Consider the following 56061-nt stretch of genomic DNA (forward strand, 5'->3'; position numbering starts at 1 on the left):
GTCTCTTAATCGTGTCAGCAGAGACATATTCGCGCAGATCAGACGGCGAATATTCATTGTCGCTGCTTGTAAGAGACATCAGATATGTGGAGTAAAAAGAATGCACTCGCGTCGGCGCGCTCTGATCCGGCTTAACTGAGCAAGCTGAGAGCAAGCATGCGCATAACACTATTGCGGCTCGCATCAATTCATCCTGTATATTTTGAAAATCGGTTGAGCCGCGCGATACCCTGGACCAGGGTACATACTGCGCTGTCTGAAATCGGAGATCCATTGCGTCCCATCATATATTGTCATATGCCCACTGGAGTTTCCTCCCGGATAGGGTTGGATCACTGCGACATCACCGCTCAATAATGTTGAACCCGGCGGGATTTCACGAAATCCCGCACGCAGTAATGCTGGCCCGTAATCTTTTGCGTTTAGCGTTCTCTCCAGCCGAATACCGCCTGCCGCTATAGCCTCTCTGGTAAAAGTCGCACATTCGTTATGCGAGCGACCAAGAGCGTGTGACCGGAGGTGTGAAACGGCAACTTCTTTATTCCAACTCATTCTTAGTTCCCTTAAGTAAGTAAAAACGGAATTATTGTGGCAGTCATTAACCTAATGTTGGCTAAAAAATGCTTAAATTTGTCCGGTCAAAATATTGTTTTCGCGACCAATAAAAAGGCCGGATTCGCTGCGCGGATCCGGCCAGAGTCATCGCCGTTAACAGATTATCCGCGCGGGGCGTCGCCAAAGACCTTGTAATCCGGTAATTGCACCTGCTGATACGGCTCCCAGCCGCCGCCGAGCGCTTTATAGAGCGCCACCAGGTCAAGCGCACTTTGTACCTGCGCCTGCGCACGCTGCTGCTCGGCCTGCGCCAGCTGGCGTTGGGCGTCCAGCACGTCAATAAAGCTGGCGATCCCCTGCCGGTAGCTGTCGCTCGCCAGATCAAACGCGTTTTGCAGCGCATCGATGGTTTTCGCGAGCCCCGCTTCACGCTGCTGATCGGTACGATAGCTGACCAGCGCGTTCTCGACATCTCCGAGCGCGGTGAGCACCGTCTGGCGATAGTCCAGCACCGCCGCTCCCTGCTGGGCACGGGCCACCTTCACGCTGGAGACCAGCCGCCCGCCCTGGAAGATGGGGATGGAGACCTGCGGACCGAAGCTGTAAAAGTGGCTGCTCCAGTCGGTCAGCCAGTTGCTTTCGCTGTTACGCAGACCAAACTGCCCGGAAAGGGTAAAACTCGGGAACAGCTCTGCCACCGAAACGCCGATCTGCGCCGTCGCGGCATGAAGATTCGCCTCCGCTTCGCGCACGTCCGGGCGACGGCGCGCCAGGGTTGACGGAATACCCGTTTGCACGATATCCGGCAGCGCGGGCATCGGCTGCACAGACTGAAGTTCACCATCCAGCGCCCCCGGCGGCTTGCCGAGCAGGATCGCCAGCCCGTTCATCGCCTGCCGCTCCTGTGCCTGATACTGCGGCAGCTGCGCTTCAAGATTCCCCAGTTGCGCCCGCGCATTTTCCACATCCATCTGCGGCGACAGCCCGCCGCGCTGGCGGCTTTCGGTGAGATCCAGCGTCTGCTGCGCGCTTTCAATCTGGGTATTCAGGGTCGCGATAATGCTCTGGGCCCCCCGTAGCTGGAGCCACGCCCGCGCCACTTCGGCTTCCAGCGATACCAGCGCGTCGTTACGCTGCTCTATCGCCGCTTTCTGCTGCGCTTCGGCGGCTTCCACCTGACGGCGCACCTTGCCCCACAGGTCGATTTCCCATTGCGCATCGAAGCTGCCCTGATAAAGGTTAATCGGCTGCGTCAGCGGGCCTAGCGCGCCCCGCAGTTCAGGATCGACATTATCCAGTTGGTCATACACGCCGTGGGATTTCAGCTCCCCTTTCAGCCCAAGCTGCTGGCGCGTTGCCTGCAGATTGCCGTTCACCGACGGGAAAAACGCCCCGCCCGCCTGGTTAATCTGCTCACGCGCGCCGGCAATGCGCAGCACCGTTTGCTGCAGGGATAAATTTCCGGCGATGGCGCGTTCAACCAGGCTGTCGAGCTGCGGAGAGCCGAAGGTTTTCCACCAGCGCGGGTTGGTCGCGGCGGAGGTAGTTTGCGATTTCACCTCGCTGTCGGCCTTGTCGTTCCAGTGCGTGACGGCAGGTGGCGCAGGCTGCTGATAGTCCGGGCCAACGGCGCAGCCCGCCAGCAGCAGCATTATCATCAGAGGGTGTAAACGTCTGTGTATCATCAGTGTGCTCCTGCACTCCCCTCGCTCTTAACCGGCGAGAGCAACAAACAAAACGGAATCAGTAAAAAGGCCACCGCGCTCAGGAGGGTGAAGACGTCGATGTAGGCCAGGAAGCGCGACTGCTCGATCATGGTCTGGTACATGCGCCCGGTGGCGATGCCCGTCGGGTCGCCTACTTGCGTAGTGAAGTTCTGGATTGCCTGGGCGCTTTCGCGTATCGCCTGCTGGAACTGTTCGTTAAACGGCGAAGCGTGATACGCCAGATGCGCGCTGTGCGCCTGAGAGCGCTCGGTGATCGCGGCCGTCGAGAGCGAAATGCCAATCGACCCGGCCACGTTACGGAACATGGTGAACAGCGCCGCCGCATCGGCATTCAGCCGTCTCGGTATCGAGATAAAGGCAATGGTAGTCAACGGCACAAACAGGAACCCCAGTCCAATCGACTGCGCGCTGCGGAACAGCACCAGGGTTTCGAAATCGATATCCGGCGTCAGCGTGCGTGACCAGAAGAACGACACTGCCAGACAGGTAAAGCCAAAGGCAATAATCCAGCGCGTCTGCACCACCGGCATCAGCTTCAGCACCAGCGGGATGGTGAGCACAATCAGCACCGCACCGGGCGACAGCACCAGCCCGGACCAGGTCGCCGTATAACCTAAATCCTGCTGCGCCAGCTGTGGGATGACCACCGAGCTGCCGTAGAGGATCATCGCCATCCCCGCCATCAGCAGGCTGGAGATCGCAAAGTTACGATCCTTCATACAGTGGAGATCAACCACCGGCTTTTTGGCATACATTAGCCAGTAGATCGCGCCGATAATGCCGATAAGCGTCAGCACCGCAAAGGTGCGGATAAAGTTCGAGTAGAACCAGTCGTCATCTTCACCGCGATCGAGCATTACCTGCAGACAGCCAAGACCAAGGGCGATCAGGCCGATCCCCGTCCAGTCGATGGTGAGCTTCTCTTTCGCTTTGCTCTCCCACGGCGGATCTTCCAGCAGTTGATAGATCGCCAGCACCGTCACAATCCCGACGGGAATATTGATGAAGAACACCCAGCGCCAGGAGTAGTTGTCGGTGATCCAGCCGCCCAGCGTCGGGCCCAGCACCGGCGCAACGATAATGGCGATAGACGAAAGACCAAAGGCTTTGCCTCTGTCCTCCGGCTTGAAGTAGTCGAGCAACACCGACTGCTGTGTCGGCTGCAACCCGCCGCCGAAAAAGCCCTGCATCACGCGGAACAGGATGATTTGCCAAAGCTCGGTGGCAATGCCGCACAGGAACGAGCAGACGGTGAACATCACGATGCAGATTAAGAAGAACTGCTTGCGGCCAAACACCCGGCTCAGGAACGCTGAGATAGGCAATACAATGCCGTTCGCCACCAGGTAGCTGGTTAACACCCAGGTGGATTCGTCATAGCTGGAAGAGAGCGACCCCGCCACGTGCGGCAGCGCCACGTTGACGATGGTGGTGTCCAGGATCTCCATAAACACCGCCAGCGTGACCACAATCGCCACCGCCCACGGGTTGCTGGCGGGCTTCCAGTTATCGTGGCTGTGGTCCGTCATTCCACGGTTACCTTCGGTTCAACCGACAGCCCCAGCGGCAGCGGCTTGTTCGGATCGAGCCCCTTATCAATCACGATCTTCACCGGTACGCGCTGGACGATTTTAACAAAGTTACCGGTGGCGTTTTCCGACGGGAAGGCGGAGAAGCGCGAGCCGCTGCCCTGCTGGATGCTATCGACATGCCCTTCAAGTTCCATATCCGGCCAGGCATCCACGGAGACGCTTACCTTATCGCCCGGCTTCATGCGCTCCAGCTGCGACTCTTTAAAGTTCGCGACGACCCACACGTTCGGAGAAACCAGCGAGAACAGCGCCGTGCCCGCCTGTACCAGCGTGCCAGGCTGCACGTTACGTTTGGTGACAAAGCCGTCAAACGGGGCGCGGACTTCGGTGTAAGAAAGGTTCAGGTTCGCCGTTTCCAGCTGCGCTTTGGCCTGATCAACCTGCCGCTGGCGGGCTTCAACGTTGGTCTCCTGCTGGCGGATCTGCAGTTGAACCTGCTCCGCCACTTCCAGTTGCGCCTGCGCACTGGCAAGACCCGCCTGGGCGCTACGCAGTTGAGCGTTAGCCGCATCAATGCTTTGCTGGGTGGTCGCGCGCGGGTCGACGCCGCGCTGACGGCGATACTCCGCCTGCGCGTTCGCCATATCCGCCTGGGCTTTCAGCACCTGCGCTTTGGCCTCGTCACGCTGGGCGGGATATTGCACTTTCGAGAGCGCCAGCTGCGCCTGCGCCTGGTGCAGTTGAGCGATAGCCAGCCCAAGCTGAGCCTGAGCCTGATCGCGCTGCGCTGTGGTATCGCGAGGATCGATAACCACCAGCAGATCGCCTTTTTTTACGCGCTGGTTATCACGCACCCGAAGCTCGGTAACATAGCCCGCGGTTTTAGGGGCAATCGTCACCACATCGCCGTCGGTAAAGGCGTCGTCGGTGGTCTCTTCGTTACGGGTTAAGAACCACCAGACCAGCGCCACAATCACCATCACCACCACGACAATGCCGAGGATGATTAACGGTTTTTTGCCCGGACGCTTACGTTCGTTATTGTTGTTTTCCTGCTCGTCAGCAGGGGAGTTTTGATCTTCTGCCATAGGTCAGCAACGGTCCTGTCAGTGAGCGGCATCACACTATGCCGTTCACTAAAGCTAGGACGTTGCTATACATTTGCCAGGATAAACTGACAAATAGCGCACTATATGAGAAGGAATAGTCCGAAACCGATCGTCACCGTCCAGAGCAACATCGGAATCGACCATAAATGGAAACGCCACCAGATGCGGCGATCGTTAGCCATCCGCAGGGCGATCAGGTTCGCCAGCGAGCCGGGCAGCAGGCCAAATCCGCCGACGTTAACCGCCCAGGCGAGAAGCGTCGTTGGGGGAACATAATTGAGCAACAGAATGGTGGAAGGCACATTGCTGATAAACTGCGACAGGCCAATCGCCGTCAGCCAGAGTCCCGGTTGCGACAGGCCGCTAACGCCGTGCAGAACGTTTTGCAGCGCCGGAAGCTGAATAAGCAAATGCACGTCAATAAACATCGCCATAAACACCAGCAGCAGCGTCCAGTCCACGCTCACCAGCACACGTCTTGCGAGGAATAAAAAGCCGCAGGCAACCAGCACCACGCCCACCAGCGCCTGTTTCATCTCCAGCGCCGTGAGGAAAACGATATACAGACCCAGGCAGCTCCAGACCAGACGCGGCTGCCACTGCGGGCTGGTTGTCCCGCTATGGTACTGCAGTTTTTTATCGGGAAAGGCAAACCAGCAGACCGTCATCAACGAGATCATCACCACCAGCGCCAGCGGGGCCATCTGCCAGGTATAGGCCACAAACGACAGCCCGGAACGCCCCCAGAGCAGGATATTTTGCGGGTTACCGATGGGCGTGAGCAGCGAACCGCCGTTAACGGCCAGCGCTTCAAAAATGATAAGACGGGTGACGGGGATTTCGCAGAGCTTACGCAGCGTGAGCGTCAGCGGCACCACGATGAACAGCGCCACATCGTTGGTGAGAAACGTTGACAGCACCGCCGCAGAAAAGACCATAAACAGCGCCAGCTTGCGCTCTGTGGCAAAGCGGCGCACCATTTTGCGCCCCAGCACATCAAAATAACCGCTAAGCTCGACACCTTTGGTGAGCATCATTAAGCCGCTCAGGGTAACGATCGTGCGCCAGTCAATCGCCGCGGGCCAGGTGTGAGGCGCAAACGGCACAAAGAGGCTGAGTCCTGCACCGGTGATGAGTAAAAGATGAAAAAAACGATCGCGAGCCAGAGCCCGCAGTCCAGGGATTGTCATTCAGCAGAGGGACCGTATTTGCGGGTAAATTCGCGGAACTTCGCCAGCGTCTCTTCGCTGACGTGATGTTCCATCCCTTCCGCATCCCGACGGGCAATCTCCGGGCTTACGCCCAGCACCAGTAAAAAGTTTTCGACGATCTGATGACGCTCACGGCTCTCCTGCGCCAGTTTTTCACCTTCCGCCGTCAGAAATACGCCGCGCCATGGGATCATTTCGATCAGCCCCACTGACGCCAGCCGCTTTAGCATTTTGGCAACAGTCGGCTGCGAAACGCCCAGACGCGCCGCCATATCCACCTGACGCGCTTCGCCAACCTCGCGAATCAAATCGGAGATCAACTCAACATAGTCATCAATCAGCTCCCGGCGATGCGCTTCACGTACCTGGCGGAACCCTTCGACATGTTCTTCAACATTCACCAGTTGCGTCGTTTTTTTTGTTGTTGGCTTACCTGCGCGACGGTTCATTGTGCTTCCTCAGTGGGGTGACGCTTCCCAGCGCCCTGTAACAGAGCGCACATTGTAAACCATAGCTCTACAAGCACAAAAAATTAACGAATTAGCCATAGCTATACAATATAGCCTGTGCTATATCTGTATGTAATGCAGTCACCCTTCACGGATCGAAGGGATCTCAAACCAGGAGGCAATATGAACGAATTCAAGAGGTGTATGAACGTGTTTACCCACTCTCCATTCAAGGTACGCTTAATGCTGCTGAACATGCTGTGCGATATGTTCAACACCAAACCCGATCAGGACGACAAATCCTCGCACTAAGCGGCGTCGCGGTACGCCGCTTCATTTTTCCGTCACACTCCCCCTGTAAACTGGCTTCTGGCCGCCCAATTCCCGATCTTTTTCACGGATTTGCAGCCCCCTTCGCAAAACATCTGTTTAGCAACTGTTGACCTTATTTCGCGCTCGCACTATCTTCTTGCAGCCCTGCACTATTTGCGGCTCGCTGAAGCGGACCCTTCATTCCCTCTCCACGCACTGTCAGGCAGGATTTGACCCTCGACGCCAGGGTGAGCACATGGCGTTTTCATGATAGTGATCTATGAACGTAACCCTGAAAGAAACACTTGTTACCCGCAGCCGGGCCTTAAGCCCGTGGACGGGATTTTACTTTCTGCAATCGCTGCTGATTAACTTTGCGCTTGGCTATCCCTTTAGCCTGCTTTATGCCGTTGCCTTCACCTGCGTACTTCATCTGCTGTGGCGCAGTACGCCGCGTGTACAGCAAGCATTCGTCGGGATCTGTTCGCTGGTCGCTGCCTTCTATTTCCCGTTTGGTCAGGCCTATGGCTCGCCAAACTTTAATACCCTGCTGGCGCTGCACTCCACCAACATGGAAGAGTCGACAGAGATCCTGACCATCTTCCCGTGGTACAGCTATGTGGTTGGTCTTTTCATCTTTGCGCTTGGCGTCATCGCCGTTCGCCGTAAACCGGAAGAGAAAAAAGCCTGGGGCAAAATCGAATACCTGTGCCTGGTATTTAGCGTGGCAACATTTTTTGTTACGCCGGTACAAAACCTGGCCTGGGGCGGCGTGTTTAAGCTGAAAGATACGGGCTACCCGGTGTTCCGCTTTGTGAAGGACGTCGTGGTCAATAATGAGGAAGTGCTCGACGAACAGGCGCGCATGGCGGAGCTTTCAAATATGAAAGACACCTGGAGTGTGCTGGCAGTGAAGCCTAAATATCATCTCTATGTGGTGGTGATCGGCGAAAGCGCGCGTCGTGATGCACTGGGTGCTTTTGGCGGCCACTGGGATAACACGCCGTTTGCCAGTTCCGTGAACGGTACGCTGTTTACCGACTACATCGCCGCCAGCGGCTCAACGCAGAAATCCCTCGGCCTGACGCTAAACCGCGTGGTAGACGGCAAACCCCAGTTTCAGGATAACGTAGTCACCCTGGCTAACCGCGCGGGCTTCCAGACATGGTGGTTCTCCAACCAGGGACAAATTGGCGAATACGATACGGCCATCGCCAGTATCGCGAAACGTGCTGACGAAGTGCAGTTCCTGAAAAGCGGTGATTTTGAAGCCGATAAAAATACCAAAGATGAAGCCCTGCTGAAGATGACGGCGCAGGTCTTTGCGACCCAACGCACCCAGCCGCAGCTGATTGTCCTGCATTTGATGGGGTCACACCCGCAGGCGTGCGATCGTACCGGGGGAAAATACGCGGAGTTTGTGCAGTCGAAAGAGACCTCATGCTATCTCTACACCATGACGCAAACCGATGACCTGCTCAGCAAGCTGTATGCGCAACTGCGCAACACCGGCGACACGTTCTCGATGGTCTATTTCTCGGATCACGGTCTGGCCTTTAAAGAGCGTGGCAAAGAGGTGCAGTACCTGGCGCATGATGACAAGTTCCAGCAGAACTTCCAGGTGCCGTTTATGGTGCTCTCCAGCGACGACAAAGCCCATCGCATCATCAAAGCGCGACGCTCAGCGAATGATTTCCTGAAATTCTTCTCGCAGTGGACGGGGATTACTGCGCAGCAGATAAAAAATGATTATCCGTTTATCTCAAACAAAAAAGCGCCGCCGGTTTACATTACCAACTTCAAGTTACAGAAAGTGGACTATAACCATTTGGGTACGGATATTTTTGATATTAAGAGTAAGTAAACTCTGCCGACTCGTGCGGCCTGATGCCCTCACCCTGGCCCTCTCCCACGGGAAGAGGGAACAAACACTAAAAACGGCAACCTGGGGTTGCCGTTTTGCTTTTATCTTCCACAAAAAAAATCCGCCACATTGGGCGGATTTTTTATTAACTCACCGAAGTGATTAGAAGCGGTAACCTACGCCCGCGATCCAGGTGCCAACGTCAACGTTGCGGATGCGGCTCTGCTCATAGGAGAAGTCCAGAGCAACGTTTTCGATTGGGTTGAACTGCATGCCCGCGCCATAGGAGAAACCGTAGTCGCTGTTGCTTGCAGTGCGGTTAGCACCTTCGTTTTCAGTCTGCTGGAATTTACCGTAGCCAACACCTACAACACCGTAGATGCTTGCCCAGTCGTTCAGGCGGTAAGCAGGACCCGCGGTGATACCGTAGTACTGACCTTTGTTATATGCGCCGTCTTCAAAACGATCTTTCTCGGTGTAGGTGAAAGAACCGATTACGCCCAGCGGGTTGTTATCCTGCTCGTAACGATACTTCAGGTTGAAACCGTTGGTTTTGTTCATCACGCCCTGCATATCGCTCTGAGCGTAACCACCCGTTACGGTAGAAGTAGCAGCTACAGCAGTACCTGCGGAAACGGCCAGAACAGCAGCCAGTGCTGAAAGACATGCAATTTTTTTCATAACCACCTCAAATGTGCTTCAAGTAAATCCGTAAGTTTTAAATATATCAAAAATTCTTGTGAAACTCTTTGTCATTCGTGATGTCTAACGGGACCTTTCCTGTAACAGAACATTTCCACTGTCAGCTATCTCGTTCAAATATCGCAGAATTTCCGCTTTAAAACGCTAATAGTGCGCGTCATTACCGTTACATTCATCCAGATTATTCCTAATCTGACAGGCGATAAAACCAGCAACGCTTAACTATTTTACGGATTTTGCCTGGTTTTTTTTCAACAGTAGCTCAACCGTTGCCGCATATTTCTATTACACTGCGGCTTTTACCTTATCTGACATAAATTGACAGGAGAAAGGATGCCAGGGATATCCCGCAAAACGTCGGTATGGTTGCCGGTGGCTGTAATATTGATCGCGATGCTCTCTATTCAGAGTGGCGCGTCACTGGCGAAATCGCTCTTCCCGATCGTCGGAGCGCCTGGCGTCACGGCACTGCGTATCGCATTAGGGACACTCATCCTCGTGGTGATCTTCAAACCCTGGCGGTTGCGCGTCAAAAAAGAGCAACGTTTACCCCTGCTTTTTTACGGGCTGTCTCTGGGAGCGATGAACTATATGTTCTATCTCTCTATTCAGACCATCCCGCTTGGGATTGCCGTTGCGCTTGAATTTACAGGCCCGCTGGCGGTTGCCCTTTTCTCCTCCCGCCGCCCGGTCGATTTTATCTGGGTGGTGTTAGCCGTTCTGGGGCTCTGGTTCCTGCTGCCGCTGGGCCAACATGTTTCGCATATTGACCTGACAGGCGCAGCGCTGGCACTGGGGGCGGGCGCGTGCTGGGCCGTCTATATTCTTTCTGGCCAGCGCGCAGGGGAAGAACACGGGCCCGCAACGGTTGCGCTGGGTTCACTCATCGCGGCGGTTATCTTCGTCCCGCTCGGCATGGCTCAGGCAACGGAATCGCTGTGGCAGTGGTCCATCTTACCGGTGGGGCTGGCCGTAGCCGTGCTCTCAACGGCACTTCCCTACTCGCTGGAGATGATAGCCCTGACGCGGCTGCCTACGCGTATATTTGGTACGCTGATGAGCATGGAACCTGCCCTGGCCGCTATTTCCGGTATGGTTTTCCTCGGCGAAACCCTGACATTCACACAGACGCTGGCGCTCTGCTCAATTATTGCAGCCTCAATGGGGTCTACCTTGACCATGCGCCCTGAACCTAAAGTGAATAAAGTAGATATCAATTAATGGTGTATATTCTGCATGGCTTCAGCGCCATGCAGAATAATGCTCCACCCCGGCTATTCTTTAATTCCTTACACTCTTTGTCATAAAGACGAAATATGTTCCCCGCTGCTTTGCAGAAGGATGAATTAAGATTGATCTGCATCAATTTTTAATAACTCTATATTTTTCATGGCGTTAGTAATTCAAGCCCCTTCTCGCTATTAAACCGATAGGCAGAGCCAAGCCGCAGACGAAAAATCCGGTGCTATACTTAGTTCCGTAATTACCTGGGACACAAACATCAAGAGGATATGAGATTATGAGTACCGCTAAACTGGTGAAAACGAAAGCGTCTAATCTGCTTTATACCCGTAACGATGTACCGGACAGTGATAAAAAAGCGACGATTGAGTTGCTGAATCGCCAGGTGCTCCAGTTCATCGACCTGTCGTTGATCACCAAACAGGCCCACTGGAATATGCGCGGTGCAAACTTTATTGCCGTTCATGAAATGCTGGATGGCTTCCGCACAGCACTGGTCAGCCACCTTGACACGATGGCAGAACGCGCCGTGCAGTTAGGCGGCGTGGCGTTGGGTACAACGCAGGTTATCAACAGCAAAACGCCGCTGAAAAGCTATCCGCTGGATATCCACACCGTTCAGGATCACCTGAAAGAGCTGGCCGATCGCTATGCCATCGTGGCTAACGATGTCCGTAAAGCGATTGGTGAAGCCAAAGACGAAGACACTGCGGATATCTTCACCGCCGCGTCTCGCGACCTGGATCAATTCCTGTGGTTTATTGAGTCTAACATCGAATAAACCATACGAATTTCCTCTCAAACCCTCGCCTCTGGCGAGGGTTTTGCACATTTATGGTGCGGACTTTGGCCCTGCAACGGGGCAAAAGTGAATGAAATGTAATAATCACCTCACACAACGGTTAATGTAAGATTGTTTTTTCGTCAGAATCTGCGCTAAATATCATCCCGTTAGTTGTCCAAAACGAAGCGCACCAAAACGGTGCTCCATATTGGTGCAATTCGACATCATTGCCACGTTTATTGTGCAATGCGTGACATCATCCCCTTTTCAAAACAATGACTTGTAAAGTTGGCACGATTCTTTCATTGTGCCAGTCGTTCTCGCAGGGGATCGCCCCGTGGATATAAAAGGAAATGCTATGAAGTCTGTATTTAAAGTTTCACTGGCTGCACTTACCCTGGCTTTTGCGGTGTCTTCTCAGGCCGCCGACAAACTTGTTGTAGCAACTGACACGGCGTTCGTTCCGTTTGAATTCAAACAGGGTGATAAGTACGTTGGTTTCGACGTGGATCTCTGGGCCGCCATCGCGAAAGAACTGAAGCTGGATTACACCCTGAAGCCAATGGACTTCAGCGGCATCATCCCGGCGCTGCAAACTAAAAACGTTGACCTGGCGCTGGCCGGTATCACCATTACTGACGAACGTAAAAAAGCGATCGACTTCTCTGACGGCTACTACAAAAGCGGCCTGCTGGTGATGGTGAAAGCCGATAACAACGACGTGAAAAGCGTAAAAGATCTCGACGGTAAAGTGGTGGCAGTGAAGAGCGGCACCGGCTCCGTTGATTACGCGAAAGCCAACATCAAAACCAAAGACCTGCGCCAGTTCCCGAATATCGATAACGCCTACATGGAACTGGGCACCAACCGCGCTGATGCGGTTCTGCACGATACGCCAAACATCCTGTACTTCATCAAAACGGCAGGTAACGGCAAGTTCAAGGCAGTTGGTGAATCTCTGGAAGCACAGCAGTACGGTATTGCATTCCCGAAAGGCAGCGACGACCTGCGTAACAAAGTCAACGGCGCGCTGAAAACCCTGAAAGAGAACGGTACGTACAACGAAATCTATAAAAAATGGTTCGGTTCTGAGCCTAAATAATTCAGCCTGAATTCAGGTTTGTAACGCCCGGTAGCGCTTACGCTTGCCGGGCCTACATTTTTTGTTTTTCACCACGGTATACAGGAATACATCATGCAGTTTGACTGGAGCGCCATCTGGCCTGCCATTCCTCTCTTGCTTGAAGGCGCTAAAATGACCCTGTGGATTTCGGTCCTCGGTCTGGTTGGCGGGTTGATTATCGGCCTTGTTGCCGGTTTCGCCCGCACCTATGGCGGCTGGATTGCTAACCACATCGCGCTGGTTTTCATCGAAGTGATCCGCGGCACGCCAATTGTCGTGCAGGTCATGTTCATCTATTTCGCCCTGCCAATGGCCTTTACCGATCTGCGCATTGATCCGTTCAGCGCGGCCGTTGTGACCATCATGATCAACTCCGGTGCCTACATTGCAGAAATCACCCGTGGCGCGGTGTTGTCGATCCACAAAGGTTTCAGTGAAGCGGGTCTGGCATTAGGGCTTTCCCGTCGCGAAACCATCCGCCACGTTATTCTGCCGCTGGCACTGCGCCGCATGCTGCCACCGCTCGGTAACCAGTGGATCATCAGCATTAAAGATACGTCGCTGTTCATTGTGATCGGCGTAGCTGAGCTGACCCGTCAGGGCCAGGAAATTATTGCTGGCAACTTCCGTGCGCTGGAAATCTGGAGTGCGGTCGCCGTTGTCTACCTGATTATCACGCTGGTTCTGAGCTTTGTTCTGCGTCGTCTTGAAAGAAGGATGAAAATCCTGTGATTGAATTTAAAAACGTTTCCAAGCACTTTGGGCCAACCCAGGTGCTGCACAATATTGATCTGAACATCAAACAGGGTGAAGTGGTGGTGATTATCGGGCCATCCGGTTCCGGTAAATCGACGCTGTTACGCTGCATCAACAAGCTGGAAGAGATCACCAGCGGCAATCTGATTGTTGATGGCCTTAAGGTTAATGATCCGAAAGTGGACGAGCGCCTGATCCGCCAGGAAGCGGGCATGGTGTTCCAGCAGTTCTACCTCTTCCCACACCTGACGGCGCTGGAAAATGTGATGTTTGGCCCACTGCGCGTGCGCGGAGCCAGTAAAGCTGCCGCCGAAACTCTGGCAAAAGATCTGCTGGCGAAGGTCGGCCTCGCGGAGCGAGCGCACCACTACCCTTCTGAGCTGTCCGGTGGTCAACAACAGCGTGTGGCGATCGCCCGTGCGCTGGCGGTGAAGCCGAAAATGATGCTGTTTGATGAACCCACTTCCGCCCTCGACCCTGAGCTGCGTCACGAGGTGCTGAAAGTCATGCAGGATCTGGCCGAAGAAGGGATGACGATGGTTATCGTGACCCATGAAATCGGCTTTGCTGAGAAGGTGGCGTCCCGTCTGATCTTCATTGATAAAGGCCGTGTCGCGGAAGATGGCAATCCACAAGCACTTATTGCGAACCCGCCAAGTCAGCGTTTGCAGGAGTTTCTGCAGCACGTGTCGTAAAACGACACTGTTCAACAAGCCGGGCATGCCCGGCTTTTTTATGCCAGATTGTTCCCAAAAATCCCTCTCCGCTCCTCGCACTCTATACTTATCATTTTGTTGAACATTTTCACCGGAGGACGCCGTGCCGTGGATATTGTTGCTGTTGCTGAGCTTGTTTAGTGCGCCATCGCTTGCCGTCACGATCCCAGGTGTTACCACCGGAACCGCCACCACGCAGGAAAGCACGCCGCCACCGGAACCTGACGTTGAACAGAAAAAAGCGGCCTACAGCGCCCTGGCTGATGTGCTTGAAAACGACACCTCGCGGCAGGAGTTAATCGATCAGCTACGTAAAGTGGCTGCCACTCCGCCACAGGAGCAGGTCCCGACCATTACGCCGCCGGAGGTTAAAGAGCAAAAAACGGTGCTGGAGAATGTTACCGACGTCAGCCGTCACTATGGTGAAGCTCTCTCCTCGCGTTTTGCCCAGCTCTACCGCAACCTGATTGGCTCCCCGCACAAGCCTTTTAATCCGCACACCTTCTCTGCGGCCGCCACTCAGTTTTTGATACTGGCTGGCGCGGTATTCATCTTTTACTGGCTGATACGCCTGTGCGCCTGGCCGTTATACCGAAAAATGGGCCACTGGGGGCGTAAAAAGAACCAGCAAAAAAGCAGCTGGTTACACCTGCCCGCCATGATCGCCGGAGCCTTTATCATTGATTTGCTGCTGCTGGCGCTAACGCTTTTTATCGGTCAGGTACTGGCCGACCATCTGAATACGGGCAACAAAACTATCGCCTTCCAGCAGGCGTTGTTCCTGAATGCTTTCGCGCTGATTGAATTTTTCAAGGCGTTGCTGCGTCTGATTTTTTGCCCGCACGTGCCGGACCTGCGCCCCTTTTCGATACGGGATGAGAGCGCCAGATACTGGGCTGTTCGTTTAAGCGTACTCAGCGGATTGATAGGTTACGGCCTGCTGGTGGCCGTGCCGATAATCTCCAACCAGGTCAACGTGCAGTTTGGCGCGCTGGCGAATGTGCTGATCATGCTCTGCATCACCGTCTGGGCGCTCTACCTGATCTTCCACAATAAAAAATCGATCACCGAGAGTCTGCTGCATCTGGCCGATCGAACGCTCTCTTTCTTCAGCCTGTTTATTCGCGCCTTCGCTCTGGTGTGGCACTGGCTGGCAAGCGCGTACTTTATTGTCCTGTGCTTCTTCTCGCTGTTTGATCCCGGTAACAGCCTGAAGTTTATGATGGGCGCAACGTTCAAAAGCCTGGCGATTATCGGCATTGCAGCCTTTGTTTCGGGCCTGCTGTCTCGCTGGATTTCAAAAACCATTACCCTGTCGCCACAGGTCCAGCGTAGCTATCCGGAACTGCAAAAACGGGTTAATGGCTGGATGTCGGTATCGCTTAAAGTGGCGCGCATTCTGACCGTCTGCGTGGCCATTATGCTGCTCCTCAACGCCTGGGGCCTGTTTGATTTCTGGAACTGGCTGCACAACGGCGCAGGGGAAAAAACCGTTGATATTCTGATTCGTATCGCGCTGATTTTGTTCTTTTCCGCCGTCGGCTGGACGCTTCTTGCCAGCCTTATTGAGAACCGGCTGGTCTCGGATATCCACGGCAGGCCGCTACCCAGCGCGCGCGCCAGAACGCTGTTAACCCTGTTCCGTAACGCGCTGGCGGTAATCATCAGCACCATTACCATCATGATTGTGCTCTCGGAAATCGGCGTGAATATCGCCCCGCTGCTGGCCGGTGCAGGTGCTCTGGGGCTGGCGATCTCCTTCGGTTCGCAAACGCTGGTGAAAGATATCATCACCGGCATCTTCATCCAGTTTGAGAACGGCATGAATACGGGCGATCTGGTGACCATTGGGCCGTTGACCGGTACGGTGGAGCGGATGTCCATTCGCTCCGTTGGCGTGCGTCAGGATACCGGTGCGTACCACATTATTCCGTGGTCATCGATCACGACCTTCGCCAACTTTGTGCGCGGGATTGGCTCCGTTGTGGCGAACTACGATGTGGATCGTCACGAGGATGCGGATAAAGCGAAGCAGGCGCTACGGGATGCGGTCAGCGAACTGATGGAGATGGAGGATATTCGCGGGCTGGTGATTGGCGAGCCGTCCTTTGCGGGTATTGTGGGGCTGACGAATACCGCCTTTACCCTGCGCGTGTCGTTCACCACTCAGCCGCTGAAGCAGTGGACGGTGCGTTTTGCCCTCGACAGCATGGTGAAAAAGCACTTTGATCTGGCGGATGTGCGGATGCCGGTGCAGACGTATCAGGTGTTGCCATCGCCTGTGGCACCACCGCCGCCACAGGAGCCGACGTTGTAGCGTGGTTGCCCGGTGGCGTAACGCGACCGGGCCGAGCGATTACTTACTGCGTTTGTTATCGTCCATAAATGTCCAGGCGATAAAACGACTCTGTTTCTGGCCTTGGGCCATCTCTTTTTTCACCACTTTTACCGCACCGACGTCGGTCAATGCACGATACAGCGGCGGCAGGTTATCGCCACGCGATACCAGCGTGGTAAACCACTTCACCTGACGGCCAAATGATTGACTTTCGGCAATCATCCGCAGGATAAACGCCACTTCTCCTCCCTCGCACCATAGCTCCTGCTGCTGGCCGCCGAAGTTCAGCGCGGCGTCTTCAGCCTGCCCGAGGTTGCGACGCTTACGCTCGCTGCCCGCACGGGCCGCGGCGGCTGAGTCATGGAACGGCGGATTACACAAGGTGGCATCGTACTGCTCGTTCTTATGAATGATGCCGTTGAAGATTGAGGCAGCGTCTTTTTGGCGACGCAGGCGGATCGCGCGGCTTAAACCTGCATTTGCGCTGATAATCGCCTGTGCGCTGGAGAAGGCTTCAGCACTCGTTTCACTGCCGGTAAAACGCCAGTGATATTCGTGAGCACCAATCAGCGGGTAGATGAGATTTGCCCCCGTACCGATATCCAGAACGGACGCCTGTTCTGGTATCACACCATGATTATCGTCTGCCAGCAGGTCGGCGAGATGATGAACGTAATCGGCCCGGCCAGGAACTGGCGGACAGAGAAAGCCTTCGGGAATGTCCCAGTGCGTCACACCATAAAAATGAGCCAGCAGCGCTTTATTCAGGGTTTTGACTGCCTGCGGGTCGGCAAAGTTAACCGAAGGTTCGCCAGCAGGCGTCTGCACGATAAAGTCCTGCAACTCAGGGCAGCTCAGGCACAGCGCTTTCATATCATAGCGGCTGCGATGGCGGTTACGCGGGTGCAATCCCGGCTTTTGGGAAGTCATGGCATTCTCCTTTAAACAGCGGCGTAAGATACCCTTTGCTGACCCAACGGTAAATATCTCTCTGCGAAAGGGAAAAAAGCGACCAAAATCAGACGCCTGTATGTCTATGATCTGTCAATGATTTGTCAATTAATATCGTTCAAAAAATAAGCAGATCATAATCAAATTTTTGCGCTAAATCACACTCGCCAGGCTTCTAAACTTAAGGGGAATCACCTGTTGTTTCCCTGAGGATGTGATTATGAAAAAGTACCTGACCCTTGCTGTAATCGCTGGTGCGCTGACGACAGCGTCATTCTCTGCCTGGTCAGTTCAGCCTCTGACCGACGGCACAGATACCAGCCAGCTTCGACCTGCTGGTACGGTTTCAGTAAGCCGTGCGAGCAACCTTGACGATCTGCAGGATAAACTGGCTGAAAAAGCCCGCCAGGAAGGTGCCAAAGGTTTTGTGGTGAACTCCGCCGGTGGAGATAACCATATGTATGGTACAGCCACCATCTATAAATAATGTCTTAACCTGTCCCCTGACTGCATCTGCCCGACAGATGCAGTTTCTTTTTGTCCCGTCTTGACTGTACGATTTTTAACCCCATATTCATGTTATGCGTTCTGGATACCACTCAGGAGGGTGTTATGGCTTCCGGCTGGGCAAATGACGATGCCGTTAACGAACAGATCAACAGTACAATTGAAGATGCGGTTGCCCGCGCTCGCGGTGAAATTCCGCGCGGGGAGAGCTTATTTGAATGTGAAGAGTGCGGTGAGCCAATCCCTGAAGCGCGCCGTAAAGCCATTCCCGGCGTGCGGTTATGCATCACCTGCCAGCAGGAGAAAGATTCAAAAAATGCTTCTCACTCAGGATATAATCGCAGAGGATCGAAAGACAGCCAGTTACGTTGACTTTCCTTTACCAAAGTTAACCGCGCAAGCGGTTACCTTTACGCTCACGATTTTAAGTGAAACGTGTAGCAGAATGTGCCTTTCATACTCACTCTGTAAAGCGCAGCGACAAGAAGTGTAAATCGCCTCTCTGAATTTATTAATATTCAATAAGTTATTTGTCGTTCAGTTTTTTTGAGCAATGACGTCAATTCTCTTCGATTTTATCTCTCAGAAAAAAACGTGATACTTATCACATCGACGGAACATCGTCCCCTTAACAGAATAACCTGCGAGAGATTAATCATGAAAACCATCAAATATGCTGTTGCTGCTGTTGCCCTGTCCGCTCTGTCTTTTGGCGCATTCGCTGCAGAACCTGTCTCTTCTGCTCAGGCGCAGAGCCTCAACAAAATCGGTGTTGTCAGTGCTGAAGGCGCGACCACGCTGGACGGTCTGGAAGCCAAACTGGCTGAGAAAGCCGCAGCTGCCGGTGCAAGCGGTTATACCATCACTTCCGCGAACACCAATAACAAACTGAGCGGCACTGCGGTTATCTACAAATAATCGACCACATTATGCTCCACCCTCGCCATACCCTCTGGTGAGATGCTCCAACCCTCATTGACCCTGTTGTTGTTACCCTTGTTTGCCCGTCCGCCACTGGACGGGCTTTTTTTTGCTAAAACGCCTGCGCAATACGTTCCAGCCCGGCTTCTACCGTCTCTGCCTCACCCGTTGCCAGCAGACAGCAGGCCATCTGCAGCCTGATAGCGTGTGGAACAGGGACATTTCCGGCAAGGCACTGCGCAATCCAGTGGGCGGTGGTCTGCGGATCTTTTGCCTGTGGCAGGATCACATCGCTATTTTCTTCGCCACGCTCAAGCACAGCGCGCGTGCCTGCGGAATCAATCAGCGTCAGTTGCGGACAACGCTGCGGATTGGCATACACCTCACCTTCTGTCCCGTGCATCAGCAACGCCCGGCCACCGATCTCTTCAAAGAACTTACCGACCCGCGTCACGTACTCCGGGTGCGACACGCTGGAAAGGCGCAGCGCAGTATCCTCAGCAAACGGGGTAGCCAGTTTCGCCAGGGTGTGTGCGCTGTTGCGCACGCCCATCCGCCAGCGCATGTCCAGCTGCTTTTCCAGCGGCGGACAAAGCGCGCTAATCGGAATGTATACCGGCTGGTGGCCATCCAGCTTCGCCTGCGCTTGCCCGGCGTGCAGAGTCGGTTCAATCCCCAGTAGCGCAAAAATGGTTTCTGTCAGAACTCGGGTCGGATCTTCACTAACACCATGCACAACGACCGGAAAACCCAGTTTATTCAGCAAAATAGCCAACAGCGGCGTCAGGTTCGCCTGTTTGCGTGCGCCGTTATAGCTTGGGATCACAATCGGCATCGGTTTCGCCACGGGAGGCGTCAGGCGGAGGGTCTGCGCTTGCATTGCGTCGTAAAAGCCCCGCATCTCAGCCTCACCTTCACCTTTGATACGAAGTGCGATCAGAATACCGCCCATTTCAAGCTCAGGCACATCACCATTCAACATATGAGTGTAGAGCGCACGGGCGGTTTCCAGATCCAGGTCACGTGCATGATTTTTCCCACGCCCTACCTCTTTGATAATTTTGCGATAATCCACGACATCTCTCCTTACGGCATCATCTTGTTAACAATATAGCCCTGAAGAAGACCTCCACGGTAGTTTTTTATCATCGTTATCAAATCGCTGATTTAAATGAAATTAATTAAAAACAAGCATTATTTAAATTAATTGTGATTTATGCAGAAGATTCTTACACATCCTTTTTTTGGTTAAATACTCAGCGAAACATCATTGAGGATTAACGCTGAAACTGTCCAGGCAACATTTTTAGCGAAAAACATATCAGGATTTATTATGAACAAGGTTGCTTTAGGTTTATTCATCGCTGCAATGGTGGGATGTTCAGCATCCGCATTTGCAGCAACAAACGGTGAAGGTCAGATTAACTTCACGGGCGAAATTATTGATTCTGCTTGTCAGGTCGTTAATGGATTAAGTAATCCATTAAATGTGCAGTTAGGTAAAGTCTCAAAAACGGTATTCACCGGTGCAGGCTCCACCAGCACATTGACGAAGTTTGATATCCAGTTAAAAAATTGCCCGGAATCGGTCACCTCCGCTGCTATTAATTTTGGCGGTACGCCGGATACAAATAACAACTCTACGCTGGCAGTCACGCCAGAGGAAGATGCCGCAACAGGCGTCGCTATTCAGCTGGTTGATGCCTCAGAGCAGCCGGTCAGCCTGTATACGCCGTCTCAGCAGTATCCGTTAGCATCCGGAACCACCGTGAATGATCTGGAATTTGGTGCACGTTATATTCAAACCGAAGCGGCTATTACAGCGGGTCCGGCTAACTCTGTATCCACTTTCACCGTCATCTACAATTGATATTGTCAATCAAGAGATATGAGTTCTTTCCCCGGAACTGATATCTCTTCTTCTTATTGAGAAAGATTTATGCGTCACGGTTATTTACTTGCTTCTCTTTTACTGGCAGCAGCAACGGCACATGCCGGTGTCATTATTAATGGCACACGTCTGGTTTACCATGGAGATAAAAAGGAATCGTCTCTCGGTCTTTCAAACCCGGATTCAATGGATTATCTGGTCCAGTCCTGGGTCGACTCTGGCGGTAAAAAACTGAATAAAGCCCCCTTTCTTATTACTCCGCCGCTTTTCCGTCTTGATGCGAAAGAAGATAACGTTCTGCGTGTCGTGCGTACTGGGGGAAATTTGCCGGAAGATCGTGAGTCTCTGTACTGGCTGAATATTAAAGCGATCCCGTCATCAAAACGTGTGGAGGGGATGAACACTCTGCAAATCGCCATTAATACGCGTATTAAATTGTTGTATCGCCCTGCAGCGGTAAAGGGTCAACCTGAAGACGTCGCGGAAAAACTTGAATGGCATCGCGAAGGTCACGATCTGGTTGTTAATAACCCAACACCTTTTTATATGAATTTCCAGACGGTCACACTGAACGGCCATAAAGTTGCTAAAGCAAACTGGGCAGTACCCAAAAGCGAAACCCATTTTGCCTTGCCTGATAATACCGGGGGCACAAACGTGTCATGGTCAATTATTACCGATTACGGCAGCATCAGTCATACCTGGTCTTCAACCGTTAATTAAGTCATTCATGTACAGACACGCTAAATAATCATGTACAGCACTAAAAAGCCCTTTACCTGCCGCTTATCCCCTTTGCTGACCCTGTTGTGTGGTCTGGCAATGGCGATCTTTGCACAGCAGGTCTGGGCTGATGATTATTTTAACCCGGCGTTACTGGATATTGATAATCCCCAGCAGGGAAAAACGGATCTGTCTCTCTATGAAAAAGGGCCAGGCCAGGCACCGGGTAAATATGAGGTGTCCATCTTTATTAATAATAATAAAATTGACACCCGTAATGTCACCTTCAAATTACAAAAAGATGCTAAAGGGAATAGTTCTCTTCAGCCATGTTTCAGCGCGGATGATTTAAAAAGCCTCGGCATTAAAACCAAAAAATACCCGCAACTGCTGAGTCAGGGCCAGTGCGCTGACCTGAGTGCGATACCTGCGGCCTCTGCTTCGTTTCATGTCCGAAATCAGCAGTTGCTGCTCAGCATTCCGCAAACTGCACTGGGCCAGGTACCGCGCGGCTATATCGACCCGAAAGAGTTCGATGAAGGGATCACCGCAGGCATACTCAACTACAGCGCGACCGCCAGCCAAAGCCGTGCCCGGCAGCAGGGTGAACAGGACAACAGCAGCCAGTATGTCAACCTGCGCCCCGGATTGAACGTTGGAGCCTGGCGCGTTCGCAACTATTCAACATGGAATCGCAGCACCACGGGTAAAGAGGAACAGCAGAAGTTCTCTTCTGTTTATACCTATGCACAACGTGACATCGTGGCGATGAAAAGTGATGTTACGGTCGGGCAAAGTTCCTCGCCTTCAGATGTGTTCGACAGCGTGCCCTATACCGGTGTGCAGCTCAAATCAGACAGCGACATGCTGCCGGATAGCGAAAGAGGCTATGCGCCGATTATTCGCGGCACCGCACACAGTAACGCGCTGGTGATGGTACGCCAGAACGGCTATGTCATTTACCAGAACACCGTCGCACCGGGCGCGTTTGAAATTAACGATCTCTACCCGACAGGCAGCAGCGGCGATTTGCAGGTCACCGTCAAAGAGACGGACGGCAGCGAAAGCCATTTCGTGGTGCCTTACGCCTCTGTTCCCGTGCTGCAACGTGAAAAAAACCTCCGCTACAGCGTGACTGCAGGACGCTATCGCTCTTATGACAAAGATGTCGAGAAAACACCCTTTGCTCAGGGGAGTGCTATCTACGGTCTGCCTTATGGTTTTACCGCCTATGGCGGCGTACAGCAGAGCAGCCATTATCAGTCGCAGGCTTTTGGTGCCGGGAAAAACATGGGCGATCTCGGCGCGTTCTCCGTCGACGTGACGCGCGCAAAAGCGCTGCTGAAAAAGCAGCAGTCCAGCAAGGGGCAGTCCTGGCGCGTGCGCTACAGCAAAGATTTTGCCGGTACGGGGACGAATTTCTCGCTGGCGGGTTATCGCTACAACAGCAAAGGGTTTTACACCCTGGAAGACACCATGGAGTCGTATACCCGCTCGGACGACTGGTCTGCCCCACAGCAGCGCCGTGCCCGCACTGAAGCTACCGTCGATCAAACGCTGCCCGAGGGCTGGGGCTCGTTCACCCTGAGCCTGGTAAAAGAGACCTACTGGAACCAGAGCCAGGACATGACCTCAATGGGCATCAGTTATAACAACAGCTGGCACGGCGTGAGTTACAGCCTGAGCTACAGCATGAATAAAAATACCCAGGACAGCGATGAGGATGGTGAATCTGTTACCAATGACAACCAGTTCTCGTTAAACATTTCGGTTCCGCTTGATCACTGGATGCATAACACCTGGGCCACTTACAACCTGAACAACACCAAAGACGGGACGACGCAGAATTTCGGTCTTAACGGTACCGCGCTGCCGGAAGACAACCTGAACTGGAATATTCAGGAGGGGCTCAGCACCACTGGCAGCGGCAGTTCAACCAGTATGACTGCCGATTACAAAGGCACCTACGGTGAAGCGAGCGGCGGCGTCAGCCAGGACAAATATCAGCAGACGGTGAACGTCGGGCTGCAGGGCGGCATGATCGCCCACGCTAACGGCATCACGCTGAGCCAGCCGCTGGGTGAAACTATCGCCCTGGTAAAAGCGCCCGGAACGCACGGCACTCATATTGCTAACCAGACCGGTGTCGAAACCGATTTCCGCGGCTATACCGTGGTGCCGTTCATCACCGCTTATCGCCATAACACCGTTGCACTGGATACCGAAACGCTGCCGGACGATGCCGACGTCACTCACGCTGCGCAAATTGTCACGCCAACGCGCGGTGCCGTGGTGCGCGCCAGCTTTAATACCCGCGTGGGTAACCGTGTACTGATGACGCTTACGCATAACGGTAAACCGCTGCCCTTCGGCGCAACGGTCACCACAGACGATAAGGACAATGAGTTTATCGTCGGTAACGATGGGCAGACCTATCTCTCTGGTTTGCCGCAGCAAGGACACCTTGCCGTCTCCTGGGGGCAGGATTCCAGCGAACATTGCGTCGCTGACTACGCGCTAACGGATGAGAAAGATAAATCCAGCATCATTAACGCTGCCGCGCAGTGTCATTGATTCAATGTTCAGGCTAAACATTATGCAAATGATTAAACAGTGCTTTTTCTTACTGGTTCTGGGAACCGCAGCGTTATTTATGCCCCATGCAAAGGCCACCTGCACCTCGCCGGACATGCCAAAAATGATTAACGTGGCCTCTATTTCAATCCCGACGACGCTTGCCGTGGGCGAAACCATTCCGGGTACGGAGCAGACGGTACACGTTGCCAGTAATTGCAACCAAAGTGTCGATAGCGGGCAGGAAATCGTCTCCTGTTATTACGGTACGGGAGCAGAGATCCCCGGACTGCGAGGCGTGTATGACTCCGGCGTACCTGGCGTGGGCATCGCTCTGATGAATGACAAAGGCCAGCGAATCAGCGGCGCAGGCGGCGTACAGTGCGATTCGCGGGGGACACCCGTTGGCTATGTCTCTACCGACGGGCAACAATCGTTTAGCTTCGAAGTCACGCTGGAACTGGTGAAAACGAGCAATACGGTGTCAGCAGGCACGCTGGTGCAGGGGCAGACGGAATTCGGCATCGGCGTTTTTGGCCATGAAGGGATCGGCAACCCTAACCATATCTCCTATTCCGGCAACGTTACTTTCCACGAAGTAACGTGCAACGTGTCACCGAAAAATCTCACCATCAATCTGGGTGATTTCCCGGTCAGTGATTTTATCGGTGCAGGCGTGCTCTCCTCACCGGCACAGAAATTCTACGTCAGCGTTAATTGCGACACCACGGTGCAGCCTGAAATCAAAATAAACAGTGCCAATGGGTATGAATCCGGCTATGAGGGCGTCATCAAACTCACTCAGCAAACCGGCATGGCGACGGGGGTCGGCGTCAGAATGCTCTTTGACGACAATATCGCCACCTTTGACACCTATATCCCGACAAAACAGCCAGCGAATGCCAATGAAACGTTAGCGATCCCGTTCGAGGTGCGCTATGAGCAGGTCAGCGACACGGTGACTCCTGGCCCTGCAAACAGTATTGCGACCCTCACCCTTGCCTATAAGTGATCATTATGAAAAAGACAGCATTGCTCCTGGCCCTGGGTCTGATAGCCCAGGCGCACGCAGAGGATATCCAGATACAGATGACAGGCAATATCTACGCCAATACCTGTGTCATCGACAGCGCCAGCCGCAATCTGACGGTAGATTTAGGTCAGGCGGTGGCGGGTAATTTTAAAGACGTGGGAGACACTGGCGAGTGGAAAGATTTTTCCCTGTCGGTGACACATTGCCCGGCAACGCTCGCGCTGGCTACCGCCTTTTTTTACGGACAGGCAGACAGCATACACCCGACAAAATTTGCCAACACCGGCAGCGCGAAAGGGCTGGCGCTGGAGCTGGCAGACCGTCAGGACAAAATACTCATCGCCCCGCAGGCGGCGTTTAACGTCCCGATCAACTCAGCCGATCACACCGCAACGTTTCCTCTGGCTGCACGTTACTACGCCACCTCTATGCCCGTCAGCGCCGGAACCTTCAACAGCGTGATTCAGGTGACCTTTACATACCAGTAGGACCGCGCCCCTTAGCACGGATGCTTTTCTTACGCCCGGCGGTCAGTTTTGCCGGGCGTTTTTTTACCTCCGGCACGTCGGGTTGCTCAATCGGGAAAACGGGAAGCGCATTCAGGAGGCGTTGGCCGTAGTTTTTGGTCAACAAACGCTTGTCATAAATCACTACCTCGCCCCAGCAGCCGTGGCTACGAATCAGACGCCCCACCTGCTGGATCAGGTTAAACGACGCCGCAGGCAGGCTTTGTACCTCAAACGGATAGCGGTTCAGACTTTTCAGCCACTCGCCTTCGGTGATCACCACCGGACTGTCGATTGGCGGAAAGGCAATTTTGTGGATGTGTACCTGCGTCAGGTAGTCTCCTTTCAGATCCAGCCCTTCGGCGAAGGACTGCAACCCGACCAGCACGCTGCGCTCGCCGTTATCAATACGTTTACGATGGGTTTCCACCAGCCGGTAGCGTGGCTGATCGCCCTGCACCAGCAGGAGTAAACGCAGGTCGGTGACGTATTCCAGGAAACGCTGCATCGCGCGCCCGCTGGCAAACAGCACCAGCATGCCGGGGTATTTTTTGCTCTCGATCTGCTCGCGGAAGTAGGCTGCCATTTCCGCAATGTGCTGCTCTTCGTTGTCGATGAGCGGCTCAAACTTCATGCGCGGAATGACCAGCTTGCCCTGTTCGCAGTGGTTAAACGGCGAGTCCAGTGCTACAAAGCGGTCGCCCGCTTTCTCTTTCAGGCCGCTCATCTCCTGCAAGCGTGAGAAACTGTTCAGGGATCGCAACGTCGCAGAAGTGATGACCACATGGGGTACGCTGCGCCAGATAAGTTTTTCCAGCTGATCGGCGACACGAATACCCACGCAGTGGAAAAACAGATGCACCTGCCCCTCTTTCACTTCACGCGTTGCCCATTTGGTCACTGGCGCGCCGGATGCCTGGGCTAAAGAGGCCAGCCGCCACAGTTTGCTCTGCGCCTCAAACATGCCGAGCGCGCGGTTCATCTGGAGCAGAATGCGGTGCAGACGGACCACGTCATGCGTGCCGGTTTTCTCACTCAGATCGTTTAAAAACAGCTCCGCCAGTCCGCGCAGCTTTTCGAGGTGCTTCGCCAGCTGCTGGCAGATCTCCATCACCTCTTCCGGCAGTTCCCCCATCGCAAAGCGGTGTTCCGCCTCCTGGGTCGCCGGAAGATAGAGATTCAGGATGTTGTTGAGTGATGAAATGAGGCTGTAAACCTCTTCGCAGTGCTCGCTCAAGCGCTCAGGCACCGCCAGCGGCGGCGTGGTTTTCGGGCGAAACTGCTCCATGCAGGTCGCCACCAGCTTGCAGAAAAGATCGAGCTGCAGACGAAACCACGGCGCGGTGATTTCAGCGCTCATCTCCAGCGCGTCGCGCGCCACGTCCGGCAGATGGTGGCCTTCATCAAGCACCAGCAGCAGGTTTTTCGGCTCCGGCAGTACCGATTCGCTCTCCAGCGCGGCCATCACCAGCGCATGGTTAGCCACGACCACTTCCGCTTCCTGAATTTCGCGCCGGGCGACAAAAAACGGGCATTCACGGTAGTAGTGGCAGTTGCGGTTCAGACAGCTGGCTTTATCGGTGCTGAGCCTGCGCCACAAATCATCGCCAATTGCCTGGCTGGTATGATCGCGCAGACCGTCCCATTTGTAGCCGTCGAGATCGGCTTTCAGCTTCGCACATTGTTCCTGCTCGACCTTGTTGTTCGGCGTGAGTTCATCGTCGAGAAATGCCAGCAGATCCTGTTGATTAGGCTCACTGCTGGCAAGCGCGGCCAGATTGCGCGGGCAAACGTAGCGCCCACGCCCAAAGGCCGCCGTAAACCGCAGGTCGGGGATGATTTTGCGCAGCAGCGGTAAATCTTTGCTGAAGATCTGATCCTGCAGCGCCACGTTGGCGGTGCTGACCACCAGCGTTTTATCCTCTTCCCGCGCAATAGCAATACCGGGAATCAGATACGACAAGGTTTTCCCGACGCCGGTCGGGGCTTCAATCGCCAGATGTCGCCCGTCATCCCCGGCGAGCGTTTTTGCCACGTCAGCAATCATCTGCCGCTGCGGTGCTCGGGGGATAAAATCGGGGATCTGCTGTTGTAGCGCCTTATACCATGCGCCAATTTGCGCTTTGAGCGCAGCGGTTAAAGCCATTGGAAAACCTGAAATACTGTATAAACAGCCACTATTGTGGCACTTTCTCTCCGCTGCCGCAAAAAGAAAAGCCCGGCTTTACGACCGGGCTTCCAGATTACTGCGGTTTAGCAGGCTTACGCGGGCGGCGTCGGCGCTGCCCTTCCCCTGCCGGTTTTGCCTCACCGCTGCGCCACGGGTTTTCACCACCAGATTTAGCCTCACTGCTGCGGCGCGGAGGTTTTCCCGGTTTTTTCGGTGCGCCGCCTTCTGAACGACGCGGCTGCTGACCACGACCGCCGCCGCCGCGCTGCTGGCGACCGTTTTGAATGGGCTCAGCCTGAATGGACGGGTCCACCTCATAGCCCGGCGTTTCGATACGCGGGATCTCTTTTTTCAGCAGACGCTCGATATCACGCAGCAGTTTGTGTTCATCCACACAAACCAGTGAAAGCGCTTCACCGGTTGCCGCCGCACGACCGGTACGGCCAATACGGTGAACGTAGTCTTCCGGCACGTTCGGCAGCTCGTAGTTCACCACATGCGGTAGCTCTTCAATATCCAGGCCACGCGCCGCGATGTCGGTTGCTACCAGCACGCGGATATCGCCAGATTTAAAGTCCGCCAGCGCACGGGTACGTGCCCCCTGGCTCTTGTTGCCGTGGATGGCGGCACTGCGAATGCCGTCTTTATTCAACTGCTCCGCCAGGTGGTTAGCGCCGTGCTTGGTACGGGTAAAGACCAGCACCTGCTGCCAGTTGCCCTGACCGATCATCTGGGAGAGTAACTCCCGCTTACGTTTTTTGTCGACGAAATGCACGTGCTGCGTCACCTGCTCGGAGGCGGTGTTACGGCGCGCCACTTCCACTTCCAGCGGGTTATGCAGCAGCTTTTCCGCCAGCGCCTTGATCTCATCGGAGAAGGTCGCAGAGAACAGCAGGTTCTGACGACGCGCAGGCAGTTTTGCCAGCACGCGGCGGATATCATGAATGAAGCCCATGTCCAGCATACGGTCGGCTTCATCCAGCACCAGGATTTCGATGCTATCGAGCTTCAGCGCGTTCTGGTGTTCCAGATCCAGCAGGCGACCCGGCGTTGCCACCAGCACGTCCACACCGCCGCGCAGCTTCATCATCTGCGGGTTAATGCTGACGCCACCGAAAACCACCAGCGAACGAATGTTGAGATAGCGGCTGTAATCACGCACGTTCTCACCAATTTGCGCCGCCAGCTCACGGGTTGGCGTGAGGATCAGCGCACGAACCGGACGACGGCCTTTAGCGTGCGGCTGATTTTTTACCAGCAGTTCTAACAGCGGCAGGGTAAAGCCCGCCGTTTTACCGGTGCCGGTCTGGGCGCTGGCCATCAGGTCACGCCCCTGCAGAACAGCAGGAATAGCCTGCTGCTGGATTGGGGTTGGCTCGACGTAACCTTGTTCTGCGATCGCGCGCAGAATTTCCGGGCTCAGGCCAAGGGAATCAAAAGACATAAAAACTCCGAACCGCCCCGACCATCACAGGTGTAGTTTTCAGGGAGATATAACAATTGGGAGGACAAAAACCACAATGCCATGAAGCAGCGGAGTGTAGCAGCTTTTGTGACGTGGCGCATAAAATATCCCTCAGGGATTCATCGACGAAATATTTCCCGCCAAAGGGGCAACTGGACAAAATGGCGAACCGGGCATAATCTTAATCAATCGATTGATTAATTTTTAATGCCGCCATGAATACGACACCCACAACAACCAAAGGTGAACAGGCCAAAAGCCAGCTTATCGCCGCTGCGCTGGCACAGTTTGGTGAGTATGGACTCCATGCCACCACGCGGGATATCGCCGCGCAGGCCGGGCAAAACATTGCGGCGATCACCTACTATTTTGGTTCTAAAGAGGATTTATACCTCGCCTGCGCCCAGTGGATTGCCGACTTCATTGGCACAAATTTTCGCCCGCATGTTGAAGAGGCCACCGCGCTGTTCAGCCAGCCAGCACCTGACCGTGCCGCTATTCGTCAGCTTATCCTTAACGCCTGCCATAATATGATCCGTCTGCTGACGCACGACGATACGCTGAACCTGAGTAAGTTTATCTCCCGCGAGCAACTCTCCCCCACTGCCGCTTACCAGCTGGTACACGACCAGGTGATTGCGCCGATGCACACCCACCTGACCCGGCTGATTGCGGCCTACACCGGGCGAGAGGCCGACGATACCGAGACGATTTTGCATACCCATGCCCTGCTGGGCGAAGTGCTGGCCTTTCGTCTGGGCCGGGAGACCATCCTGTTACGCACGGGCTGGACACAATTCGATGAGGATAAAGCCGCGCAGATTAGCCAGGTCATCACCTGTCATGTTGATCTGATCCTGCAAGGCTTAACGCAAAGGAGCCTGAAGTCATGAAAAAACCTGTCGCCATCATTCTGGTGGTTGTCGTGTTGCTTGCTGCGGGCATCGGCGGCTGGCTGTGGTATCAGAGCCAGCAGGATCGTGGCCTGACGCTGTACGGTAACGTCGATATTCGTACTGTGAATATGAGCTTCCGCGTTGGCGGGCGTCTGGCCTCGCTGAACGTTGACGAAGGCGATACGATTAAAACCGGGCAGACGCTGGGGATGCTGGACAAAGCGCCCTACGAGAACGCCCTGTTGCAGGCAAAAGCAGGCGTTTCCGTGGCTCAGGCGCAGTATGACCTGATGCTGGCAGGCTACCGTGATGAAGAGATCGCCCAGGCCGCCGCTGCCGTTAAGCAGGCGAAAGCCGCCTATGACTACGCGCAGAACTTCTATAACCGTCAGCAGGGACTGTGGAAAAGCCGCACCATTTCCGCCAACGATCTGGAAAATGCGCGTTCATCCCGCGACCAGGCACAGGCCACGCTGAAATCCGCGCAGGATAAGTTAAGCCAGTACCGCACCGGTAACCGCGCGCAGGACATTGCCCAGGCGAAAGCCAGCCTTGAACAGGCGCAGGCGCAATTAGCGCAGGCGGAGCTGGATCTGCATGACACCACGTTAATCGCGCCGTCTGACGGTACGCTGATGACCCGCGCCGTGGAGCCGGGCAGCATGCTCAGCGCAGGCAGCACCGTATTAACGCTCTCTCTGACCCGCCCGGTGTGGGTGCGTGCCTACATTGATGAGCCGAACCTCGGCCAGATGCAACCGGGCCGCGAGCTGCTGCTCTATACCGACGGTCGCCCGGACAAGCCGTATCACGGCAAAGTGGGCTTTGTCTCCCCTACCGCCGAGTTCACGCCGAAAACCGTTGAAACACCGGATCTGCGTACCGACCTGGTGTACCGCCTGCGCATTATCGTCACCGATGCGGACGACGCGCTGCGTCAGGGTATGCCGGTCACCGTAAAAATCAACGACGGGGAACGACATGAATGATGCGGTTATTCAGATTAACAATCTGGTCAAACGCTTCGCGGGGATGGAGAAACCCGCGGTAGCGCCGCTGAACTGCACCATCCAGAAAGGCTATGTGACCGGGCTGGTCGGCCCCGATGGTGCAGGTAAAACCACGCTAATGCGCATGCTCGCGGGGTTGCTTAAGCCGGATGAAGGCTCGGCCAGCGTGCTGGGCCTCGATCCGATTAAAGATGACGGTGCGCTCCACGCCATGCTCGGCTATATGCCGCAGAAGTTTGGGCTGTATGAAGACCTGACGGTGATGGAAAACCTGAATCTGTATGCCGACCTGCGCAGTGTCACCGGTGAAACGCGGCAGAAAACCTTCGCCCGTCTGCTGGCGTTTACGTCGCTTGGCCCGTTTACCGACCGGCTGGCGGGCAAGCTCTCCGGCGGGATGAAGCAGAAGCTGGGGCTGGCCTGTACGCTCGTGGGCGAGCCGAAAGTTCTGCTGCTGGATGAGCCCGGTGTGGGCGTGGACCCGATTTCCCGCCGCGAGCTGTGGCAGATGGTGCACGAGCTGGCGGGCGACGGGATGCTGATCCTCTGGAGCACCTCCTACCTCGACGAAGCGGAACAGTGCCGCGACGTGCTGCTGATGAACGAAGGCGAGCTGCTCTATCAGGGTGAACCAACAAAACTGACGCAAAGCATGGCCGGGCGCAGCTTTCTGCTGCACAGCCTGCAGGAGTCCAACCGCAGGCTGCTGCAACGGGTGCTGAAACTGCCGCAGGTGAGCGACGGGATGATTCAGGGCCGTTCGGTGCGGGTGATCCTCAAAAAAGAGGCGACCTTCGACGATATTCGCCGTGCGCCGGGCATGCCTGAGATCGACATGACGGAGACGGCTCCGCGCTTTGAAGATGCGTTTATCGATCTGCTGGGCGGGGCGGGCACGTCGGAATCGCCGCTGGGTGCGATCCTGCACACGGTTGAGGGCACGCCGGGCGAAACGGTGATCGAAGCGAAATCCCTGACCAAAAAATTCGGGGATTTTGCCGCCACTGATAACGTCAATTTCGCGGTGAAACGCGGCGAGATTTTTGGCCTTCTCGGGCCGAACGGCGCGGGGAAATCGACCACCTTTAAAATGATGTGCGGCCTGCTGGTGCCTACCTCCGGTAAAGCGCTGGTGCTGGATATGGATCTGAAGATCAGCTCCGGCAAGGCGCGACAGCATCTCGGCTATATGGCGCAGAAATTCTCGCTGTACGGCAACCTGACGGTTGAGCAAAACCTGCGTTTCTTCTCCGGTGTCTACGGCCTGCGGGGTCGCGCGCAAAACGAGAAAATCAGCCGTATGACCGATGCGTTTGGCCTGACGAATATCGCTTCGCACGCCACCGATGAGCTGCCGCTCGGTTTTAAGCAACGCCTGGCGCTGGCCTGCTCGCTGATGCATGAGCCGGATATCCTGTTTCTCGATGAACCCACCTCAGGCGTTGATCCCCTCACACGCCGTGAATTCTGGCTGCATATCAACAGCATGGTGGAGAAAGGCGTTACCGTAATGGTGACAACCCACTTTATGGATGAGGCGGAGTATTGCGACCGTATCGGGCTGGTTTACCGCGGCAAGCTGATTGCTCACGGTACGCCAGACGATCTGAAAGAACAGGCCGCCGACGAAAAACAGCCGGACCCGACCATGGAGCAGGCATTTATCACGCTTATCCATGACTGGGATAAGGAGCATACCAATGAGCCATAACGTGATGTCGTTGCGCAGGGTGCGCGCGCTGTGCGTTAAAGAGACACGCCAGATCGTCCGTGACCCGAGTAGCTGGCTGATTGCGGTGGTGATCCCCCTGCTGCTGCTGTTTATCTTTGGCTACGGGATTAACCTGGATTCCAGCAAGCTGCGCGTCGGGATTTTGCTGGAACAGCAGAGCGAAGAGGCGCTGGATTTCACCCACGCGATGACCGGCTCGCCTTATATTGACGCCACGATCAGCGACAACCGCCAGGAACTGATCCAGAAAATGCAGGCCGGGAAAATTCGTGGTCTGGTGGTGATCCCGGTGGATTTCGCGGCCAACATGGCGCGGGCGAATACCGATGCCCCGATACAGGTGATTACTGACGGCAGCGAACCGAACACCGCGAACTTTGTGCAGGGCTACGTGGAAGGCATTTGGCAACTGTGGCAAATGCAGCGGGCCGAGGACCGGGGTGAAACGTTCGAACCGCTGATTGACGTGCAGACGCGCTACTGGTTTAACCCTGCCGCCATCAGCCAGCATTTTATTATTCCCGGTGCGGTAACCATCATCATGACGGTGATAGGCGCAATTCTTACTTCGCTGGTCATCGCCCGCGAATGGGAGCGTGGCACGATGGAGGCGCTGCTCTCGACCGAAGTGACGCGGGTTGAGCTGCTGCTTTGCAAGCTGATCCCCTACTACTTCCTCGGCATGCTGGCGATGCTGCTCTGCATGCTTGTCGCCGTCTTTATCCTCGGCGTACCGTATCGCGGTTCGCTGGTACTGCTGTTCCTCATCACCAGCCTGTTTCTGCTGAGCACGCTGGGAATGGGGCTGCTCATCTCCACCATCACCCGCAACCAGTTTAATGCCGCGCAGGTGGCGCTCAACGCGGCCTTTTTACCGTCGATTATGCTGTCCGGATTTATCTTCCAGATAGACAGCATGCCTGCGGTGATCCGCGCCGTGACCTACATTATTCCTGCCCGTTACTTTGTGAGTACCCTGCAGAGCCTGTTCCTCGCCGGGAATATTCCGGTGGTGCTGATTATCAATATCCTGTTTTTGATGGCGTCGGCGGTAATGTTTATCGGGTTGACGTGGATGAAAACGAAAAGAAGGTTAGATTAACCATCGGATTTTGTAGGTCGGGTAAACGAAAGCGCCACCCGACAGGAGGACGACGCGATGTTTCACCGTTTATGGACATTAATACGCAAAGAGCTGCAATCCTTGCTGCGTGAGCCGCAAACCCGCGCCATTCTGGTGTTACCGGTGCTGATCCAGGTGCTGTTGTTCCCGTTTGCCGCCACGCTGGAGGTAACAAATGCGACCATCGCCATCTATAACGAAGACAACGGCAAACATTCCGTCGAGCTGACACAGCGTTTTGCCCGCGCGAAAGCCTTCACCCACGTGCTGCTGCTGAAAAGCCCGCAGGAGATCCAGCCCACCATCGACACGCAAAAAGCGCTATTGCTGGTGCGTTTTCCGGCGGACTTCTCCCGCAATCTGGATACTTTCCAGACCGCGCCGATGCAGCTGATCCTTGACGGGCGTAACTCCAACAGCGCCCAGATCGCCGCTAACTATCTGCAGCAGGTGGTGAAGGATTACCAGCAGACATTAATGGAGGGAAAACCTAAACCCAATAACAGCGAGCTGGTGGTGCGCAACTGGTATAACCCGAATCTGGATTACAAGTGGTTTGTGGTACCGTCGCTGATCGCCATGATCACCACCATCGGGGTGATGATCGTCACCTCCCTGTCCGTCGCGCGTGAACGCGAGCAAGGCACGCTCGATCAGCTCCTGGTGTCGCCGCTGGCGACCTGGCAGATTTTCGTCGGTAAAGCGGTTCCGGCGCTGATTGTTGCCACCTTCCAGGCCACCATCGTGCTGGGGGTAGGGATTTTTGCTTACCAGATCCCGTTCGCCGGATCGCTGGCGCTGTTCTACTTCACGATGGTGATTTACGGGCTGTCGCTGGTGGGGTTTGGACTGCTGATTTCCGCCCTCTGCTCCACGCAGCAACAGGCGTTTATCGGGGTGTTTGTGTTTATGATGCCAGCAATTTTGCTTTCCGGGTATGTTTCACCCGTCGAGAACATGCCGGTCTGGTTGCAGGATCTGACGTGGATAAACCCGATTCGACACTTTACGGATATCACCAAGCAAATCTATCTGAAGGATGCGAGTCTGGATATTGTCTGGGGAAGTTTGTGGCCGCTACTGGTCATCGCGGCCACGACAGGCTCAGTGGCCTATGCGATGTTTAGACGCAACATTGCGTAGCTTTTTCTCTTTGGTCAGTAACGAGACCACCGCGGGCCCTGCAAGAATAGCCAGACCGGCCAGCGCCAGCAGCAGGTTGTTTTGCAGCACACGTGACAGCAGCCACAGGACAATCATTGCCGCACCGAAATACCACGTGGTGGTGAGCTCTTCGAGCACATCACCCACTTCACGCCAGCGTGCTTCGTGGTGACGCTGTAAGAACAGCATCGACAGCACAGTCACACCGTAAAGCACACATAACCCTAAGCCCACACGCACCAGCGTGCCGCTCATCCAGCCCATCACCAGTACGGCCACGACCAGTAAATGCAACATTATCTGCCAGCAACTAAGACCTGTTGCGACACGAACACGTTGTTGCCACTTCATGGCTTCTCTCCTAAAGGATTTTTATCTGCTTATTCAGACTACCGCACTTTACGGAAAATTCCGTAACGCCGCATCTTTTTGTGACGCCTACTACACTTTATTTTCATCGGGATAGTCACCCAGGAAGGTGTTTATGACCAATAAAACGCAGCATTTCTCGCTTAAGGTGCTGACGATAAACATTCATAAGGGCTTCACAGCATTTAATCGCCGCTTCATTTTACCGGAGCTGCGCGACGCGGTACGCACCGTCAGCGCGGATATTGTCTGCCTGCAGGAAGTGATGGGCGCGCATGAGGTACATCCCATGCATTTTGAAAACTGGCCCGACACGCCTCACTATGAATTTCTGGCCGATACAATGTGGAGCGATTACGCCTACGGACGCAATGCGGTCTACCCTGAAGGGCACCACGGCAATGCGGTGCTGTCACGTTTTCCGATAGAGCATTACGAGAACCGCGACGTATCCGTGGGCGAAAGCGAAAAACGCGGGCTGCTTTACTGCCGCATCACACCGCCTGACCTGGAATTTCCCGTTCACGTAGGCTGTGTACATCTTGGCCTGCGTGAAGCGCACCGTCAGGCACAGTTGCAGATGCTGGCCGACTGGAGCAACGCGCTGCCAGAAGGTGAACCCGTGGTCGTTGCCGGTGATTTCAACGACTGGCGGCAGCGGGCCAACCATCCGCTGAAAGTGAACGCCGGACTGGAGGAGATTTTTACCCGCGCCAATGGACGTCCCGCACGTACGTTCCCGGTGCGCTTTCCCCTGCTGCGCCTTGACCGCATCTACGTAAAAAACGCCCATGCCAGCAGCCCGACCGCACTGGCGTTACTCAACTGGCGACATCTCTCCGACCACGCCCCACTCAGCGCGGAGATCCATTTATGAAATGTTCATGGCAGGAAGGTAACCGCATTACGCTGCTGGAAAATGGCGATCATTATTATCCGGCCGTGTTTAAAGCGATTGATAACGCACAGCAGAAAGTGATCCTCGAAACGTTTATCTGGTTCGAAGATGAGGTCGGCAAGCAGCTTCACAGCGTGCTCCTGCGTGCCGCCCTTCGTGGCATTAAAATTGAAGTCCTGCTTGATGGTTATGGCTCGCCGGATCTCAGTGATGCGTTCGTGAACGAGCTGACCTCTGCGGGCGTGGTGTTCCGCTACTACGATCCTGGCTCTCGCCTGTTTGGTATGCGCACCAACCTCTTCCGCCGGATGCACCGCAAAATTGTGGTCGTTGATGAGACGGTGGCGTTTGTTGGCGGCATTAACTACTCCGCCGAACATATGTCCAACTACGGCCCGGAAGCGAAGCAGGATTACGCGATTCGCATTGAAGGGCCGGTGGTTCAGGACATCCTGCTGTTCGAGCTGGAAAACCTGCCCGGAAAAGAGGCCGCTCGCCGCTGGTGGAGGCGACGCCATCGCCCGGAAGAGAACCGCAAGCCCGGTGAAGCGCAGGCGTTGTTTGTCTGGCGGGATAACGACGAGCACCGGGACGACATTGAACGTCATTACCTGAAGATGCTGGCAAACGCGAAGCGCGAGGTAATTATCGCCAACGCGTACTTCTTCCCTGGCTACCGCCTCTTACACGCAATGCGTAATGCTGCCCGACGCGGAGTGCGCGTGAAGCTGATTGTGCAGGGTGAGCCAGACATGCCGATTGTCAAAGTTGGCGCACGCCTGCTTTATAACTATCTGGTGAAAGGCGGCGTGCAGATATATGAATATCGCCGCCGACCGCTGCACGGAAAAGTGGCACTGATGGACGATCACTGGGCGACTGTCGGCTCCAGTAATCTCGATCCGCTGAGCCTGTCACTCAATCTGGAAGCCAATCTGATCATCCACGATCGCCAGTTTAACCAGACCCTGCGCGATAACCTTCAGGGTCTGATCGTCAATGACTGCGTGCGGGTTGATGAATCCATGGTGCCGAAACGCACCTGGTGGAACCTGGGCATCGGCGTGGTGGTGTTCCATTTTCTGCGCCATTTCCCGGCAATGGTCGGCTGGCTGCCCGCGCATACGCCGAAACTTGCGCAGGTGGAACCTCCTGTTCAGCCTGAAATGGAAACCCAGGACCGCATTGAAGCGGAAGATGGAGGGAAAACCTGATGTCGAAATCGCATCCTCGCTGGCGACTGGCGAAGAAGATCCTCACCTGGCTGTTCTTTATTGCTGTCGCAGTGCTGCTGGTGGTGTACGCCCGGAAAGTCGACTGGGAAGAGGTATGGAAAGTTATCCGCAACTACGACCGGATGGTGCTGCTGGGTGCCGTTGGGCTGGTGATCGTGAGCTACCTGATCTACGGCTGTTACGATCTGCTGGGCCGGGCGTATTGTGGTCATAAACTCTCAAAACGACAGGTGATGCTGGTATCGTTTATCTGTTATGCCTTCAACCTCACGCTCAGCACCTGGGTTGGCGGTATCGGCATGCGCTATCGCCTCTACTCTCGTCTGGGGCTGCCGGGCGGGACCATCACGCGTATTTTCTCGTTAAGCATCACGACCAACTGGCTGGGCTATATTCTGCTCGGCGGCGTGATCTTCACCTTTGGTGTAGTGCAGCTACCTGCACACTGGTACATCGACGAAACCACGCTGCGGATTTTGGGCATCGTGCTGCTGTTGATTATCGCCCTGTATCTGTGGGCATGCGCCTTTGCGAAACGCCGTCATATGACCATCAAAGGGCAAAAGCTGGTGCTGCCCTCCTGGAAATTTGCAGTTCTGCAGATGGTCGTCTCCAGCGCCAACTGGATGGCAATGGGGGCAATTATCTGGATGCTCATCGGCGAAGACGTGAACTATTTCTTCGTGCTTGGCGTGCTGCTGGTGAGCAGTATTGCCGGAGTGATTGTGCATATTCCGGCGGGAATTGGCGTACTGGAAGCGGTCTTTATCGCCCTGCTTGCCGGGGAACATGTTTCGCAAGGCACGATTATCGCCGCCCTGCTCGCCTATCGTATGATTTATTACTTCCTGCCGCTGGCGCTGGCAACGGTCTGTTATCTGGTGCTGGAGAGCCGGGCGAAGAAGCTGAGAGCGAAGAACGAAAAGGCGTTGGCAAAATGATTTTTGTCGGGTGGCGCTGCGCTTACCCGACCTACGAAACCGGAACCGTAGGCCGGGTAAGGCGAAGACGCCACCCGGCAAAACAACCTTAGCGACGATTGCCGAAAATACGCAGCAGCATCAGGAACAGGTTGATGAAGTCCAGATACAGCGTCAGGGCACCCAGAATCGAGTATTTGCGCAGGTTTGAACTGTCGCGCACGTCGATCTGCTCACCGATGTTTTTCAGCTTCTGGGTGTCGTAAGCCGTCAGGCCGACGAAGACCACCACCCCGATATAGGTCACCGCCCACATCAGCGCCTCACTCTTCAGCCACAGGTTGACCAGCGACGCCAGCACAATCCCGATCAGCCCCATAAACAGCATGCTGCCGAAGCCGCTCAGGTCACGCTTAGTCGTGTAACCATAAAGGCTCATTGCACCGAACATCCCGCCGGTCACCACAAACGTGCTGGCGATAGAAGAGTAGGTATAGACGATGAAAATACTGGAAAGCGTCAGCCCGGTTAACGCCGAATAGAGCATAAACAGCGTGGTCGCCATCCCGGCACTGAGTTTTTGCACCAGCCCTGAGAGAACAAACACCAGTGCCAGTTGCGCAATAATCAGCCCGAAAAAGGTGATTTTGCTGGAAAAGATAAACATCATCAGTTCAGGCGTGTTTGCGGCATACCACGCGATAAATGCGGTAAGCAGCAGGCCGACTGTCATCCAGCCGTACACCTGAGCCATATACGTCTGCAGCCCGCTACGGGTCTGCTGTACTATTGAATCGGAACGCGGAAATCGGTCCATGATTCACTCCTGATTAAATTGACACACACGTTAAGACTAACACATCCACGTAAACCGACTACCAACGACCGGCAGCTTGTTTGTCGCTATCACGCGACTCAACCCATCTGTCGCCTTCCGGCGTCGCTTCACGCTTCCAGAACGGTGCTTTTGTTTTAAGGTAATCCATAATGAACTCCCCTGCCGCAAATGCGCTACCGCGGTGTGCGCTGGTAACCCCAACAAAAACAATCTCCTCGCCCGGCCACATTTCACCGATACGGTGGATAACGGTCACGCGCCCGAGCGGCCAGCGGCCTCGCGCCTCTTCCACAATCTCCGTGAGAGATTTCTCCGTCATTCCCGGATAGTGCTCCAGCGTCAGCGCTTTTACGCTGTCGCCGAGGTTGTGGTTGCGCACTTTACCGGTAAACGTCACGACCGCGCCGTCCTCATCGCGTTCGGCCAGCCAGTCATATTCTTTACCGACGTTAAAGCGATCGTGACTGACCAGAATTCGGGTTTCAGCCATCTTAGCCCCCTGTAACCGGCGGGAAAAAAGCGACCTCATCACCCGCCGTCAGCGGATGGTCAAAATCAACCAGCGTCTGGTTAACCGCCGCCAGCAGCTTGCCTTCATCCAGCGCCAGCGCCCAGCGGTCGCTTTGTGTAGCCAGATGTGCACGCAGGGCGGCAACGTTTTCAAACGAGCCGTCCAGCGTCAGGCTGTCGGTATTAACCAGCTCGCGCACCTGGGCAAAAAAGAGCACCTTAATCATGGCTGTCCACCTTAAAATCGCCGGATTTGCCGCCGCTTTTCGCCAGCAGGCGAACCGGACCAATCACCATGTCTTTTTGCACGGCCTTGCACATATCGTAGATGGTCAATGCGGCCACAGACGCGGCCGTCAGTGCTTCCATCTCAACGCCCGTTTTACCGGTTAAGCGACACAGCGATTCAATGCGAACGCGGTTGTGCTCCGGCTGCGCCTGCAGATTCACTTCCACTTTGCTCAGCATCAGCGGGTGGCACAGTGGGATTAAGTCCCAGGTACGTTTCGCAGCCTGAATACCGGCAATACGGGCGGTGGCAAAGACATCACCTTTGTGGTGGCTGCCGTCGATAATCATCGCCAGGGTTTCTGGCAACATGGTGACGAACGCTTCAGCGCGCGCCTCGCGCACCGTTTCCGCTTTGGCGGAGACATCCACCATGTGCGCTTCACCAGCGGCGTTAATGTGGGTCAGTTGCGACATAACTTATTTCTTCAGATGAGGATGGAAATTACACGGACGGGTACGGGCATCCAGTTGCGGGGCGATTATGTTTTCCCACGCGGTACGGCAGGCTTTCGTGGAGCCTGGCATGGCGAAAATCAACGTGTTATTCGCGACCCCCGCCACAGCGCGCGACTGCAGCGTGGAGGTGCCAATCTCTTCAAACGAGAGCATACGGAACACTTCGCCAAAGCCTTCCACCTCGCGGTCAAAAAGCGGGACCAGCGCTTCAGGCGCTTGATCGCCTGCGGTAAACCCGGTGCCACCGGTGATCAGCACCACCTGCACCTCGTTGCCTGCAATCCACTGAGAGACCTGAGCGCGAATGGCGTAGCGGTTCTCTTTCACAATCGCTTTATCGACGATTTTATGCCCCGCGTCATGTGCCGCATCACGCAGCCAGTGGCCGGAGGTATCATCCTCTTCGCCACGGCGATCGGAAACGGTAAGAATAGCAATGCGTGTCGGGATAAATTCTGCGCTTACCTGACTCATCTTCTGGTTCCTTCTTAAGACGGATTACCCGCCAATGTATGACAGGTTTTGAGTAATTCCGGTGTTGCCCTGATGCAGGAAGTGGGTCTGCTTTTTATGCATCAGCGCTTCAGAAATGCGCGCTTCAAGTGCGTCCTGCTGAGCGTCGTCTTCCAGCAGATCGCGAAGTTCTACGCCACCATCGCCAAATAAGCAGAGGTGCAGCTTGCCGACGGACGAAACGCGCAGGCGATTACAGCTGGCACAGAAGTCTTTTTCATAGGGCATGATAAGCCCAATTTCCCCTTCGTAATCCGGGTGACAAAAGACCTGCGCCGGGCCGTCGCTGCGCTGGCGGATCTGGTGGAGCCAGCCGCGTTTCAGCAGCTCGTCGCGCAGCACCATGCCGGAAATATGGTGGCGGCGGAACAGCTCACTGCCCTCGCCAGTTTCCATTAGCTCAATAAAACGCAGTTGAATGCGGCGTGGTTTGATCCACGCCAGGAAGGTGTCCAGTTGATGATGATTCACATCACGCATCAGAACCGTATTGACTTTCACTTTGTCGAAACCGGCTGCAAACGCGGCGTCGATGCCATCCATCACCTGACGGAATTTGTCCTGGCCGGTAATAGCGTGGAACTGGCGCGCGTCGAGGCTATCCACGCTGACGTTGATCGCCGTCAGCCCCGCCTCACGCCAGCTCACCACGTCACGGGCCATACGGTATCCATTGGTGGTGACGGCAATTTGCCGGATACGGTCATTCTCCCGCACAGCGGCAATGATGTCAGGGAAATCGCGACGCAAAGAAGGTTCGCCACCGGTCAGACGCACTTTTTCGGTGCCGAGATCAGAGAAGGCGCGCGTGACGCGACGCACTTCATCGACGGAGAGAAAGCCGTTATTGGTGACCTTGCCCGGCTTGTAGCCATCGGGCAGACAGTAGGTGCAACGGAAGTTGCACACATCGGTAATCGACAGACGTAAGTAGAAAAACTTACGCGCGAAAGCATCAGTAAGTTGTGAAGCCATGTACACCTTTCCAGATACGGGAGGCACAGTCATTTCTTTCTGTACCCTGGTGGCAAATCCGCCACGGCCAGAGCGCCATATCTTTCGACACAGGCGCTAAGGCTAGAGTGTATGTTTTCAATTTCGAAAACGTGGTTAAGGCGATAGTAGCGCGGAAATCATCACTTCGCCATTATCGCTTTACGCTATATAATTATGTATATAGCGACATGATCGTGCATTTTCACTACAGAATACGCAAAAACTGTATTTTCGCATTGATATACGTCAGTTTGCGTGGGGTGAGGCATCGTCTTTTAGGGGTAGTTAGGTTACTGTTACAAAGAGTGAATATGATAAGGAATGTGTATGCGCAATCGCACTTTTGCGGATCTTGATCGTGTCGTCGCGCTTGGCGGGGGCCACGGCCTGGGACGAGTTATGTCTTCGTTATCGTCCCTCGGCTCACGGCTCACAGGGATCGTAACCACAACGGACAATGGCGGCTCCACCGGGCGAATTCGCCGCGCCGAAGGCGGGATTGCCTGGGGGGATATGCGCAACTGTCTGAACCAGTTAATTACCGAACCGAGCGTCGCGTCAGCGATGTTTGAGTACCGTTTTGGCGGTAATGGAGAACTTTCCGGGCATAACCTGGGAAATCTGATGTTAAAGGCGCTGGATCACCTGAGCGTGCGCCCTCTTGAGGCCATCAATTTAATCCGTAATCTGCTTAAAGTTGATGCGTTCCTGATCCCGATGTCAGAACAACCGGTCGATTTAATGGCGATAGATGCCGAAGGCCACGAAGTTTACGGCGAAGTGAATATTGACCAGCTCATCCAGCCACCGACAGAGCTGATGACCTATCCAGGCGTTCCTGCCACGCGTGAAGCGGTCGAAGCAATTGGCGAAGCCGATCTTATCCTGATTGGGCCTGGCAGTTTTTACACCAGCCTGATGCCTATTCTGCTGGTGAAGGAGCTGGCGCAGGCGCTGCGCAGAACGCCAGCCCCAATGGTGTACATTGGCAACTTAGGACGTGAACTGAGCCCGGCAGCAGCGAGCTTGTCGCTGGCGGACAAGCTGAACCTGATGGAGCAGTATGTTGGTAAGAAAATTATCGATGGCGTCGTGGTAGGGCCAAAAGTCGACGTTTCAGGTATTGGCGATCGTGTGGTGGTGCAGGAGCCGCTGGAAGCGAGCGATATTAAATATCGCCATGACCGCCATCTGCTGCGCGACGCGCTGGAGAAGGCGATTCAGGCGCTGGGCTAACAAAAAATCCCCGGTGACGCTGCGCTTACCGGGGCTACAAAAGACGCTAACCCCGTAGGCCCGGTAAGCGCAGCGCCACCGGGCAAAACAGTCTCACGATGCTGCGATGAAAAGATCGCGTAGCTGATGAAGCTGGTCGCGGATTTGCGCCGCCTCTTCGAACTCCAGGTTCTGCGCGTGCTGCATCATCTGCCCTTCCAGCTCGTGGATCTTCTGCTGCAACGCTTTCGGCGTCAGCGCGACGGTATCTTCTTCCACCACTGAACGCGCCTTGCCACGCCCTTTCGCTTTGGTCTTCGCTATGTTCTGGCCCAGCGCCAGAATATCCACCACTTTCTTGTTCAGCCCCTGCGGGGTAATGCCGTGTTCTTCGTTGTAGCGCTGCTGTTTCTCACGACGGCGTTCCGTTTCGCCAATCGCTTTCGCCATCGACGGGGTAATTTTATCGCCGTACAGAATGGCTTTTCCGTTAACGTTACGCGCGGCGCGGCCAATGGTCTGAATCAGAGAACGTTCAGAACGCAGGAAGCCCTCTTTATCGGCGTCCAGAATCGCCACCAGCGACACTTCCGGCATATCCAGACCTTCTCGCAGCAGGTTGATCCCCACCAGTACGTCAAACTCACCCAGACGCAGGTCGCGAATAATCTCCATACGCTCCACGGTGTCGATGTCCGAGTGCAGATAGCGCACGCGCTCGCCGTGCTCTTCGAGATATTCAGTGAGGTCTTCCGCCATACGCTTGGTCAGAGTAGTGACCAGCACGCGCTCATTGATGGCAGCACGGATACGGATCTCCGACAGCAGATCGTCGACCTGAGTGGCAACCGGACGCACCTCGATAATCGGGTCGAGCAACCCTGTCGGACGCACCACCTGATCCACCACGTCGTCACCGGATTTCTCCAGCTCGTAGTTGCCCGGCGTGGCCGAAACGTAGATCGTTTGCGGCGCGAGCGCCTCAAACTCTTCAAATTTCATCGGACGGTTATCCAGCGCCGATGGCAGGCGGAAACCGTACTCTACCAGCGTCTCTTTACGCGCGCGGTCGCCGCGGTACATCCCGCCGATCTGCGGGATCGTCACGTGGGATTCGTCAATCACCAGCAGGCCATCCGCCGGAAGGTAGTCAAACAGGGTTGGCGGTGCTTCGCCAGGTCCACGCCCCGAGAGGAAACGCGAGTAGTTTTCGATGCCAGAGCAGTAGCCCAGCTCGTTCATCATCTCCAGATCAAACTGAGTACGCTGGCTTAAGCGCTGCTCTTCGAGCAGCTTGTTGTTCGCCAGAAGCACCTTGCGGCGATCGGCCAGCTCCACTTTGATCTCTTCCATCGCCTGCACGATACGCTCGCGTGGCGTCACGTAGTGTGTTTTCGGGTAGATGGTAAAACGCTGGATCACCGATTCCACGTGTCCTGTCAGCGGGTCAAACAGCGACAGCCTTTCCACCTCTTCGTCGAACAACTCCACGCGCAGCGCCATATCGTCCGATTCCGCCGGGAAGATGTCGATCACCTCACCGCGCACGCGGAACGTACCACGCTGGAACGCCTGGTCGTTGCGGGTGTACTGCAGCTCCGCCAGACGGCGTAAAATCGCACGCTGATCGATAATCATCCCCTGGGTCAGGTGCAGCATCATCTTCAGATAGAGATCCGGATCGCCCAGACCATAGATGGCCGAAACTGACGCCACCACCACCACATCACGTCGCTCCAGCAGCGCTTTCGTCGCTGACAGGCGCATCTGCTCAATATGCTCGTTCACCGAGGCATCTTTCTCGATAAACGTGTCTGAGCTTGGAACATAGGCTTCTGGCTGATAGTAGTCGTAGTAGGAGACGAAATACTCCACCGCGTTATCCGGGAAGAACTCTTTCATTTCCCCGTAGAGCTGCGCCGCCAGCGTTTTGTTCGGGGCAAGCACCATCGTGGGGCGTTGCAGGTCGGCAATCACGTTGGCGATGGTAAAAGTCTTACCCGAACCGGTCACACCTAATAGCGTCTGGTGCGCCAGCCCATCTTCCAGCCCCTCTTCCAGCCGACGGATAGCCTCGGGCTGATCCCCCGAAGGACGGAAAGCAGAATTCAATTTGAACGGTTTACTCATGGACGACAACCTGATGACGGATTAAGCGGCAGGTGAGTAATTTTACTCGTTGTGGCCAGGATTGCCAGTAAAAAACACTGGATGAAAAACCAGTAGCGTGTCAGGATATTTAGCGTAACACAGGGAAGATTAGCGCGATAACGGTCGAAATGTAGACGGTGACGAAATAAAACACCACTGAACCAGGTTATCCCCAAAAATTTTTCTTTTTTAACATTTGTCAAGCTGTGTAATGAAAGTTTTATGGCAACGGGTGACAGTTTCATTACGCGCATTGATTTTATCTAACCTGCTAATATATAAACGATATTTCTTAAAGCCGCGTTTCGCATCAATTTGGGCGTAACCCGCGTATTCTCTCGCTTATCGCATGTTTTCTAACTCTAATGCACATGGTTATCCACAGGAATAGTGGATAACTGCTTCCAGCCCGTACAGACCGCCGCTCAGCAAATTCCCGGTTTTTCCCACGAAGCGGCAACAAAAAATTTTTATCGCTATTTTTTGACGATAAACCGCTAAGTAGTTCATAAGACGTTGACGAGATCTTGCTCACATTTCGGCCCTTCCCTCACTGCACCACAACTCTGCATGACAGGCACTGACGCTGTGCAATTCGACAATTTTGCGCCCGTTGTTCCAGGGCTTAATCCTAAAAAAGACGTTTTTTTAACCCGCTAATCGGTTCTGGCAGGCGTTTTGCACATTCCTGCCGGAGCATTACCCAAACACATTTTTAAGGAGAGAAAGATGTTGAGTCTGCGTGCAGTCAATCAATTTTACGGAAGCCAACATACGCTATGGAATGTGGATTTAGATTTGCCACAAGGCATGTGCACGGGCGTCGTCGGTCTGCCAGGAATGGGCAAAACCACCCTGATAAATTGCATCACCGGGAATGTGCCCGTAGAGAGCGGCACCATCATCTGGCATGAAGCCGGTGCCCCGCCGCGCGATTTGCTGAACCAGGCGTCTGAGCAGCGACCAGCGCCAGGAATTGGCTATGTTCCGCAGGACAGGCGAATATTTTCTCAGTTAACTATCGAAGAGAATCTGCATATCGCAATGCGGGCAACGGGGATGGCGGCGTCTGGTGCGAAAAACGATGTTTACGACCTGCTCCCCCAGCTCTATACCCTGCGCCAAATGCGTGCGAACACGCTTTCCCCTGACGATCAGTATCAGCTCGCACTGGCCAACGCGCTGGTCACTCGTCCTCGCGTGTTGATCATCGATGAGCCGATGCATGGCGCAGGGCACAGCATCGCCCGGAAGCTGGCTCAGCTGCTGGCGCGGTTAAATCGGGAACTGGGGATGACGGTGCTGTTAGCAGAGCCGCAGCTGTCGTTTATCCGCCGGGTCGCGGACCGCTTCTGCATGCTGTATCGCGGGCGTAACGTGGCGCAGGGCCACGTTAACGAGCTGGACGATGAGCTTATCGCTCACTGGATGTCGCGGGACGCAAGACGCTGAGGTCGAGATATTTTCCGGTTTCAGCCTGTTCCGGGCCGTCAGCGAGCCACGGGATCTCCCCAAGGCATGGCGCAGGAAGCACCCGTCTGAGCGTCGCCAGATACTCCTGGTGGCGTTTCCCAGGCGCAACCACGTCATTGGCTATCCAGCCAGCCAGGGGCAATCCCGCCTGCTGCACGGCCTGTGCGGTTAACATGGCATGGTTAATACAGCCCAGCTTCACGCCAACGACAAGGATAACCGGAAGCTGCTCGGCCTGTACCCAGTCGGCAAACGTCTGCTGGTCCGAAAGCGGTGTAAACCAGCCACCCGCACCTTCCACCAGCACCCAGTCAGCCTGATTTTCCAGCGCTCTTAATCCGGCAGATAACACATTCAGATCAATCGGACGGCCCTCATCTGCGCTGATGATGTGTGGCGAGGTTGGTTCTGCGAAGGTGTACGGGTTTACCGCGGCATAGGCAAGTTCAAGGCTGCTGTTGCGTTGCAGCGCCAGCGCGTCAGTGTTGCGTAGCCCTTCAGGGGTTATCTCACTCCCGGACGCAACGGGTTTATACCCGGCGGTGATTTTCCCCTGCCGACGCGCCGCCTGCAGCAGCGCGGAACTGGCAACCGTTTTGCCTACTTCTGTATCCGTTCCGGTGACAAAGTAACGTTCAGTCACGATCGATAATCCCATGAAAAAGTTGATAAGAGAGCGGGAACGCGCCCCGCTGCTGCGGCCAGGCCAGCTCCAGACGCTGCAATTGCCCGCGGGTGAGCGGCGTGCTTTCGCGCCCGGTATGCAGATGGGTGGCACCAATTCCCTTCAGCGAGCGCATGGCGCTGAAGGCATCGCTGAAGTGAAGCGTGATGGTCTGCACCGTACTGCGATAGCGCCAGCCTTCCAGCGCCTGGGTCACCTGCTCTTGCGATAAGAATCGGTTGGCGTGCGGCTGTGCATCCACCGCTTTCCAGGCCTGGTTTAGCTCCGGTAAAGAGCTTTCCAGCAGCGTGGTAAACGCCACTTTTCCGCCTGGCCTTGCCATACGATAAAGCTCGCTTAACGCCAGGGGCAGGCTGCTGCACCACTGCACCGCAAGGTGGCTCCAGACCAGATCAAACTGCGCATCGGGCAGCGGGATCGCCTCGATATCGGCCACCAGATAGCGGTCTGCCGACTGTCGCTTTCGCGCCTCGTCCACCATTTTCTCTGAAAGATCGATAGCCGTAACGTCGCTGCCGGTCTCACGCCAGTAGCGGCTGTTGGCACCGGGACCGCACCCGGCGTCCAGCACCCGCAGAAAAGCGCTCTCACCGAGCGTGGCAAGCAGTCCCTGCGCGCTCCGGCGCTGCAGTTCATCGTGCTGAGAGTAGCTCTGCGCCGCCCGGCCAAACGCGGCGGCGATGGCCTGTTTATTGACTGGCGACATAGAGTGCCTCCAGCAGGGCATCAATATCCTGTAACTCATGCGCCGCCGTGAGCGTTAAACGCAGACGCGCCGTCCCCGACGGAACGGTTGGCGGGCGAATGGCGGTCACCCACATACCCTGCCTGCGAAGCGCCTGCGCCAACTCCAGCGTCCGGCTGTTTTCGCCCACAATCACGGGCTGAATCGCACTCTGCGAATCGGTACTCAGGAAGGGAAGATGGCGTAAGCCCTGACGAAAATGGTGAATGTATCCCGCCAGGCGCGTCCGTCGTTCGCGGCCTTCTGCGCTTCGGATCACCGCCATTGAAGCTGACAGCGCCACGGCCTGCGCGGGTGGCATGTTGGTGCTGTAAATCAGATGCCGGGCGAACTGCAGCAAATAATCAGCAACGGAATCACTGCACAGCACGGCGGCACCGCTGACGCCGAACCCTTTGCCGAAGGTCACAATCAGCAGTTCCGGCTTCACGTTTTGCTGGTACGCGCTACCGCGCCCTTCGTCGCCCATTACGCCAATACCGTGGGCATCATCAACCAGCAGCCAGGCGTGTTGCTGCTTCGCCGCCTCGTGCACTGCGCGAAGCGGCGCACTGTCGCCGTCCATGCTGAACACCCCTTCCGTCACCACCAGTTGCTGTCCGTGACAGGGCTTATCCAGCAGCGAGCGAAGCTGAGCCACATCGTTATGCGCAAAACGCCGCAGCTGTGCCGGGCTTAAATTTGCCGCCTCCAGCAGCGAGGCATGGCTTAAGCGGTCGGCAACAATGCGGTCATCTTTGCCCATCAGTGCGGCGATCACCGCCTGATTTGCGGCAAAACCGGAGATAAACAGCAGCGCACGCGGATAGCCGAGCCAGTCGGCAAGCTCCTCTTCCAGAGTCTGATGCGCCGGAGTATAGCCGCTGACGTGGCCAGAGCCTCCGCTACCCACGCCGTATTTCTCCGCCCCTTGTTGCCAGGCGCGGACGGTCTGCGGGTGCTGGCTGAGGCCGAGATAATCGTTACTGGAGAAATTACAAAATTGCCGGTTCTCGCAGCTAAGAAAGCGACCCGCGCCGTTTTCCACGACGTTACGGACGCGGAAAGCGTCCGCCGCACGACGCTCATCAAGTGCAGACTGAATACGTGCCTGCCAGGTCATACGGCTGCCGCGTTGTAGAACTGTTCGGTATCGGCGTTGAAAATCTGCTGCTCCAGCTGCTGCTGTTGCTCGTTGTCGCCCGTCAGCACCTCGGTCTGGTGTGGGTTCAACCCCAGCTTACGGAACAGCTGCACGTCTTTGTCCTCTTCCGGGTTTGGCGTGGTGAGCAGTTTGCAGCCGTAGAAGATGGAGTTGGCCCCGGCCATAAAGCACATCGCCTGCGTCTGCTCGCTCATCTGCTCACGACCGGCAGAGAGGCGAACGTAAGAGGTCGGCATCATGATGCGCGCCACCGCGATAGTGCGAATAAAATCAAACGCATCCACATCGTCGTTATCCGCCAGCGGCGTGCCTTTGACCTTCACCAGCATGTTGATTGGCACACTTTCCGGCGGCGTCGGCAGGTTCGCCAGCTGTAACAGCAGACCCGCGCGATCTTTCACCGTTTCGCCTAAGCCCACGATACCGCCAGAGCAGACTTTAATGCCCGCATCACGGACTTTATCCAGGGTGTCCAGACGCTCCTGATAGGTGCGCGTGGTGATGATGTTGCCGTAAAACTCCGGCGAGGTGTCGAGGTTGTGGTTGTAGTAGTCCAGCCCCGCCGCCGAGAGGCGCTGCGCCTGCTCCTCGTTCAGCGTACCGAGCGTCATACAGGCTTCGAGGCCCATCTCCTTCACGCCCTTCACCATCTGCTCCAGATATGGCATGTCGCGATCGTGCGGGTTTTTCCACGCCGCGCCCATGCAGAAGCGAGTCGAGCCGGCGTTTTTCGCCTTACGGGCGGAGTCGAGCACCTGCTCCACCTCCATCAGACGTTCTGACTCCAGACCCGTTTTATAACGCGCGCTTTGCGGGCAATATTTGCAGTCTTCCGGGCAGGCACCGGTTTTGATCGACAGCAGCGTGCTGACCTGAACCTGGCGTGGGTCAAAGTGCTGACGGTGCACCTGCTGAGCTTCAAACATCAGCTCCAGGAAAGGTTTATTGAATAATTCAGTGACTTGCGACATCGTCCAGCGTGCGTGGTGAGCCATTGGGCTTCTCCAAAGGGTTTTGTTAATTGTCGGTTCGGTTTATACTTGTAAACCTAAAACTTTTCAAAATGGTTTACAAGTCTCTTATGACCCAGGACGATCTCGCCTTCGACAAGCAGCATATCTGGCACCCATACACTTCCATGACCCACCCTCTTCCCGTCTACCCGGTGGCCTCAGCCCACGGATGCGAGCTGAAACTTGCCAACGGTGACGCGTTGGTTGACGGCATGTCCTCCTGGTGGGCGGCCATTCACGGGTACAATCACCCGCGCCTGAACGCGGCGATGAAAGCGCAGATTGACCAGATGTCACACGTGATGTTTGGCGGGATCACCCATCAGCCTGCCGTTGATGTGTGTCGTCGTCTGGTGGCGATGACGCCAGACGCGCTGGAGTGCGTGTTCCTTGCCGATTCCGGCTCCGTGGCCGTTGAAGTGGCGATGAAAATGGCGCTGCAGTACTGGCATGCCAAAGGCGAATCCCGCCAGCGGTTCCTCACCTTCCGTAACGGGTATCATGGCGATACGTTCGGGGCGATGTCGGTGTGCGATCCGGACAACTCGATGCATAGCCTGTGGAAGGGCTATCTACCGGAAAACCTGTTTGCCCCCGCGCCGCAAAGCCGCTTCGACGGTGAGTGGAACGAAATGGATATGGTCGGTTTTGCGCGCCTGCTAGCGGCGCACCGCCACGAAATTGCTGCCGTGATCCTGGAGCCGATTGTGCAGGGTGCAGGCGGGATGCGCATGTACCATCCGGAGTGGCTGAAACGCATTCGTAAGATGTGCGACCGCGAGGGCATTCTGCTGATCGCCGACGAAATCGCCACCGGCTTTGGCCGCACCGGTAAGCTGTTTGCGTGTGAACATGCGGGTATCACCCCGGATATTCTGTGCCTCGGCAAAGCGCTGACCGGCGGCACCATGACGCTCTCCGCCACGCTCACGACCCGCCAGGTCGCCGACACCATCAGCGACGGCGACGCGGGCTGCTTTATGCACGGGCCGACGTTTATGGGCAACCCGCTGGCCTGCGCCGTCGCAAGTGAAAGCCTCGCCATTCTGGAGAGCGGCGAGTGGCAAATGCAGGTGGCGGCAATAGAAGCGCAGCTAAAACAAGCGCTAAGCGTGGCCGCTGAGTCTGAATACGTCGCAGACGTGCGCGTCCTGGGTGCTATCGGCGTGATTGAAACCACTCATCCGGTGAATATGGCGACACTACAGCGGTTCTTCGTGGAACGGGGTGTGTGGGTTCGGCCCTTCGGCAAGCTCATCTACCTGATGCCGCCGTATATCATTACGCCGGAGCAACTGCGTAAATTAACCGAGGCGCTCGTAACAGCCGTTAACATTCCCGCGCATTTCACGATTTAACCCCATGAGTTACACTTCCTGAACAAGTGAATAACGAGGGTAAACCGTATGAAAATCATCAGTAAAGATCTGCGCGACGGCGAAAAACTCCCGGAACGCCACGTTTTCAACGGCATGGGCTATCAGGGGGATAATATTTCCCCGCATCTGGCGTGGGACGACGTTCCGGCCGGAACCAAAAGTTTCGTCGTAACCTGCTACGACCCGGACGCTCCCACCGGCTCCGGCTGGTGGCACTGGATTGTCGCGAACCTTCCGGCGGACACGCGCGTCCTGCCACAGGGTTCAGGCTCCGATCTGGTTGCGTTACCTGAAGGCGCTATTCAGACCCGAACCGATTTCGGCAAAGCAGGCTACGGCGGCGCGGCACCGCCAAAAGGAGAGACTCACCGCTATATCTTCACGGTGCATGCGCTGGATGTGGATAAGATTGAGGTGGACGAAGGGGCGAGCGGTGCGATGGTGGGCTTTAACGTCCATTTCCATTCACTGGGCAGCGCATCGATTACGGCGATGTATTCATAAACAAAGCCGGGTGGCGGCTACGCCTTACCCGGCCTACATTTCGCACTCGTAGGCCCGGTAAGCGCAGCGCCACCGGGCAAAAAATCACAACACTGAAGGCAACAACCCTACAAGCCTTCCCTCTTCCAGAAGCTGCATCGCCTTATCAATATCCGGCGCAAAGAAGCGGTCGTCATCGTAGTGCGTAACGTGCTCACGCAGTTCCTGACGCGCCTGCTCCAGCAGCGGGCTGGATTTTAGTCCTTCGCGCAGATCAATCCCCTGACAGGCCGCCAGCCACTCTACCGCCAGCACGCCGCGGGTGTTAGCAGCCATTTCCCACAAACGACGCCCGGCAGCCGGAGCCATCGAGACGTGATCTTCCTGGTTCGCGGAGGTGGGCAGGCTGTCCACGCTGTGCGGATGCGACAGCGCTTTATTCTCACTTGCCAGCGCGGCTGCCGTCACCTGCGCAATCATAAAGCCGGAGTTCACCCCGCCGTTACGCACCAGGAACGGCGGTAACTGGGACATATGTTTATCCATCATCAGCGCAATGCGACGCTCCGACAGCGCCCCTGTTTCAGCAATCGCCAGCGCGATATTATCCGCCGCCATCGCCACCGGCTCGGCGTGGAAGTTGCCACCGGAAACCACCTCATTCTCCTGCGCAAATACCAGTGGGTTATCCGACACCGCATTGGCCTCCACCAGCAGCACCTCTGCCGCCTGGCGTAGTTGCGTCAGGCAGGCCCCCATCACCTGTGGCTGACAGCGCAGCGAATACGGGTCCTGCACCTTATCGCAGTTATGGTGAGAATCGGCAATTTCACTGGTATCGGTCAGCAGATGGCGGTACATCGCCGCCGCGTCAATCTGCCCGCGCTGGCCGCGCACCTCGTGGATACGACCATCAAACGGACGACGCGAGCCAAGCACAGCCTCGGTGGTTAATGCGCCACAAACGACCGCCGACGCAAATAAATCTTCCGCTTCAAACAGGCCACGCAGCGCAAAGGCGGTAGAGGCCTGCGTGCCGTTGAGCAGCGCCAGCCCCTCTTTCGCCGCGAGCGTAATCGGCGCTAAACCGGCTTTTGCGAGTGCCTCTTTTGCAGGCAGCCACTCCCCCTGCCAACGCGCTTTCCCTTCACCCAACAACAGCAGTGACATATGCGCCAGCGGCGCTAAGTCGCCTGACGCGCCGACAGAGCCTTTCGCAGGTATCCACGGATAGACCTCCGCATTCACCAGCGCCATTAGTGCCTGGATCACGCTCAGACGAATGCCGGAGAACCCCCGCGCCAGGCTGTTGATTTTCAGCACCATCATCAGGCGGACAATGTCATCATCCAGCGGCTGACCGACGCCTGCGGCGTGGGACAGCACCAGCGAACGCTGCAGGTTTTCCAGATCGTGCGTGGCAATACGCGTCTGCGCCAGCAGGCCAAAACCGGTGTTGATGCCATAGGCGGTGCGCCCTTCGGCAACAATGCCCTCAACGCAGGCGACGCTGTCGTTAATCGCCGCATGAGCACTTTCATCAAGCGAAAGCGTGACCGGGTGACGCCAGACGTTACGCAGCTGTTTTAGCGTCAGCGATCCGGGAGTGAGTGTTAACGCGTTCATTTATGCTTTCCTTGTGTGGCAGGGATCATCGGCAGGTTTAGCCCCTGCTCTTTGGCACAGTCAATGGCAATCTCGTAACCCGCATCCGCGTGACGCATCACGCCGGTTGCCGGGTCGTTGTGCAGCACGCGCGCAATACGCGCGGCCGCGTCGTCCGTTCCATCGCAAACAATAACCATCCCCGAATGCTGGGAGAACCCCATCCCCACCCCACCGCCGTGGTGTAGCGACACCCAGGTCGCGCCGCTGGCGGTATTCAACAGTGCATTGAGCAACGGCCAGTCGGACACGGCGTCAGAGCCGTCACGCATGGCTTCGGTTTCACGGTTCGGGCTGGCGACGGAGCCGGAGTCCAGGTGGTCGCGACCGATAACAATCGGCGCGGAAACTTCACCGCTGCGCACCATTTCGTTAAAGGCCAGGCCCAGTTTTTGCCGCCACTCCAGCCCTACCCAGCAGATACGCGCCGGTAAGCCCTGGAAGTTAATGCGCTCGCGGGCCATATCCAGCCAGTGGTGCAGGTGTTCATCGTCGGCGACGATCTCTTTGACTTTCGCGTCGGTTTTGTAGATATCTTCCGGATCGCCAGAGAGCGCCACCCAGCGGAACGGGCCAATGCCACGGCAAAACAGCGGGCGAATATAGGCAGGCACGAATCCGGGGAAGTCGAAGGCGTGGGTCACGCCCATCTCTTTTGCCATCTGGCGAATATTGTTGCCGTAGTCAAAGGTCGGAATACCCATCTGGCTAAAAGCCAGCATCGCGGATACGTGCTCCGCCATCGAACGTTTAGCGGCAAGTACCGTGCCTTCCGGGTCGGTTTCCGCTTTTTGCTGGTATTCTTCCCACGTCCAGCCTTTTGGCAGATAGCCGTGGAGCGGATCGTGGGCGCTGGTCTGGTCGGTGACGAGATCCGGGCGCACGCCGCGGGCAACAAGCTCAGGAAGAATGTCCGCCGCGTTGCCGCACAGGGCAATCGACACCGCTTTACCGTCGGACGTGTATTTTTGAATGCGTGCCAGCGCGTCATCCAGATTATCCGCCTGTTCGTCCACGTAGCGAGTTCGCAGACGGAAATCGATGCGGCTCTGCTGGCACTCAATATTCAGTGAACAGGCTCCGGCGAGGGTTGCAGCCAGCGGCTGTGCGCCGCCCATCCCGCCTAAGCCCGCAGTCAGCACCCAGCGGCCTTTCAGCGAGCCGTTATAGTGCTGGCGACCGGCTTCCACGAAGGTTTCGTAGGTGCCCTGCACAATCCCCTGGCTGCCAATGTAGATCCAGCTCCCCGCCGTCATCTGGCCGTACATCGCCAGCCCTTTGGCGTCCAGCTCGTTGAAGTGTTCCCAGGTTGCCCAGTGCGGCACCAGGTTAGAGTTAGCAATCAGCACGCGCGGTGCGTTGTTGTGGGTTTTAAACACGCCGACCGGTTTGCCGGATTGCACCAGCAGGGTTTCGTCGTTTTCCAGACGGGTAAGCGCTTCTACAATGGCGTCATAGCATTCCCAGTTGCGCGCGGCGCGGCCGATGCCGCCATAGACCACCAGTTCATGGGGATTTTCCGCCACCTCAGGATCAAGGTTGTTCATCAACATGCGCAGCGGTGCTTCAGTGAGCCAGCTTTTTGCGGTAAGCGTGGTGCCGCGCGGGGCGCGGACATCCTGCTGGCGGTATTTACCTGACGACATTGTGTGCTCCTCATACGGGACAGATGGTGTATTTAGATATACTTGTATAGACAAGCACACACAAGGCTGAATTTAACAAAAAAGATACAATTTTGTTATATTGCGTTAGCTATCACGCTTTTAAAAACTTATGACATAAAGTGGCCTTGTAGCCGGTAGCGGTTACCAGGGAAAAGGAGTTTTGCGTGAGAGACAATCTGTGACGCTGACCAGGTGCGACGGCGGATCAGCAGGCACGGGTCGTGCTCCTTAATGCGCAACAGTTCGCACTCCAGCGGCGTGGCAAGCACCGCTTCCACAATATGCTCCCCTTCCGTCAGCGGCGCGACGAGCGAGAGATACGCATGCGG

General features: G+C 55.5%; 55 protein-coding genes and 1 riboswitch (2 of these 56 running past the window's edge). Of the genes, 28 read left to right on the forward strand and 27 right to left on the reverse strand.

The window, feature by feature from the left end:
• The 7 genes from ABGB15_RS14230 to mntR all read right to left on the reverse strand — a co-directional run.
• Window positions 1-184, reverse strand: the 5' portion of a protein-coding gene (locus tag ABGB15_RS14230; protein ID WP_215723415.1) for a YbjP/YqhG family protein. The gene continues 314 nt to the left of window position 1, outside the view; the window shows 184 of its 498 coding nt (coding positions 1-184); its start codon is at window positions 182-184; its stop codon lies beyond the left edge, outside the window.
• Window positions 184-552, reverse strand: coding sequence for an NlpC/P60 family protein (locus tag ABGB15_RS14235; protein WP_215723414.1), 369 nt, complete (start codon window positions 550-552; stop codon window positions 184-186). The genes ABGB15_RS14230 and ABGB15_RS14235 overlap by 1 nt, the downstream gene beginning before the upstream one ends.
• A 164-nt stretch (window positions 553-716) precedes the next feature.
• Window positions 717-2240, reverse strand: coding sequence for an efflux transporter outer membrane subunit (locus ABGB15_RS14240; RefSeq protein ID WP_215723413.1), 1524 nt, complete (start codon window positions 2238-2240; stop codon window positions 717-719).
• The gene (locus ABGB15_RS14245; protein ID WP_276853459.1) at window positions 2240-3811 is read right to left on the reverse strand and encodes a DHA2 family efflux MFS transporter permease subunit; all 1572 of its coding nucleotides are present in this window, start codon (window positions 3809-3811) and stop codon (window positions 2240-2242) included. Before ABGB15_RS14245 ends, ABGB15_RS14240 begins: the two co-directional genes overlap by 1 nt.
• Window positions 3808-4902: an HlyD family secretion protein gene (locus ABGB15_RS14250; RefSeq protein ID WP_152083970.1), complete on the reverse strand. Its 1095-nt coding sequence runs from the start codon at window positions 4900-4902 to the stop codon at window positions 3808-3810. Before ABGB15_RS14250 ends, ABGB15_RS14245 begins: the two co-directional genes overlap by 4 nt.
• A 101-nt stretch (window positions 4903-5003) precedes the next feature.
• Window positions 5004-6113: an anion transporter gene (locus tag ABGB15_RS14255; RefSeq protein WP_215723411.1), complete on the reverse strand. Its 1110-nt coding sequence runs from the start codon at window positions 6111-6113 to the stop codon at window positions 5004-5006.
• The gene (mntR, locus tag ABGB15_RS14260) at window positions 6110-6583 is read right to left on the reverse strand and encodes a manganese-binding transcriptional regulator MntR (protein ID WP_152083968.1); all 474 of its coding nucleotides are present in this window, start codon (window positions 6581-6583) and stop codon (window positions 6110-6112) included. The genes ABGB15_RS14255 and mntR overlap by 4 nt, the downstream gene beginning before the upstream one ends.
• 183 nt (window positions 6584-6766) lie before the next feature.
• Here mntR and mntS point away from each other — a divergent pair, with 183 nt between their 5' ends.
• Both mntS and ABGB15_RS14270 read left to right on the forward strand, forming a co-directional pair.
• Window positions 6767-6895 (forward strand): manganase accumulation protein MntS, encoded by a 129-nt coding sequence (gene mntS / locus ABGB15_RS14265; protein ID WP_215723410.1) that lies wholly within the window; start codon window positions 6767-6769, stop codon window positions 6893-6895.
• Window positions 6896-7175: 280 nt separating this feature from the next.
• Window positions 7176-8759: a phosphoethanolamine transferase gene (locus tag ABGB15_RS14270; protein ID WP_152083966.1), complete on the forward strand. Its 1584-nt coding sequence runs from the start codon at window positions 7176-7178 to the stop codon at window positions 8757-8759.
• Window positions 8760-8921: 162 nt separating this feature from the next.
• On the opposite strand, the gene ompX is transcribed toward ABGB15_RS14270, so the two are convergent.
• Window positions 8922-9440, reverse strand: coding sequence for an outer membrane protein OmpX (ompX, locus tag ABGB15_RS14275; RefSeq protein ID WP_152083965.1), 519 nt, complete (start codon window positions 9438-9440; stop codon window positions 8922-8924).
• Window positions 9441-9794: 354 nt separating this feature from the next.
• Here ompX and rhtA point away from each other — a divergent pair, with 354 nt between their 5' ends.
• From rhtA to ybiO, 6 genes are all read left to right on the forward strand, one after another.
• Window positions 9795-10682, forward strand: a complete 888-nt coding sequence (gene rhtA / locus ABGB15_RS14280; protein ID WP_152083964.1) for a threonine/homoserine exporter RhtA — start codon at window positions 9795-9797, stop codon at window positions 10680-10682.
• 298 nt (window positions 10683-10980) lie between these two features.
• Window positions 10981-11484 carry a DNA starvation/stationary phase protection protein Dps gene (dps, locus tag ABGB15_RS14285; RefSeq protein WP_215723409.1) on the forward strand — a complete coding sequence of 168 codons (504 nt, stop codon included), beginning with the start codon at window positions 10981-10983 and terminating at the stop codon, window positions 11482-11484.
• A gap of 361 nt (window positions 11485-11845) precedes the next feature.
• Entirely contained in the window at window positions 11846-12589 is a 744-nt protein-coding gene (gene glnH / locus ABGB15_RS14290; protein ID WP_152083962.1) for a glutamine ABC transporter substrate-binding protein GlnH, read from the forward strand.
• Between the two features lie 93 nt (window positions 12590-12682).
• The gene (gene glnP / locus ABGB15_RS14295; protein ID WP_003858462.1) at window positions 12683-13342 is read left to right on the forward strand and encodes a glutamine ABC transporter permease GlnP; all 660 of its coding nucleotides are present in this window, start codon (window positions 12683-12685) and stop codon (window positions 13340-13342) included.
• Window positions 13339-14061 (forward strand): glutamine ABC transporter ATP-binding protein GlnQ, encoded by a 723-nt coding sequence (glnQ, locus tag ABGB15_RS14300; protein WP_215723408.1) that lies wholly within the window; start codon window positions 13339-13341, stop codon window positions 14059-14061. The genes glnP and glnQ overlap by 4 nt, the downstream gene beginning before the upstream one ends.
• A 124-nt stretch (window positions 14062-14185) precedes the next feature.
• Entirely contained in the window at window positions 14186-16399 is a 2214-nt protein-coding gene (ybiO, locus tag ABGB15_RS14305) for a mechanosensitive channel protein (RefSeq protein WP_215723407.1), read from the forward strand.
• A gap of 39 nt (window positions 16400-16438) precedes the next feature.
• Here ybiO and rlmF read toward each other — a convergent pair whose 3' ends face one another.
• Window positions 16439-17350, reverse strand: a complete 912-nt coding sequence (rlmF, locus tag ABGB15_RS14310) for a 23S rRNA (adenine(1618)-N(6))-methyltransferase RlmF (RefSeq protein WP_167515552.1) — start codon at window positions 17348-17350, stop codon at window positions 16439-16441.
• Window positions 17351-17591: 241 nt separating this feature from the next.
• On the opposite strand from rlmF, the gene mcbA reads away from it, so the two are divergent.
• The 3 genes from mcbA (at window position 17592) to ybiJ (ending at window position 18796) form a co-directional block, all read left to right on the forward strand.
• Entirely contained in the window at window positions 17592-17858 is a 267-nt protein-coding gene (gene mcbA, locus ABGB15_RS14315) for a DUF1471 family periplasmic protein McbA (RefSeq protein WP_152083958.1), read from the forward strand.
• A 125-nt stretch (window positions 17859-17983) separates the two neighbouring features.
• Window positions 17984-18250, forward strand: a complete 267-nt coding sequence (locus ABGB15_RS14320; RefSeq protein ID WP_215723406.1) for a DksA/TraR family C4-type zinc finger protein — start codon at window positions 17984-17986, stop codon at window positions 18248-18250.
• A 285-nt stretch (window positions 18251-18535) separates the two neighbouring features.
• Window positions 18536-18796 (forward strand): DUF1471 family protein YbiJ, encoded by a 261-nt coding sequence (gene ybiJ / locus ABGB15_RS14325; protein WP_152083956.1) that lies wholly within the window; start codon window positions 18536-18538, stop codon window positions 18794-18796.
• Between the two features lie 115 nt (window positions 18797-18911).
• On the opposite strand, the gene ybiB is transcribed toward ybiJ, so the two are convergent.
• Window positions 18912-19874, reverse strand: coding sequence for a DNA-binding protein YbiB (gene ybiB / locus ABGB15_RS14330; RefSeq protein WP_215723405.1), 963 nt, complete (start codon window positions 19872-19874; stop codon window positions 18912-18914).
• 258 nt (window positions 19875-20132) lie between these two features.
• On the opposite strand from ybiB, the gene ABGB15_RS14335 reads away from it, so the two are divergent.
• The 5 genes from ABGB15_RS14335 (at window position 20133) to ABGB15_RS14355 (ending at window position 25508) form a co-directional block, all read left to right on the forward strand.
• On the forward strand, window positions 20133-20669 hold the full coding sequence (locus tag ABGB15_RS14335) for a fimbrial protein (RefSeq protein ID WP_152083954.1): 537 nt from the start codon (window positions 20133-20135) through the stop codon (window positions 20667-20669).
• Between the two features lie 69 nt (window positions 20670-20738).
• Window positions 20739-21413, forward strand: coding sequence for a molecular chaperone (locus tag ABGB15_RS14340; protein WP_215723404.1), 675 nt, complete (start codon window positions 20739-20741; stop codon window positions 21411-21413).
• A 30-nt stretch (window positions 21414-21443) separates the two neighbouring features.
• The gene (locus tag ABGB15_RS14345) at window positions 21444-23987 is read left to right on the forward strand and encodes a fimbria/pilus outer membrane usher protein (RefSeq protein WP_215723403.1); all 2544 of its coding nucleotides are present in this window, start codon (window positions 21444-21446) and stop codon (window positions 23985-23987) included.
• A 22-nt stretch (window positions 23988-24009) separates the two neighbouring features.
• Window positions 24010-24999 carry a fimbrial protein gene (locus ABGB15_RS14350; protein ID WP_369064198.1) on the forward strand — a complete coding sequence of 330 codons (990 nt, stop codon included), beginning with the start codon at window positions 24010-24012 and terminating at the stop codon, window positions 24997-24999.
• 5 nt (window positions 25000-25004) lie between these two features.
• Window positions 25005-25508, forward strand: a complete 504-nt coding sequence (locus ABGB15_RS14355) for a fimbrial protein (protein ID WP_152083950.1) — start codon at window positions 25005-25007, stop codon at window positions 25506-25508.
• On the opposite strand, the gene dinG is transcribed toward ABGB15_RS14355, so the two are convergent.
• Complete coding sequence (gene dinG / locus ABGB15_RS14360) at window positions 25495-27672, reverse strand: ATP-dependent DNA helicase DinG (protein ID WP_215723402.1); 2178 nt, start codon at window positions 27670-27672, stop codon at window positions 25495-25497. The two genes, ABGB15_RS14355 and dinG, sit on opposite strands and share 14 nt — an antisense overlap.
• Before the next feature lie 97 nt (window positions 27673-27769).
• Entirely contained in the window at window positions 27770-29140 is a 1371-nt protein-coding gene (gene rhlE, locus ABGB15_RS14365; protein WP_152083948.1) for an ATP-dependent RNA helicase RhlE, read from the reverse strand.
• A 236-nt stretch (window positions 29141-29376) separates the two neighbouring features.
• Here rhlE and cecR point away from each other — a divergent pair, with 236 nt between their 5' ends.
• Genes cecR through ABGB15_RS14390 form a run of 5 tightly spaced genes read left to right on the forward strand, consistent with a single transcriptional unit; the run spans window position 29377 to window position 35065 of the window.
• Entirely contained in the window at window positions 29377-30054 is a 678-nt protein-coding gene (cecR, locus tag ABGB15_RS14370) for a transcriptional regulator CecR (protein ID WP_152083947.1), read from the forward strand.
• Window positions 30051-31046, forward strand: coding sequence for a secretion protein HlyD (gene hlyD / locus ABGB15_RS14375; RefSeq protein ID WP_215723401.1), 996 nt, complete (start codon window positions 30051-30053; stop codon window positions 31044-31046). Before cecR ends, hlyD begins: the two co-directional genes overlap by 4 nt.
• Window positions 31039-32778 (forward strand): ATP-binding cassette domain-containing protein, encoded by a 1740-nt coding sequence (locus tag ABGB15_RS14380; protein ID WP_215723400.1) that lies wholly within the window; start codon window positions 31039-31041, stop codon window positions 32776-32778. The genes hlyD and ABGB15_RS14380 overlap by 8 nt, the downstream gene beginning before the upstream one ends.
• Window positions 32768-33901 carry an ABC transporter permease gene (locus tag ABGB15_RS14385; RefSeq protein WP_152083944.1) on the forward strand — a complete coding sequence of 378 codons (1134 nt, stop codon included), beginning with the start codon at window positions 32768-32770 and terminating at the stop codon, window positions 33899-33901. Before ABGB15_RS14380 ends, ABGB15_RS14385 begins: the two co-directional genes overlap by 11 nt.
• A gap of 57 nt (window positions 33902-33958) precedes the next feature.
• Window positions 33959-35065 (forward strand): ABC transporter permease, encoded by a 1107-nt coding sequence (locus ABGB15_RS14390; protein WP_152083943.1) that lies wholly within the window; start codon window positions 33959-33961, stop codon window positions 35063-35065.
• On the opposite strand, the gene ABGB15_RS14395 is transcribed toward ABGB15_RS14390, so the two are convergent.
• On the reverse strand, window positions 35027-35437 hold the full coding sequence (locus ABGB15_RS14395) for a YbhQ family protein (protein WP_115874544.1): 411 nt from the start codon (window positions 35435-35437) through the stop codon (window positions 35027-35029). The two genes, ABGB15_RS14390 and ABGB15_RS14395, sit on opposite strands and share 39 nt — an antisense overlap.
• Window positions 35438-35570: 133 nt before the next feature.
• On the opposite strand from ABGB15_RS14395, the gene ABGB15_RS14400 reads away from it, so the two are divergent.
• From ABGB15_RS14400 to ABGB15_RS14410, 3 genes are read left to right on the forward strand one after another with little or no spacing between them, the layout of a single operon-like run.
• The gene (locus ABGB15_RS14400; RefSeq protein ID WP_152083942.1) at window positions 35571-36332 is read left to right on the forward strand and encodes an endonuclease/exonuclease/phosphatase family protein; all 762 of its coding nucleotides are present in this window, start codon (window positions 35571-35573) and stop codon (window positions 36330-36332) included.
• Window positions 36329-37567, forward strand: coding sequence for a cardiolipin synthase ClsB (gene clsB, locus ABGB15_RS14405; RefSeq protein WP_152083941.1), 1239 nt, complete (start codon window positions 36329-36331; stop codon window positions 37565-37567). Before ABGB15_RS14400 ends, clsB begins: the two co-directional genes overlap by 4 nt.
• The gene (locus ABGB15_RS14410) at window positions 37567-38529 is read left to right on the forward strand and encodes a YbhN family protein (protein WP_152083940.1); all 963 of its coding nucleotides are present in this window, start codon (window positions 37567-37569) and stop codon (window positions 38527-38529) included. The genes clsB and ABGB15_RS14410 overlap by 1 nt, the downstream gene beginning before the upstream one ends.
• An 88-nt stretch (window positions 38530-38617) precedes the next feature.
• On the opposite strand, the gene ABGB15_RS14415 is transcribed toward ABGB15_RS14410, so the two are convergent.
• The 6 genes from ABGB15_RS14415 to moaA form a co-directional block, all read right to left on the reverse strand.
• Entirely contained in the window at window positions 38618-39325 is a 708-nt protein-coding gene (locus ABGB15_RS14415; protein WP_014883084.1) for a Bax inhibitor-1/YccA family protein, read from the reverse strand.
• A 58-nt stretch (window positions 39326-39383) separates the two neighbouring features.
• Window positions 39384-39836: a molybdopterin synthase catalytic subunit MoaE gene (moaE, locus tag ABGB15_RS14420; RefSeq protein ID WP_215723399.1), complete on the reverse strand. Its 453-nt coding sequence runs from the start codon at window positions 39834-39836 to the stop codon at window positions 39384-39386.
• A 1-nt stretch (window position 39837) separates the two neighbouring features.
• On the reverse strand, window positions 39838-40083 hold the full coding sequence (moaD, locus tag ABGB15_RS14425; protein WP_152083938.1) for a molybdopterin synthase sulfur carrier subunit: 246 nt from the start codon (window positions 40081-40083) through the stop codon (window positions 39838-39840).
• On the reverse strand, window positions 40076-40561 hold the full coding sequence (moaC, locus tag ABGB15_RS14430) for a cyclic pyranopterin monophosphate synthase MoaC (RefSeq protein ID WP_008501142.1): 486 nt from the start codon (window positions 40559-40561) through the stop codon (window positions 40076-40078). Before moaC ends, moaD begins: the two co-directional genes overlap by 8 nt.
• A 3-nt stretch (window positions 40562-40564) precedes the next feature.
• The gene (moaB, locus tag ABGB15_RS14435; protein ID WP_215723398.1) at window positions 40565-41077 is read right to left on the reverse strand and encodes a molybdenum cofactor biosynthesis protein B; all 513 of its coding nucleotides are present in this window, start codon (window positions 41075-41077) and stop codon (window positions 40565-40567) included.
• Between the two features lie 24 nt (window positions 41078-41101).
• Complete coding sequence (moaA, locus tag ABGB15_RS14440; protein ID WP_215723397.1) at window positions 41102-42091, reverse strand: GTP 3',8-cyclase MoaA; 990 nt, start codon at window positions 42089-42091, stop codon at window positions 41102-41104.
• Window positions 42079-42213: riboswitch (molybdenum cofactor riboswitch) on the reverse strand. Its footprint overlaps the gene before it by 13 nt.
• 226 nt (window positions 42214-42439) lie before the next feature.
• Between moaA and yvcK the strand changes: the two genes are divergently transcribed.
• Window positions 42440-43348 carry a uridine diphosphate-N-acetylglucosamine-binding protein YvcK gene (gene yvcK, locus ABGB15_RS14445; protein ID WP_215723396.1) on the forward strand — a complete coding sequence of 303 codons (909 nt, stop codon included), beginning with the start codon at window positions 42440-42442 and terminating at the stop codon, window positions 43346-43348.
• A gap of 93 nt (window positions 43349-43441) precedes the next feature.
• Here yvcK and uvrB read toward each other — a convergent pair whose 3' ends face one another.
• Entirely contained in the window at window positions 43442-45457 is a 2016-nt protein-coding gene (uvrB, locus tag ABGB15_RS14450) for an excinuclease ABC subunit UvrB (RefSeq protein WP_152083934.1), read from the reverse strand.
• Window positions 45458-46207: 750 nt separating this feature from the next.
• On the opposite strand from uvrB, the gene ABGB15_RS14455 reads away from it, so the two are divergent.
• Window positions 46208-46930 (forward strand): ABC transporter ATP-binding protein, encoded by a 723-nt coding sequence (locus ABGB15_RS14455; protein WP_215723395.1) that lies wholly within the window; start codon window positions 46208-46210, stop codon window positions 46928-46930.
• Here the strand turns inward: ABGB15_RS14455 and bioD are convergent.
• The 4 genes from bioD to bioB are packed head-to-tail and all read right to left on the reverse strand — an operon-like array spanning window position 46893 to window position 50520.
• Window positions 46893-47594 carry a dethiobiotin synthase gene (gene bioD / locus ABGB15_RS14460; RefSeq protein WP_167515551.1) on the reverse strand — a complete coding sequence of 234 codons (702 nt, stop codon included), beginning with the start codon at window positions 47592-47594 and terminating at the stop codon, window positions 46893-46895. The genes ABGB15_RS14455 and bioD overlap by 38 nt on opposite strands.
• Window positions 47587-48342, reverse strand: coding sequence for a malonyl-ACP O-methyltransferase BioC (bioC, locus tag ABGB15_RS14465; protein WP_215723394.1), 756 nt, complete (start codon window positions 48340-48342; stop codon window positions 47587-47589). The genes bioD and bioC overlap by 8 nt, the downstream gene beginning before the upstream one ends.
• Window positions 48326-49483, reverse strand: coding sequence for an 8-amino-7-oxononanoate synthase (gene bioF, locus ABGB15_RS14470; protein WP_215723393.1), 1158 nt, complete (start codon window positions 49481-49483; stop codon window positions 48326-48328). Before bioF ends, bioC begins: the two co-directional genes overlap by 17 nt.
• Complete coding sequence (gene bioB / locus ABGB15_RS14475) at window positions 49480-50520, reverse strand: biotin synthase BioB (RefSeq protein ID WP_215723392.1); 1041 nt, start codon at window positions 50518-50520, stop codon at window positions 49480-49482. The genes bioF and bioB overlap by 4 nt, the downstream gene beginning before the upstream one ends.
• A gap of 68 nt (window positions 50521-50588) precedes the next feature.
• On the opposite strand from bioB, the gene bioA reads away from it, so the two are divergent.
• The gene (gene bioA / locus ABGB15_RS14480; protein WP_215723391.1) at window positions 50589-51896 is read left to right on the forward strand and encodes an adenosylmethionine--8-amino-7-oxononanoate transaminase; all 1308 of its coding nucleotides are present in this window, start codon (window positions 50589-50591) and stop codon (window positions 51894-51896) included.
• A gap of 48 nt (window positions 51897-51944) precedes the next feature.
• Window positions 51945-52421 carry a kinase inhibitor gene (locus ABGB15_RS14485; RefSeq protein WP_014169213.1) on the forward strand — a complete coding sequence of 159 codons (477 nt, stop codon included), beginning with the start codon at window positions 51945-51947 and terminating at the stop codon, window positions 52419-52421.
• 84 nt (window positions 52422-52505) lie between these two features.
• Here ABGB15_RS14485 and hutH read toward each other — a convergent pair whose 3' ends face one another.
• The 3 genes from hutH to ABGB15_RS14500 form a co-directional block, all read right to left on the reverse strand.
• Window positions 52506-54026 carry a histidine ammonia-lyase gene (gene hutH / locus ABGB15_RS14490; RefSeq protein ID WP_215723390.1) on the reverse strand — a complete coding sequence of 507 codons (1521 nt, stop codon included), beginning with the start codon at window positions 54024-54026 and terminating at the stop codon, window positions 52506-52508.
• Window positions 54023-55711, reverse strand: coding sequence for a urocanate hydratase (hutU, locus tag ABGB15_RS14495; protein ID WP_152083926.1), 1689 nt, complete (start codon window positions 55709-55711; stop codon window positions 54023-54025). Before hutU ends, hutH begins: the two co-directional genes overlap by 4 nt.
• A 128-nt stretch (window positions 55712-55839) precedes the next feature.
• Window positions 55840-56061 carry the end of a histidine utilization repressor gene (locus ABGB15_RS14500; protein WP_152083925.1) on the reverse strand. The gene runs 513 nt beyond the window's last position, so only the last 222 of its 735 coding nucleotides appear in the window; its start codon lies beyond the right edge, outside the window; its stop codon occupies window positions 55840-55842.

The organism is Enterobacter sp. MALB-1 (assembly GCF_041021625.1).
GTDB lineage: Bacteria > Pseudomonadota > Gammaproteobacteria > Enterobacterales > Enterobacteriaceae > Enterobacter > Enterobacter oligotrophicus.

Excerpts from the sequence above, each read along its gene's own strand:
- ABGB15_RS14345 (WP_215723403.1), top strand. The coding sequence starts at position 21,444 with ATGTACAGCACTAAAAAGCCCTTTACCTGCCGCTTATCCCCTTTGCTG.
- bioB (WP_215723392.1), bottom strand. The coding sequence starts at position 50,520 with ATGGCTCACCACGCACGCTGGACGATGTCGCAAGTCACTGAATTATTC.
- uvrB (WP_152083934.1), bottom strand. The coding sequence starts at position 45,457 with ATGAGTAAACCGTTCAAATTGAATTCTGCTTTCCGTCCTTCGGGGGAT.
- rhtA (WP_152083964.1), top strand. The coding sequence starts at position 9,795 with ATGCCAGGGATATCCCGCAAAACGTCGGTATGGTTGCCGGTGGCTGTA.
- dps (WP_215723409.1), top strand. The coding sequence starts at position 10,981 with ATGAGTACCGCTAAACTGGTGAAAACGAAAGCGTCTAATCTGCTTTAT.
- moaA (WP_215723397.1), bottom strand. The coding sequence starts at position 42,091 with ATGGCTTCACAACTTACTGATGCTTTCGCGCGTAAGTTTTTCTACTTA.
- cecR (WP_152083947.1), top strand. The coding sequence starts at position 29,377 with ATGAATACGACACCCACAACAACCAAAGGTGAACAGGCCAAAAGCCAG.
- ABGB15_RS14250 (WP_152083970.1), bottom strand. The coding sequence starts at position 4,902 with ATGGCAGAAGATCAAAACTCCCCTGCTGACGAGCAGGAAAACAACAAT.
- ABGB15_RS14380 (WP_215723400.1), top strand. The coding sequence starts at position 31,039 with ATGAATGATGCGGTTATTCAGATTAACAATCTGGTCAAACGCTTCGCG.
- ABGB15_RS14255 (WP_215723411.1), bottom strand. The coding sequence starts at position 6,113 with ATGACAATCCCTGGACTGCGGGCTCTGGCTCGCGATCGTTTTTTTCAT.
- moaB (WP_215723398.1), bottom strand. The coding sequence starts at position 41,077 with ATGAGTCAGGTAAGCGCAGAATTTATCCCGACACGCATTGCTATTCTT.
- ABGB15_RS14455 (WP_215723395.1), top strand. The coding sequence starts at position 46,208 with ATGTTGAGTCTGCGTGCAGTCAATCAATTTTACGGAAGCCAACATACG.
- dinG (WP_215723402.1), bottom strand. The coding sequence starts at position 27,672 with ATGGCTTTAACCGCTGCGCTCAAAGCGCAAATTGGCGCATGGTATAAG.
- ABGB15_RS14320 (WP_215723406.1), top strand. The coding sequence starts at position 17,984 with ATGGCTTCCGGCTGGGCAAATGACGATGCCGTTAACGAACAGATCAAC.
- ABGB15_RS14410 (WP_152083940.1), top strand. The coding sequence starts at position 37,567 with ATGTCGAAATCGCATCCTCGCTGGCGACTGGCGAAGAAGATCCTCACC.
- ybiJ (WP_152083956.1), top strand. The coding sequence starts at position 18,536 with ATGAAAACCATCAAATATGCTGTTGCTGCTGTTGCCCTGTCCGCTCTG.
- moaC (WP_008501142.1), bottom strand. The coding sequence starts at position 40,561 with ATGTCGCAACTGACCCACATTAACGCCGCTGGTGAAGCGCACATGGTG.
- mntS (WP_215723410.1), top strand. The coding sequence starts at position 6,767 with ATGAACGAATTCAAGAGGTGTATGAACGTGTTTACCCACTCTCCATTC.
- clsB (WP_152083941.1), top strand. The coding sequence starts at position 36,329 with ATGAAATGTTCATGGCAGGAAGGTAACCGCATTACGCTGCTGGAAAAT.
- rlmF (WP_167515552.1), bottom strand. The coding sequence starts at position 17,350 with ATGACTTCCCAAAAGCCGGGATTGCACCCGCGTAACCGCCATCGCAGC.
- ABGB15_RS14240 (WP_215723413.1), bottom strand. The coding sequence starts at position 2,240 with ATGATACACAGACGTTTACACCCTCTGATGATAATGCTGCTGCTGGCG.
- rhlE (WP_152083948.1), bottom strand. The coding sequence starts at position 29,140 with ATGTCTTTTGATTCCCTTGGCCTGAGCCCGGAAATTCTGCGCGCGATC.
- bioA (WP_215723391.1), top strand. The coding sequence starts at position 50,589 with ATGGTTTACAAGTCTCTTATGACCCAGGACGATCTCGCCTTCGACAAG.
- moaD (WP_152083938.1), bottom strand. The coding sequence starts at position 40,083 with ATGATTAAGGTGCTCTTTTTTGCCCAGGTGCGCGAGCTGGTTAATACC.
- yvcK (WP_215723396.1), top strand. The coding sequence starts at position 42,440 with ATGCGCAATCGCACTTTTGCGGATCTTGATCGTGTCGTCGCGCTTGGC.
- ABGB15_RS14245 (WP_276853459.1), bottom strand. The coding sequence starts at position 3,811 with ATGACGGACCACAGCCACGATAACTGGAAGCCCGCCAGCAACCCGTGG.
- ABGB15_RS14335 (WP_152083954.1), top strand. The coding sequence starts at position 20,133 with ATGAACAAGGTTGCTTTAGGTTTATTCATCGCTGCAATGGTGGGATGT.
- ABGB15_RS14270 (WP_152083966.1), top strand. The coding sequence starts at position 7,176 with ATGAACGTAACCCTGAAAGAAACACTTGTTACCCGCAGCCGGGCCTTA.
- bioF (WP_215723393.1), bottom strand. The coding sequence starts at position 49,483 with ATGACCTGGCAGGCACGTATTCAGTCTGCACTTGATGAGCGTCGTGCG.
- ABGB15_RS14340 (WP_215723404.1), top strand. The coding sequence starts at position 20,739 with ATGCGTCACGGTTATTTACTTGCTTCTCTTTTACTGGCAGCAGCAACG.
- ABGB15_RS14400 (WP_152083942.1), top strand. The coding sequence starts at position 35,571 with ATGACCAATAAAACGCAGCATTTCTCGCTTAAGGTGCTGACGATAAAC.
- ABGB15_RS14350 (WP_369064198.1), top strand. The coding sequence starts at position 24,010 with ATGCAAATGATTAAACAGTGCTTTTTCTTACTGGTTCTGGGAACCGCA.
- ABGB15_RS14235 (WP_215723414.1), bottom strand. The coding sequence starts at position 552 with ATGAGTTGGAATAAAGAAGTTGCCGTTTCACACCTCCGGTCACACGCT.
- hutH (WP_215723390.1), bottom strand. The coding sequence starts at position 54,026 with ATGAACGCGTTAACACTCACTCCCGGATCGCTGACGCTAAAACAGCTG.
- moaE (WP_215723399.1), bottom strand. The coding sequence starts at position 39,836 with ATGGCTGAAACCCGAATTCTGGTCAGTCACGATCGCTTTAACGTCGGT.
- glnH (WP_152083962.1), top strand. The coding sequence starts at position 11,846 with ATGAAGTCTGTATTTAAAGTTTCACTGGCTGCACTTACCCTGGCTTTT.
- ABGB15_RS14415 (WP_014883084.1), bottom strand. The coding sequence starts at position 39,325 with ATGGACCGATTTCCGCGTTCCGATTCAATAGTACAGCAGACCCGTAGC.
- bioC (WP_215723394.1), bottom strand. The coding sequence starts at position 48,342 with ATGTCGCCAGTCAATAAACAGGCCATCGCCGCCGCGTTTGGCCGGGCG.
- hutU (WP_152083926.1), bottom strand. The coding sequence starts at position 55,711 with ATGTCGTCAGGTAAATACCGCCAGCAGGATGTCCGCGCCCCGCGCGGC.
- ABGB15_RS14485 (WP_014169213.1), top strand. The coding sequence starts at position 51,945 with ATGAAAATCATCAGTAAAGATCTGCGCGACGGCGAAAAACTCCCGGAA.
- ABGB15_RS14355 (WP_152083950.1), top strand. The coding sequence starts at position 25,005 with ATGAAAAAGACAGCATTGCTCCTGGCCCTGGGTCTGATAGCCCAGGCG.
- ABGB15_RS14390 (WP_152083943.1), top strand. The coding sequence starts at position 33,959 with ATGTTTCACCGTTTATGGACATTAATACGCAAAGAGCTGCAATCCTTG.
- mntR (WP_152083968.1), bottom strand. The coding sequence starts at position 6,583 with ATGAACCGTCGCGCAGGTAAGCCAACAACAAAAAAAACGACGCAACTG.
- ABGB15_RS14385 (WP_152083944.1), top strand. The coding sequence starts at position 32,768 with ATGAGCCATAACGTGATGTCGTTGCGCAGGGTGCGCGCGCTGTGCGTT.
- ompX (WP_152083965.1), bottom strand. The coding sequence starts at position 9,440 with ATGAAAAAAATTGCATGTCTTTCAGCACTGGCTGCTGTTCTGGCCGTT.
- mcbA (WP_152083958.1), top strand. The coding sequence starts at position 17,592 with ATGAAAAAGTACCTGACCCTTGCTGTAATCGCTGGTGCGCTGACGACA.
- hlyD (WP_215723401.1), top strand. The coding sequence starts at position 30,051 with ATGAAAAAACCTGTCGCCATCATTCTGGTGGTTGTCGTGTTGCTTGCT.
- glnP (WP_003858462.1), top strand. The coding sequence starts at position 12,683 with ATGCAGTTTGACTGGAGCGCCATCTGGCCTGCCATTCCTCTCTTGCTT.
- ABGB15_RS14395 (WP_115874544.1), bottom strand. The coding sequence starts at position 35,437 with ATGAAGTGGCAACAACGTGTTCGTGTCGCAACAGGTCTTAGTTGCTGG.